Source organism: Pararhizobium sp. P1_E7, from assembly GCF_056405855.1.
The window spans coordinates 57672-103141 of the sequence record NZ_JBFUBH010000012.1 but is presented as its reverse complement, the minus strand read 5'-3'; the positions used below and the strand labels follow the sequence as shown (position 1 = coordinate 103141).

The following is a 45470-nucleotide window of genomic DNA, read 5'->3' as shown; positions in this document are numbered from 1 at the left end:
GCGGAACACATATGGAACATATAGTGTTCGTTCTTGATTTGTTTCTCGATTCTGGAGTGATCGTTCATGCTGACCCGCAAGCAACAGGAACTGCTTCTGTTCATTCACGAAAGAATGAAAGAATCGGGCGTGCCGCCGTCGTTCGACGAGATGAAGGATGCGCTGGATCTCGCATCAAAATCCGGCATTCACCGGCTGATCACCGCGCTTGAGGAGCGGGGCTTCATCCGGCGTCTGCCCAATCGGGCAAGGGCGCTTGAGGTGATCAAGTTGCCGGAGGCCTATTCGATGAGCCTGCAGCCCAAGCGTGGCTTTTCACCGAGCGTCATCCAGGGCAGCCTCGGCGCGCAGCCGGCGCCAACCGCGCCCGTCAAGACCGCCGCACACCACGACAGCGTCTCCATACCCGTCATGGGCAGGATCGCCGCCGGCGTGCCGATCTCGGCGATCCAGAACAATACGCATGATATTTCCGTGCCCCTGGAGATGGTCGGGCCCGGCGAACATTATGCGCTCGAAGTTCGCGGTGATTCGATGATCGAGGCCGGTATTCTGGATGGCGACACGGTCATCATCCGCAACACCAACAGCGCCAGCCCTGGCGAAATCATCGTTGCGCTGGTCGACGACGAGGAGGCGACGCTGAAGCGGTTTCGCCGCAAGGGCGCGTCGATCGCACTGGAAGCCGCCAACCCAGCCTACGAAACGCGGATCTTCGGGCCGGACCGGGTCAAGATACAGGGAAAACTTGTGGGGCTGATCCGCCGCTATCATTGATCTGGTCGTGTCTCAATGATCGGTGGTTTTGCCGGTCCATCAAGGCTGTGGAGGAACAGTTCGAAACCGTAATTTCAAACCTAGCCAAGGATGTTTTTCAGAAATTGCCCCTTGCGATTTCTCTAGGATCATTCTAAACCGCCGCCACAGTTCGACTATTCGAACTCGTGAGGCCTCGTGGCGGAGTGGTGACGCAGAGGACTGCAAATCCTTGTACCCCGGTTCAATTCCGGGCGAGGCCTCCAATTTTTCCCACTGTGATAACGATGATAAATAGCTCAGCCAGAGCGCGGCCCGTACTGGTCGTGACCTGGGGCGGGGCGGCGGCGTAGCGTCGGCCGGACACAGCTCAGCTTAACCTCACAGCTCTCGGCAGCCGATCACGGACGAGTGCGTTTCTCAATGATAGTAGAAGCAGGCGCAATCCGCCTTGCTGTCGTCCGGTATGTTCCAGACGCGAACCGCGAGCTTTTTGGCAGCACCGGTCTCGTCCAGCCGAAGCCCCAGCAGCGAAACGGCCGCCAGCTTCGGATTGGCGGCATCGATCTCGATCGCCGATCCGACCTGATGGACGCCCTGCTTCGGGGTCCAGGTGAAAAACTGCACGCTGTAATGCATTGCATAATCCTCCACCGCACTTTGCTGAGCTCAACTGATGAGTAGAGGCTGCAACACACTGGCCACGGACGCTCCATCATGCAGCGCTGAATGTGTCCTCAATGCGGCAAGGCAAGCAGGATGCCATATTTCTGCGAAGCGGCGAAACATTCTACAGCGCCGCGCGTCACTCACTACATCGACCTGAAGCAGAAGACCCTGCAACCACCGGGCAACCCGCTCGGCACAAGGTTGTCACCGATGGTTCAAGGACAAACTGTTGCGTATGTCTCCGGGTCGGAGGGCGATCTTACTCCGGCGATTAACTCGATGGCGTGTGACTCTGAAGGTAATGTTATCGCACAGGAAGTCATTCAGCAGGAAATCATGGCCGGTGATCGCTATGGGCTGCGCTATGAAGAATGCTTTGCCGTAGAAGCGGCGTACCAGCGAAGGCGGTTTGAGAGGCTTGAGCAAAGGTTTGAAGACCTTGCTGCATAGCGCGCATAAAACTTGGGAATCTCCCTGGAGCTTGGCTCCTCTCAACTAAACGCCGCACATCATGGGCGTACATTTCGTACATTTGCGGCCGGAAATGCGACGGGGCATCTCCATGCAACTCGGCGGGGACGATTTTCGTGGGAAGAACGAGGCCTCCTCTTGTCCTCAGGCGAGAGGAGAAGCGTTTTTCCCACATTCTCCTTTGCTCCCTGTCGCCCTCTGGATATGTGTTCCAGGGAAACGCAGTAAACACTATAGCGGCATCTGGGAGCTTCCAGCGAAAATGCCTCAGAATCGTGTTGAAATTTGCCGCCGATTGATCCGGCGTCAGTTTCGGCGTGATGCGCAACCCATTACCTTTTGTCGCGGGCACCCTTGAGAAGAACTGCATGTCGCCGATCGACCGGAGTGCCGCTGATGCATCCATGAAATTATCGATCAGCAGCAGGTCGATGTCTTTCTTGTCCAGCGCATCGAGGAACGGAGTCCACCTCTTCAGCAAATGGCTTCCCATGGTGGTCCGGCATTGATTACGAAGGATCGAATCCTCCTCTGTGCCAGGCGTAACTCCAATCGCCTCCCGAACACCTTCATGGGATAGTTCGTCCACCCGCCCATCGACAAATCGCCCAATAAACTGATCGCTCCTGTTGTGGTAAACGCATGAGATTACATTGCCGCCGTATGCCGCTCGGTATTGGTCCGCTACTCGAAGTGAAAGGCATGAGCCGAAGGTTGCAATCCGCATTGTGAAACTCCCTTCGGCAACCTGCCGGCGAATGTGCACCTTCGTCAACCCCAAGATTTTTGCCTTACGGCTGGCTTCGGCGGCCCTTTTTTTTATTCCCACATCACAGGAAAACCCAATGGGCGAGATCATCTCGTTGGGCTCCCTGTAACCAAAACCACCACCACTCAGGGGACCATCATGGCGCCACCACAAGGATACCCAAATGACCATCACCACCACGTCATCGCGTGGGCGGGCTTTGGTGCCTGGGCACGAGGGCAATCCGCTGACATGCCATCTTGACCCGGTCAAAGTACCGACGATCGGCGTTGGCTTTACCACGAGGTCAGCAGCCGTCAGGCGCGAGCTCGCCAAACTGGGCGTCGCGAAGCTGGTGCCCGGAAAGATCAAGTTCACCGCGGCACAGTCGGACGCCATCTTCGCTGCGGTGCTCGCAAGCGAGTTTGAACCTGCCGCGAGCAGTTTTTCTTTCCCCCCGAACTCGTAGCGCATCCTCCAGAGTTTTCCGCAGGCGTTACAAACACATGCAAGCCCTCGCCATCGGTCAGGCGGTATGACTTGTCAGTCGCCTTCGCCCGCTTGACCTGCGCGTCTGTGAGCATGCTTCCCCCAAGATACCCGGATTTTGTTCCGCCTGTACCCGGTTCGGTACCCCATTTTGACCGGATATGCGCGGGGTTGAGTGGGACTAAGTGGGAAAAACAAAGACCACTCTCTTGCCTGATGATCAAGGCGTCTGCGGGCTCAATGGGATGATTTGGTATTGGAGGATGGCGGAAGAGGTGTCCGCTGTTCCGCCGTTTTTACGGTCCATATGGTCCAACGGCCTGTCGGATGCCATTGTAAACAAACGAGAATTACGAATGTTCCAAATGGACAATCCCTGACCGTTATGATAACCGTCGTAAAAATGAGGGTTCGGCGGAGGTTTTTTCATGGCTCGGAACAAGCTTAGCGAGACGAAAATCAAGACCATCTCCAAAACCGGAATCTACGGTGACGGCGACGGCCTTTACATAAGGGCGCAGAAGGGCGGCAGCAAGAACTGGGTATTCATCTGGCGCCGTGGCGATGAGCGTAACGAAGTCGGGCTTGGCGGATACGGCCAGGGCACTGCCCCGGTCAACTTAGCGCTGGCGCGCGAGAAGGCCGACGCGATTCGCCTTCAACTTGCTCGCGGTGAAGATCCTCGTGCCGATCGTCGACCACTGCAGGCGAAGACGTTCAAGGATTGCATGGACGGGCTGCTTGATACTCGCAAGGGCGATTGGCGGAATGCCAAGCACAAGGCCCAATGGGAAATGACCCTCAACGATTATGCGAAGCCGCTGCACGACATGCCGGTCGCGGATATCGTCATCGGTGATGTCAAAGACTGCCTCATGGTTCATTGGAGCGAGCGGCCTGAAACAGCCAACCGGCTCCGTTCGCGTATTCAGGCCGTCATCGACTACGGCATCGCCCACGAATGGCGCACGGCGGGCAACCCGGCCCGCTGGAAGGGTTTGCTTGAGAAGGTGATGCCGGCGCGCCAGAAGCTGAGCCGAGGCCATCACAAGGCCATGGCCTATAAGGATGCACCGGCGGCAATGATAAGGCTTCGGGAGGCGAAAGGCACTGCTGCCACGATGGTGGAATTCTTAATACTAAACGGAAATCGCACGGGTGAAGTCCGCGGCGCAGTCTGGTCCGAGTTCGACCTTGAAGCAAAGGTGTGGACGATTCCGAAGGAACGGATGAAGAAGTTTCGCGAACATCGTGTTCCATTGACGGATCGCGCCGTCGATATACTCCTAGCGATGAAAAACGAATCCACGGGCGAGATCGTTTTTGAAGGGGGCAAAGAGGGCGCCGCGATCAGTGACACGATGATGACTAAATCTCTGCGGGCTGCCTCGATCGATAAGTCTGTCACTCTTCACGGCATGCGCTCAACGTTCCGAGACTGGGCCGGCGACTGCACAACCCATGCTCGAGAGGTGATCGAAGGGGCGCTGGCCCATATTGAAGGCGACGCCACGGAGCAAGCATACCGTCGATCGGATGCTTTGGAAAAGCGCCGCGCGCTGATGAACGACTGGGCATCCTTTTGCGGCGCGTAGTTTTTACAAAGTTCGTCAAGCAATAAACTGCAACCGAAAGTAAATATTCATCCTAGATTATTCGGATGCTTTGGCCTATATAGGCTTTATCGACTTGTTTGGTGGCAGGTCTATACGCGGGGTGGTTCCCGCACAGGGTGTCTCGGCATCCAAGAGCCGCGGGGAAAACCCGCTTGAAGCGCCCAGAGAGGCGTGGCCCCATGAGGGGTCGATTGACCCTAACCCGACCATGGCGCGTCGGCTACCGAACCTTCTCAAATTTCAATCGATCAATCTGTCGCACGGATTCCGTCCGCGCGCATGACGAGGAGACACCATGAATCCGACCGCTGACAATGACAATTATACCCTAATTTCCCTCAAAGAGACCTGCTTCAGGACCAGCATGTCAAAGACGATGATTCATCGCCTTCGTTCAGAGGGGAAATTTCCGGCCGCAGTCGCGCTGGGGGAGAAGCGTATCGCTTTTTCTCGCGCTGAGGTCTTGGCATGGATAGGCCAGAAGCTAGCTGCCAGGGCGTCTTAATCGACAACAGCCGCCCTTGACGGAATCCACCCCAATACCATTAGTGTAGAAACAGCTGGCCTGAAATAGATGCCGTTACTATTTAGCTTCTGAGCCAGAAATCAGCATTAGTACATGTAACCCAGCCTGCGCATCGTAGCTCGTTGACGGGTTATCGCGTCGATATACTATTTAACTGCAGCCGTCCGCACCGCGGGCCGTCGAACAATTCTTTCATCATCAACTGCAACGTCCGGCCATCAGCCGGCGGAGGAGGACCCATTTGCCAAGATTAGAGGATGCGCGCCGCGCACTGAAAGACCACGAAGCCGAATTGAGGTCAAAACTGGAGGTGCCAGAGGGCGAGGACTGGCAGGCATACCTACCGGAAACAGGCGTTGGCGATCGGATGTTTGCGAAGTGGCAGAAGCACGTCGACGACCTGGAAGCCAAGCTCAATCGGCTTTCGCTGAAGGGTTCTTCGGATCCGACCGAGCGCAAGGCTGAGCTGAAGGCCAAGGTCGAATCGTGGGCGCGTGCCGTTGTTGGCGCAAACCTTGTCGGCGTTCCGAACCTCTCGGCTGACCAGCAGAAGGCACTCGCCGACGTCGCCGCAGAATACAAGGCGCTCGGCATCGCGAATGACACGACCGGCGGCTACCTTGCGCCGGCCGAGTACATTCGCGAGATCATCAAGGGCGTCACGGACGTCTCGCCGGTTCGCTCGCTTGCTCGTGTTCGTCAGACTGCCTCCAAGGCAATCATGATCCCGAAGCGCACCGGCCAGTTCGCTGCACAGTGGGTCGCTGACCAGGGCACGAAGACCGAGACCGACGGTCTGCGCTACGGCATGTGGGAAATTCCGACCCACGAGATGTACGCGCTGATCGACATCTCGAACCAGAACCTCGAAGATTCCGCATTCAACATGGAATCGGAGATCAGCTTCGAAGCCACTGAGCAGTTCGCTGTTGCTGAAGGTGCGGCCTTCGTCTCCGGCAATGCTGTCGGCAGGCCAGAGGGCATCCTGGTCGCTTCTGGCGTTGGCGGCAACAACTCTGGCTCGGCCACGACCATTGCTGACGCTGACGGGCAGGCAAACGGCCTGCTGACGATGAAGTACAGCCTGAAGTCGTCCTACGCCCGCAACGCGAACTGGATCATGAACCGCACCACGCTCGGTTCCGTCCGGAAGCTCAAGGACGCGCAGAAGGGCTACATCTGGACACCAGGCATTGCCCTCGGAGCTCCGAACACCATCGACGGCGACCCCTACGTCGAGGTTCCGGATAAAGACGCTTGTTCACAGTGTCGCGGCAACACCGCTTCCGACCAGAAAATTAAAAATAATATCAATAATTTACCGACGGAGATGCCCGAGTTCGCGGTTTTTCATGTCGCGTCCATGTTGCAATCCGCGCGGTAGGTTGTTTGCTTTAGATCAATGCTATGCGCACCATGGCATGCGTTGGCCGGTCCACGGTCGAGCGAGCCCCTCCTCAACGAGAATACTCCCTAGCGATCGGCCGCCGCGATAAACCGCCCTGAGCTTGCGCCCGTACTTGTCTTCATCTCTCAGGCCGGCTTTCAAACCGAAGGGGCCTTCGTTGAGCAGAGATTGAAGCCGGTATTTCGCCGTCTCGCCAAGAGTCCGTTCCTCCTGGCATCTGGGTTCGCTGATCTCTGGCGTGTCGATGTCCGATATCCGGTATTTCACGCCCTGAAGCCAGAACGTGTCGCCGTCTACCACGCAGGTGTTGCGAGCTGTAACGCCGCAGATCGAGAATGCGGCGCTGATCGTGTCGTTCGGCGCTACAGTGGCCCAACCATAGACGCCGCCAAGCACAACGGCAGCGAGCGGCACCATGAGCAACCACGGCCGGAACCTCTGCTGCAGCGCAGAGGGACTGCGGGCATTGCGCGCCATCTTCCGTTTCCTACGGTTGCGCGGATCGAAGTCGACGACGGTTCCCATTCATGCCCCCCTTCGTTCAGGATGTCGTGTATCTGGTAGAGAGTCGAGACCAAGCAGCGGCCCATAGCGCCTACCCAGCGTTCGGGACGACGGGCTCTGAGAGCTAATGTCAGCTCGGAAGTAGGCTGACGACCGCTTTTGGGACCGCTGGCCGACCTCACCTTTTTGGACGAGCGCTTCACCAATCGGCCCACCCGCACCCGGTTCCGGTCCACCGGACCGGAGAAGGACAGGGCGCGATAGATGTTCAACACGATGTACAAAATCCAGCCATCCTTAGCCACTGGGTGGCTAAAGATGTGTCACCCTGTTCGCGCGAACATGGTCAATGAGCGCACGCAGCTTGGGCGCCATATTGCGGCGATTGGGGAAATAGAGGAAGAACCCTGGAAACGGCGGCAGATAGTCGTCTAACGCCGTGACCAACTCGCCACGATCGATATATGGTCGAAAAGTCTCTTCCAACGCAAATGTAATACCGCCGCCAGCGAGCGCGGTGCGGACCATCAGATACAGATCGTTTGTGGTAATTTGCGGCTCGACGGCAACGTCGAAAGTTATGCCATCCTCCTCAAACTCCCATCGGTACGGCGCAGCACTTGGAGTCGGACGCCAACCGATACAGCGATGATTCACCAGTTCCCGAGGATGGCGGGGCGTTCCGTGGACCTCAAAATATCCCGGCGTCGCGACCACGACTTCTCTCTCTTCTCTGGTCAGTGGCACCGCGACCATATCCTGCTCGATCACCTCACCCAACCGGACCCCCCCATCGAAGCCGGCCGCTACGATGTCGAAGATGTCGTCCGTCACCGTGACGTCGATCGTGATACCGGGATGGGCTTCAGCGAAGGACGCGATCAGTGGGCCGGACAAAAATTGCTCCGCAATCGATGTGACCGCGATCCGCAGCAAGCCGCTGGGTCTCGCGTCACCCGCCACGTTCTCGAATGCGGATCTGACCTCGGCCATTGGCTGAGACAAGGTTTCATGGAAGCGGTTGCCCGCTTCGGTCAGCCGCACGCTGCGTGTCGTACGGCTGACGAGCGCAATGCCGCAAATATCCTCGAGCCGTCTGATTCCTTGGCTTACCGCGGACCGTGTAACGCCGAGGCGGTCAGCGGCCGCCCTGAAATTCCCCTCTTCGGCGACGGCCAAAAACACTGGCACCAGGTTTAGATCGATTGTCATTGTCGCGCCTTGCTAACCAATCACGTTAGCGAAAAGGGAATACAAGCGACAATCGAATTTGTCTACCTATTGCCCGTAGCCGACCAGTCAACCTGGCGGCTGGCAGCTAAGAACAACCGATCATCGAAGGAGAAATTCCCATGACACACAACAAGATCAGACTTGCAGCAGCTTTGGCTCTTGGGATCTGCGCCGGACCTGTCGCTGCACAGGACAGCGCGTGCCCTCGGGAAGGCGCCGATGCTCCTCTCGCACTCCATGCAGACTGGATCATGAAGGGTTGGGAACGCCATGAAGGCGATAGCAATTTCGTGTTCGCAGAAAAGCTGAACCGGTATTACGACCTGGAAAGCACCAAAGGAGTTTTCTACGACAATTTCGCGCCTGGCAGCACGCAGCTCTTTAACAACTCCGCCCGCTACGGCGCCAACTGGGAGGCGTTGCAAAACGCTGCCCGATCGGTTCGCCACGGCCTGACCGGAAGTCACGATGCTATCGTCGGCGACAAAGTCGCTTCGACGACCCTAGGCTTCGTTGGCCGCATTGATCGTCTTGACGGCAAGGTAATCGCCTTCGACGGTCGCTCGCAGCTGGGCTGGGAATGCACCGCCGGTAAATGGAAGATCCGCCATGAACTGAACTACGCCTGGGTCGTCGAGCCAGAGACCATTCAGTCTTTCCTGGGCAAGACGGAGCAGGCGCAATGACCACCCCGACGCTCTCGAACCCTTATATAGGCATGTGGGAGACTGCAGACGGTCGGATCCGGCACCAGTTGCTCCCGAATGGCCGCTACGACGAGGCGCGCGGCTCACGCGAAAGTGCCTATCAAGGACGATACGAGGTGTCCGGAAACCATATCGAGTATTGGGACGATACCGGCTTTACGGCCGACGGCGATTTTGTCGGTGGCGTCCTGCACCATGCCGGAATGGTCCTCTATCGCAAGCGGTAGTGGAGACATGATCAGGCCGGCATACCCACAGCCGGCCTGATCTATTTGAAGTTCTCTGCTACCTCAAGGTAGTTACCCCATTTTGAGAGAGGGACCGTATTGGCAAACATCGAACCATCCCATCAAAACGTTTTGCCCCCAATCCCGGCTGTTACAGGTAAGCCCATTTATCCAGCGGCCCTCGTGCCTGAACTGGAAGACGTTATTGCAAGGCCGGAGCGGACCTCCCCGCTCGGGCTTGAACAGTATATAGCCGGTCGCACGCTAGTCAGTGGCGACGGTCCGGCGTGGAACGACATGTTAGTGCAGGTCTATTCTCGTCTCAACAAGCAGGAGCCTTTTCTCGTTCCCGCTGTTGCCGAACCCCTGATCGTGTGGGTGGTGTCGGGAGAGGCCGTCGTCGAGGAGCGTGACTTCGACGGGGACTGGGGTGCAAACACAGTCACGGTCGGCGACTTCTATCTGACCCGCTCCCCCAAGCCCTACGAGATGCGTTGGCGCGCGATCGGAAACGCGCCCTTCCAAGTCATGCATCTTTATCTCTCCGTGCCGCTGTTCGAGCGTGTCACCTACGACGTGCTGGGCTGCGCCGCCCCACCAGCACTGCGCGACATCTCCGGGGGCAAGGACACGCAGCTGTCACACCTTCTTGCATTGATCCATCAGGAGCTCACGTCCGAAGGAAAGGGGAGCCAGTTGTTCATTCAGGGCCTTGCCCAGACCCTTGCCGTGCATCTGATCCGAAATTATGCCGCGAGTGAAGCCCCGGACGATCGCCAAAACGCGCTTCCCGGCTTTAAGCTTCGTCGCGCCGTCGCCTACCTCGAAGAAAATCTTGCCGAGCCGTTCAGTCTCGCGCAGCTTGCCGAAACGGTGGGCATGAGCGAATTTCACTTCAGTCGTCTGTTCAAAAAGGCGACCGGGCTCTCGCCTTCGCGCTACTTTATCCGTCAGCGCATAGCCCGGGCACAGCTTCTCCTGCAGGAGACGGGTACCAGCATCATCGAGATTGGCATGTCCGTCGGCTATTCCAGCCCCAGCCATTTCGCCCAGGTCTTCCGTCGCGAAACCGGCCTGCCGCCGAGCCACTATCGGCGAGGCTAGTTTTTGACCTGTCGCGATTTCGAGCAAGATCGCGACAGGTCGAGCAAGACCCCGTGAGAAGCGTTACGCCGAAAAGCTTAGCTTCCTCCTTGTCAAAACGAAACGCCCACCGCGGTGGTGGGCTTCAAGACAAGGAGTAAAGACGATGACCAACCTCAACGGAAAGATTGCACTGGTCACCGGCGCATCGAGCGGCATTGGCGCTGCTACCGCCGTTAAGCTTGCTGAAGCCGGCGCAAAGGTCGGCATCGCTGCCCGCCGCACCGAGAAGCTCGAGGATATCAAGAAGCAGATCGAAGCCAAGGGCGGTGAAGCTCTCGTGATCGAAATGGACGTGGCTGACACGACCTCGGTCGAATCGGGCGTCAAGAAACTGGTCGATGCCTATGGTTCGATCGACATCCTCGTGAACAATGCCGGTCTTATGCCCCTCTCCGATATCGATCAGTTCAAGGTCGACGAGTGGCAGCGGATGGTTGACGTCAACGTGAAGGGCCTGCTGAACACCACAGCCGCCGTTCTTCCGCAGATGATCAAGCAGCATTGCGGACACATCTTCAACATGTCCTCGATCGCTGGCCGCAAGGTCTTCAAGGGCCTGTCGGTTTACTGCGCCACGAAACACGCGGTCACAGCCTTCTCCGACGGCCTGCGTATGGAAGTCGGCCAGAAACACGGCATTCGCGTGACCTGCATCCAGCCAGGCGCTGTCGCCACCGAACTCTACGACCACATCACCGATGCGGGCTACCGCAAGCAGATGGACGAACTGGCTAGCCAGATGACCTTCCTCCAGGGCGAGGATATTGGCGACACCATCGTCTTCGCAGCCCAGGCCCCGGCCCATGTGGACGTAGCAGAGCTGTTCGTCCTGCCAGTAGAACAGGGCTGGTAACAGGCCGGCCCTGACGGGTCCCTGCATCAAGGCAGGGACCTCTCAAGGGAGATTAACATGAAGGAATTACCCGCATCTCAAGCTTATCGCGTCCTGGAACCTGGCCCGATCGTCATGGTTTCCACCAGCGATAACGGCAAGCCCAACGTCATGTCGATGGGCTTCCATATGATGATCCAACACGACCCGCCGCTCATCGGTTGCGTCATCGGGCCCTGGGATCACAGCTATCGGGCTCTTCGGGAAACCGGGGAATGTGTCATCGCTGTACCCGGTCTCGATCTCGCCGAAACCGTTGTCGACGTCGGGAACTGCTCAGGGGATCGGGTGGATAAATTCCAGAGATACGGCCTCAGGAGGCAACCTGCCAAGGATGTGTCCGCACCGCTCCTCCGCGACTGTCTGGCTAACATCGAATGCCGGGTCGTCGATACGAGGCTCTTGGACCCTTACAACCTCTTCATCCTCGAGGCGACGAGGATCTGGATCAACGAGAGCTGCAAAGAACGTCGAATGCTGCATCACCGAGGTGACGGTACCTTCACTGTCGACGGCGGCACACTCGATCTCAAAGACCGCATGGTCAAATGGCGCCATCTCCCCTGACAGCGCCATGCCCCCCAGAAGCCACAGGAAAGGAAAAACCTATGTCTGCCTATCTCATCGTCGATCTCGACATCCAGGACATGAAGTCGATCGAAGATTACCGGTCGAAGGCCTTGCCGCTCGTCGCCGAAGCCGGCGGCAAGCTTATCGCCATCGATGAAACCCCTCTCGAACTGGAAGGCTCGACAGCTACCAACATGCTGATCATCGAGTTTCCGAATAAGGACGCCATTCGTCAGCTCTTCGCATCACCGGAATACGCGCCACTGGCCGCACAGCGGCAGGCTGCGGCCGCGTCGCGCATCATTGCGATCAACGGCGTCTGAAAAGAGCAAGATGGAGGCACGACTGCCGATTACACATGCTTTGAGCAAACTTGGACGGGGCCGAAGGACTCGCGATGCCCGCTTTCCGTGTTGGCGCACTGGCTGCAGACATTCTGCTGTCGGCTCCAAATCGGCCAAGTCTCCCAACGAAGCCCCCGTCCGCTTTTTGGCGCAAAGCGGCCGGTCGAGCAGCTTTGTCCTTATGAGTTCCCATCGTCCCTCTGGAAGGCGAGGGCGGGGCGATCTCATCAACCGGGCCGGAATATTGGATGTCATACGCGGCGGCGCTGATCGCAGGCATGGCTTCTCCTTCCCACTGTGCATAACCCGGTGGATGTCTTGTGGATAAATTGCCGGAATGGCGGCCGCATCGCCGAGACTGTTCTTATTATGTTCTCGTTCGCGGATGAGTCAAGCGCCGCCCTCGGAACATAATTTCACCGACTTCGTTGTTCCGTTATCTCTCACTCATACGAATCGAGTGCAGGAGGCAGACATGAAAAACACGGTTGGAAAAATTCTCGCGATTGCGATGATTGTTGGAAGCTCTTGGACAGCGTTGCCAGCGGTGTCGTTGGCGCAGTCCCTTGATCTCTACATTGGACGGGATGGCCCGCAGTTGGAATATCGAGATCAAGATAGAAGAAACTACGAGCGCCGGCGCGGTTGCAGCGAGCGGCAAGCTATTCGCCGCGCCTACCGTTACGGAATGCGCGACCCAGCGATTCAGTCGGTAACCCGTCGGTCGATCGTTGTGGATGGGATAGGATTCCGGGGAGAGTATACAGTTCTTCGCCTCGCCAATCGCGAGGGGTGCCCTCGCATAGGTTGATCACCGAGCCGCTGACGCCAAGATCGGCCACCAGAAGCAAACTGCTCCCGTGTTGAGAGCGCACGCGGCAAAGCATGAGAACAGCGTTGGCCTGTGGAAGGCAAGGCACCTTTTCTGGTCCTTAACGTCCCCAGCCCTATGCATTCATATGCTCGTCCCCAATCGCCTGATATAGCGCCCACAGCGCTTCCTGGGCCGTTGCAGCCAGCCGATACCATTCGGCGTTCCGTAGGATGGCAGGATGGCTGCACAGGCGCTCGTCGACCAAGTCGTTCATGAGGCAGGCAACGTGCATCGCCTCGTGGCAGCCGTGTGTGCCTGGTGCGAATTTCTTCTCGATTTCGGATGCTGTAAAATCGCGGTCCTCGATCGCTTTCGCCAGGCGCTGGACGCGGTGGGCTTCGTGTTCTTCAGGGGTGGAGAAGTGGGGCATGTGGGCTCCAAATGTGCGTTGAATGCTGGGCTCAAACCAGGTCGTCGAGGTCGACACCCAATGCCAGGGCGACGGCCTCCATGGTAGCAGCTTGGCATTGGATCTTTCCCTCTTCTATCTCTTCAATATGGGACTGAGAAACGCCGAAATTTTCGGCCAACAGCGCGGTCGTCCGGCCGCGCTGCTCCCGGTAAACGCGAACGGGTTTTTCTCCGGCAATCAAGGCTTCCACTACAGAACTGGGAAATGTTTCTTCGTTGCGGCTCTTTGTTTCGCGCGCTCGCTCCGCGTCAAGCATGTCTTCGTCTTCATCTGGCATACGTGTCTCTTCTATAGCGTGCGGCGGCGGACGGCGAGGGCGGAGAGTGCGTAGGTCATGCGGCCTCGCTCGAATCTGATACGCGCCTTCTCATTTCATCGCCCTCCCAGACCTGATTCAATATCCTCGCTGCCAGCGCAGCTTTGTCTTCAGGGAGAAACCGACCGTAGTGTTTCCGCACCATTTCTGGCGTGTCTTGGATAGCATAGCTTGCCTGTTCGTAGGAGCCAGTCTTCTTAAGGACGTGTGTAGCGAGGACGTCTCGCAAATTGTGCGGGCCATGGGGCAGTAGGCCTTTAATAGCCCCACGACCAGTGTACGGATTGTAGATGCCATAGCGCGCAATCGTCAGTCGCCAAGCTTCGTAAAACGAAGTTTTATCATATTCGGCCTTCCTGCTGGTTGCCTTGACCGTTTTTATAAACAGGGTGCCGGGGTCTCTTGCTCCTCGCAAAAGCTTCGCGCGATGTCTTTTAAAGTATGCGTCGATTTGATCATAGAGGCCGATGAAGTTCGGTAAAACGAGCCGATAGGGCTTCGAACCAAAAAACGATGACGTTGAATTCTTGAACGCATTCGCCGGGATTAAAACTTCCCAGCCTCTGTCTCGCTCACTCCAGCGTATTTCGCCGCGCTTCAAGTCGCTCAGTTGCCGCTCGGTCCGAGGTGCCGAACCCCGAGGGCACAGAAGTAACTCCCGAAGGTTTTTCTGCCTGAGGCCGAGGTGGAGACCCAGCCTCAACATCAGAAATGATCGAACGGCTTCGGCTGCGGCAATTGGGTATGCTCGCTCGTCGGGAAGCCGCAACAATATCTCATCGGCGATCTTCTTATATTCGGCCAGCGGGCTCGACGCTTCCAGAATGGTCATGACAGGCTCGAACGGATCACGATGGACGCGCGCTACTCGCTGAATCTCCCTCAAACGACTTAAGGCATGCAGGTGGAATGCGTCGCATGCCTCCTGCCAATTCGCCTTGGCGTCTTCTATCTCTCGCACAGACACCAGCCCTGAAATCGGCACAACGCGTTCGAGGAGCGCCGGATTTTGCCGCAGCCAGCCGGTTTTGTACCGGGTCAGTTCCAGGCCTGAGCTGAGCATATTCATTTCCCAGCTCGTATAGAATCCTCGACGACGCTCTCTCCACTGGACATACCAGTCCCAGACCCCTGGAAAAACCAAGAGGCCAAAAGTGAGGTCGCTGAGGGGAACGCCGCGTCCGCGGACAGACCCCGACGGCGAAGCGTTCAGCGCGCCGAACAACAGTCCAAAATGCTCAATTTTTTGAGCCGTGGTTTCATCTCCCCAGACTTTGTTTCGCTGAAAGCCGATTGCGGTAAGGGTCGCCGTTTTAAAGCGGATGAGGTCGGCTAGTTCCTCTGCCAGGCGGAGTGGTGCCTCTGGCCTGCTGCTGTCCGTATCGCGATCATCATCTTCTTCATCCTCTTCCGGTCTGAGCTCGACCTGAAAGCGGTCCGAGAAGGGGAACTTGAGCCCAAAACGGTGCCTAACCGCCGCCGCTTGATATCTGCGGTAGTCAGTTGCGCCGGTGATGATCACGCGCCGAACCCACTCAACGATTTCTTCGCGCTTCGCGCCTGGAAGCGAGTTGAAATCGTCGGGGAGATGCCACGCTAGTCGCCGTCGTTCCGCCGGCCCGATCTCCATGCCGGGGTAGTGACCCGTTGCTGCTCGCATTGTGTGTGGCAACTTTCTTTTGAAATAGCCTTCAGGGAGGCGGTATCTCTGTTCGATGCGGCGCAGGATCTCAAAACTAGCCACACTGCGCGGCGTCTTCATTCCTGTGAACCAAGTATAAAGCGTCTTACGGTCGAACGATTCTTCAGCATCAACAACTGCGCGATGCAGATGCCAGGTAGTGTCGCCATGCCGCTCCATTTGGGCTTGAAGGGCATCCACAAATTCGGGTGGGTCGAAATCGAGTTCGAAGAGTGGGTCCGGAAATGTCTCTATAGTCTTGGGCTCGTATCCGCGCGGCTTACCCGGCTTCCGTTCTTTGGCCTTTCGCGTTCGTGCAACCAAGGCTTTCGCGGGCCGTTTGTCACGCTTCTTAACAGGTACGTCGGCACTCAGAGCGCACCTCTGAACAAGATCTAGCGCAGGATGAAGATTGCGCCTCAGGTTGACCGAAAACGTGGATGGTGACTCGCATCCTGCTTCTATTTCCAGCCAATTCCACCTCCCTTGTTTAATGGGTGGCGACGCTCTCGCTTGAAAAAGGGCGATGAGGTAACGGCAGATTTTGGCTGCCACAGCTTTACCGATAAGCGGCACAACCCTGCTTTCGCAAAACAGCGCGAGGCGCCGAGGCAGACCACTCCGTCGCAACTTTGGAGGTCGCGTCATACTTGAAATACAGGCTTAGCAAATGCTGCTGACGAGGAATCGTGCATGGGCGCTCCAGAAAAATTTTTGCCGGAGGATAGCCAATGCAGTGTTGTTTTTTTACGCGGCATTTTGCCGCAGAAAATACAATATTTACAAACGTTTAGGTTGGCAAAGACGACAATTGTTTATTTTTACAAAATTGTCAACATCGAGGAGCCCCAGGAGGCTGCTACTGGCCACGCCGATCGGTGCGATGCCTTCCTACCTCTTCTTGCTTTTACGCCAATCTTTGTATCGAGCAATCCCGCAGGCGGATGGCCGATCATTCCACTGCCCCCTTCGGCAACAATCCCCTTTTTTCCAGATCATCAGCAATTAGCTTTTCAATGTACGACGCCACGGAGCGGCGCTCGCTCTTGGCTGCCACCACTAGCGCATCCCTTATCTCGGGCTCGATGCGAATGCCGATTGCGGCCGTCTTCGCCATTTCTTCTGTCTCCTTCGCAAGCCGCATGACATGTACGCAGCATGCAAACATTTATCGCATTTTGCTATTGACTGCTATGAAATCATTCGATATACAAATGCTAACAATTGCAAACCCAACACGAGGAGCCCGCAATGACCATGCACGTCCATACCAAAACTACGGAGACTCATAGAATTGCGCTTCCGAGACGATTGGTCGGCAGACGCATTCCGATGGGCCAAACCGTTTATCACATCACGGGCGATCACCTCGGAACGGTCGTCGATCACGCAATCACGGCGATGGGTAGAGGATTGTACACTGTAGAGACGCCAGACGGCCGACTCCGGTCCTTCCTCGGAACCCACCTCAAAACACGCGCCAGCGTCACCCTTGCAGCTTAAGTTTCGGCGCCAGCTTGGCCGCCGCCCGTCGCTGTGTCGTCGCATGTCCGGCGATGGGGCTTTTACAAGGCGTTCTCACCAACCGCAGTACGATCGGTCACCACCTCGGCGCACCTGCGCAGCCGATCGCAAGCCGTCACCTCATTGGGTGGCGGCTTTTTCGTTAATTGGCCACGACACCACACCAATCTGGTAGAACACACCCAGAAATGGAACTTGCGAAACCCCTAAAATAAGAGTGGTATATGAGCTCTCTTGGGAGAGAGGCAGACATTCCTTATTGCAAGTTTATACTGTGAGCCATTTTAGCGCCGCCACCTGGAAACAAGTGGCGGCTTTTTATTGTCACGCAGAAAACCGACGGTCGCACATGCATCCTTTTGCCTCCACTCGCGTTGTTTGATCACCATCAAACAAGGACATGGTCATCATGCGCGGCAGTAACAAAAAACCAGGCAAACGGAACCTCTCTGGCAATGATAATGAGCTTGAGGAATATTTCGCGGGATTAGAGAGCGGGAAGCTTGATAGCGACTATGCTCAGTCGAATCCCTCCAGCCAAGGCCCAGTTGGCCTGTCATCTGCTGAGGAAGTTCGCCGGCTGACCGCCTATGTCGCCCACCTCCGAGAGAGAGTTTCGGCCCTCCTACAGTCTCCGACACAGACATCCGCACCGCGACGGTTCTCCAATTCTGTGACAGCGATTACCGGCATCACGGTTATGGTAGGAGTCGCGGCTGTTTTGGGTATGATCGCACGCCGTTGGTTTAGGCCAAGATAGGCCCAGCACACTCAGATGCCCAAAAACGGGCCAGCCGCTGCCTCAACGAAGCCCGAAGAAGGACAAAACTGCGAGGACGATGACGACGAGTCCGACGATATAAACGATGTTATTCATGACCGGTTCCTTTTTATCTGAACCTGTCAAAACGCGCAGCGTAATCATTGGTTCCTCAGGGTTGAGCCAGCGGCCGCGGGCGACCGCTGCTTGGCAACTCGGCCACGGGAGGCGGCTCCATTGCCACCGRCTTGAAGGGGATCTTGCCGGCAAGTGAAAAACTTCCATCACCAGCACTGCTCAGAAAAAAGCCAGCTGTCCGGGGAGGACTGGCTGGCTTCTAGTTCGATGCCTTGGGGCTTGCATCGATGTATCGAAGCGTCGAGGGGGCAATCGCTTCGATACCGACATAATGTGCGATCGACGAAATTGTTCCGGCTAATTTTCTGGTGACCTGCCTTTTGCCTGCATTAGCAAGTCTAACTCGATCGAAGATGGGCCAAAGCGCCTGAACAAGTCTCGAGCCTCATTGGTGCCCAACCCATAATGCTGACGGAATCGTTCGAGAGTGTACGGTTCGCCACGTTGCTTTCGCGGCTTGATCTTAATTTCATCTGACGGAGCCTGTTTTTCTGCAAGATCGAATTCCTCTATGTTGTTCATCGTTTATCCCATCTGCTTTGAACATGCAGGTAACGACGTTCTCCGCTCCTTGTTCCGCGCGGGCATGGGGCATTTTTTACAGAACAAATTCCTCTATCGCGCGTTCCCCTTGCAGCACCAACTCACGGAAGGAGAACCAAAATGGACTGGAATCGTGTTGAAGGTAACTGGAAACAGTTCAAGGGAAACGTCAAAGAGCAGTGGGGCAAACTCACTGACGACGACCTCGATCAGATTGCTGGGAAGCGGGATCAGCTCGAAGGCAAAATCCAGGAGCGCTATGGCATTGAGAAGGATCGCGTGAAGCGCGACGTAGATGACTGGTACAGCCAGCAGCCGTGATCTTAAAATTACCGAACGAAATGAAGCCTCGCGAAAGCGGGGCTTTTTATTGGTCGGAAATCCATCGAGGGCCGCAGAATCAGGCAATATGCGCCATGACAAACGACATCGACCCCGATTTGCCTATCCGCCTGGCAGGCATCATCCCAATTATGTTCCCCTTGAGTGGCATGACGCCCAGTGGATTGCGCAAAGAGGCAGTGAGGGGCCGTCTTGTTCTAAATGCTGCGGATTTGCGCCTTGCCGAGGGCTCCTTCGGCGCCGGTGGCGGATCGGGCACGCGAGCAGAGTACGTCTTTGTCGATCGCCCACATGCTCGTTGAGCGGATCAAAGCGCAAGGGAAGGCCAAGGCGTCGGAAAAGAAGCAGGCCAAGGCAGCCGCAACTCCGTTATGATAACCGCCTTATTTAAGGCCTGAAATCACAAATAATACAATGAAATCAATGCAATTTGGCGGAAGAGGTGGGATTCGAACCCACGGTACGGTTTCCCGCACGCCGGTTTTCAAGACCGGTTCCTTAAACCACTCGGACACTCTTCCTGATGACGGGCGTTGCGGAGATACCGGTTCGGCGGGGCGGTGGTTTTCCCGGGCGACGATTTGGAAATCAGCCTGTCACGGATCGCTTTATAGCTTGCCGATTGGGAACGTCAACCGGTTCCGCAGCACGCCGGCGCTGCCAGCGATGGGGCTGCACGCCGGGCGAACTCCAGGCTCTGCCGGCAGAGCAGAGGGAAGGGCCCTGGAACAAAACACCCGTCTTGCTGTTGTCCCCCTTATTCGGCGGATTTGGCGGAGATGGCAATGTTGAGACGATTGTCGATTGTGTTCCTGCTCGGTTTCGCGGCTGCGTCGCCCGCCGATGCAGCCCTTGAGACGCCGGATGGGTATGTGCCGGAAGGGCTGGTGGCCGCCGGCCAGCAGGACGCAGCCGGTGCCATCTGTGTGCCTCCCGAGCCACAGTATATTCCAACGTTTATTCGCGATGTCGATGGCACGATTGTCGGGATCAGCTATCACATCATCGAATATGTGTGTTAAGTGTCAGAAGCTCACTTGTCATCGGCAGGATAATCGAGCACTCTCATTCCTGAGCGGAACTATTACCGCGGTACGGCGGCCTTTGTGCGTTAACTATTCGTAAACCATAATTCCAATTGTTTCATTCCGGCACGGTTAACCATTCGCATTTTCGCCACGTTGTTGTCATGATTAATCGACTGTTACGTTACGTGACACCGGTACCTTCGCGGGGGCAAGCGCGGGAGGGTGCCGGGCGCGGCTTTTACGAATGGCGATGTGGGGCACATGACTTCCAATCAGACTGCGGCTTTTTTCTTCAAGGGATTGCGTATAGCCGTCGTCCCGATGTTCTGCGCCGCGCTGACGGCCTGCGGATCGACGGGAAGCATCAAGAAGGACAAGACGCACGGCAAGGAATATTTTGCCGAGTCGATCTATGGCGTCAAAGCCAGCCCGCGCGTTGCCGATGGCAAAAACATCCCCAAGGGCGGCGGCCGCTATCAGGTCGGCAAGGCCTATCAGGTCAAGGGCAAGTGGTACCAGCCGAAAGAGGATTTCGGCTACAACAAGACCGGCATTTCGTCCTGGTACGGTTCCGCCTTTCACGGCCGCCTGACGGCGAACGGCGAAGTCTACGATAAGTACCACCTGTCGGCAGCCCATCCGACATTCCCGCTGCCAAGCTATGCCCGCGTCACCAACCTTGAGAACGGCTCCTCCGTCGTGGTCCGGGTCAATGATCGCGGTCCCTATGAATATGGCCGCATCATCGACGTCTCGTCCAAAACCGCCGAATTTCTCGACATGAAGCGCAAGGGCAGTGCCCAGGTTCGTGTCCAATATATCGGCAAGGCGCCGCTGGAGGGCAACGACATGCCCTATCTGATGGCGTCCTATGTCAAGAAGGGCGATCGCACCCCGAACGCATTCCCCGAAGGCCAGATTGCAACCGGTGTCATGGTCGCCTCGAACGAGCCTCTGCGCAAACAGGCCGGCAATCTCGGCACGCTGACGATCCCATCCAAATCGAACATGGAAATGGGCGTGCCGGTCACGGCCCTTGCCGAAACCGCGACACCGCACGCTTCGTCGGCCGCGCTCGACGCTTTTGCGATGCTGCCCGAAATCGGCCCGATCCCGCGGGAGCGTCCGGCTCTGACGCCCGATGGCAACATGGCCTATGCCGCAGCTTACGTCGAAGCCCGCGTCAGCGATTCCAAGACCGCTTTCGATGCCATTCTCGTCGATCAGAACCCGCTGACGCCGAATTCGATCGTCGAATATGCCAAACGCAAGGGTGCCGTGCGCTAATCCCGATCCTTGCCGATTGATCACCAGCGGACCGGCTGCTATTCCCGGAGAAGGCACCGGAGTTTGGAATGCATATACGGCTGGTCTCGGTTTTCATTGCTATTGTTTTGGCGGTCTGCGCCCCCCTGGCCGTGCAGGCGCAGGCCTTTGAAACCAAGGCGAAGCAGGTCTACCTGATCGATGCCGAGACAGGCACGGTTCTGTTCGCCAAGGATGAAAATACGGCCATTCCACCGGCGTCGCTCGCCAAGCTGATGACCATGGAAGTTGTCTTCGATGCGATCCAAAAAAAAGAACTGACGCTTGATACCGAATTTCCCGTGTCTGAGCATGCGTGGCGAACCGGCGGCGCGCCGTCCGGAACATCGACAATGTTTGCAGCGTTGAAATCGCGTGTCCGTGTCGTCGATCTCATCCAGGGTGTCACTGTTCAGCTTGCCAATGATGGCTGCATCATCCTGGCCGAAGGCATGGCGGGCAGCGAGGAGGCCTTTGCCAAACGGATGACAGAACGCGCCCGTGAACTCGGGCTCTCCGCTTCGGTCTTTCGCAATGCGACCGGGCTACCTGATCCTGAAAACAAGACATCGATGCGGGACATGGCATTGCTTGCCCAGCATATCCAGACAAGCTATCCCGACTTCTTCAAATATTATTCCCAGGCCGAATTCGAATGGAACAAGATCCTGCAGCGCAACCGAACGCCGCTGATGTCGGCCAATATCGGCGTTGATGGATTTGCCACCGGATTTGCCGAGGGGTTCGGCTATGGCATGGTTGCGACCATGCAAAGGGACGGACGACGCGTTTTCCTCGCCCTTGGCGGCCTTGCCAGCGACAAGGAGCGCGTCGAGGAGACGCGCAGGATCCTCGACTGGTCGATGGCTGCATTTGAAAAGAAGCGGCTGTTCGAGGCTGGCGATACCCTTGGCGAGGCCAGCATTTATGGCGGCGCCGTCTCGCATGTCCCACTGGTCACGCGTGACCCGGTCGATGTTCTCGTGCCGGTCAACAACCCGGACCGGCTTTCTGCCAAGGTGATCTATCGCTGGCCGCTGGTGCCGCCGGTCAAGGCGGGCGTAAAGGCAGGCACGCTGAGAATCTGGAACGGCGAGCGGCTGTTGCGCGAGGTGCCGGTCGAAACCGCAGCCGCCGTGGGCGAGGGGACGCTGACCAGCCGTGCCACCGACGCACTCCAGGAACTGCTGTTCTTCTGGCTTTGAGGAAATGGCGCCGCCAGCGGTTTCGCGCGCCAACACAATCAGCTAAACCAAATCTGGCAGTTAAACAAAGTTTGGGTGGCTAAACACATTTGTGTCGCCTGGATCGCGCGACACATGCAGGCGTCCGGCACATGCGGAGCCACGGAAAAAGGCATACGGGAAATAAGAGTGTCAGTCGGAAAAGGCTTGTTTGTAACATTCGAAGGCGGCGAGGGGGCGGGGAAATCCACCCAGGTGCGCCTGCTTGCCGATGCCCTGCGCGAACGCGGCTGCACGGTGCTGACCACGCGTGAACCGGGCGGCTCGCCAGGCGCCGAAGCGGTGCGGCATGTGCTTTTATCCGGAGCAGCCCAGGAATTCGGCGTGCGCATGGAGGCAATCCTGTTTGCGGCGGCCCGCAGCGACCATGTCGAGGAGATCATCCGGCCCGCCCTTTTGAAGGGTTCGGTTGTCATCTGCGATCGTTTCATGGACTCCTCCCGCGTCTATCAGGGTGTCACCGGCAATCTGGAAGCGCCGTTCATCGAAGCGCTGGAACGGGTCGCGGTCAACGCTGTCGTCCCCGATTGCACGATCGTCTTCGATCTGCCTGCCGCACTCGGGCTGGAGCGGGTCAGGCGGCGGGCAAATGCCGCGGAAGCCGCAGCAGGCCAGGAGGCCGAGCTCGACCGCTTCGAGAAGGAAGAGCTCGAAACCCACGAAAAGCGCCGCGAGGCATTTTTGGATATTGCGGCGCGCGAACCCGGCCGCTGCCATGTGGTCGACGCGGCCGCATCCGCCAGCGATATTGCTGCCCGGGTGCTTTCAATCGTCGAATCGCTACTGCCCCGATCAGGCGGCGGACCGGATACGGAAGCGGCACAATGAGCACGGACAGGTTTGACGTTCTGGACGGCGCCATCTCGCCGGCGGAAAACATGCGGCTCTTCGGTCATGCCGATGCCGAGCATTTTTTGGCGCAGAGCTACCGCTCAGGCAAGGGGCATCACGCCATCCTGATCGAAGGGCCGGCGGGAATCGGCAAGGCGACGCTCGCCTTCCGCTTTGCCAATCATGTGCTGACGCATCCGGACCCCGCGCAGGCGCCGGATATGCTCGCCGATCCCGATCCGGGCTCGATCGTCAGCCGGCAGATCGCATCGGGTGCCTCGCATAACCTTTTGCACCTGACGCGGCCGGTCGATGAAAAGACCGGCAAGGTCAAAAGCGCCATCACGGTCGACGAGGTGCGCCGGGCGGGCAAGTTCTTTTCGCAAACATCCGGAACCGGCAATTGGCGCATCGTCATCATCGATCCGGCCGACGATCTCAACCGCAACGCTGCCAACGCCATCCTGAAGATTCTTGAGGAACCGCCGAAGCGCTCGCTGTTCCTGGTGCTGACCCACGCGCCGGGCAAGCTTTTGCCGACCATCCGCTCGCGGTGCCTGCCGCTGCAGCTGAAACCGCTGGCTGCGGAAGCATTGCGCGACGCGATGAACAATCTTGGCCTCGATCTATCCGGGCCGGATGGTCAAAAAGTGCTGGCCTCGGCACAGGGCAGCGTCTCGGAGGCCTTGAAACTGATCAACTATGGCGGCCTTGATATCAAGGCGGCTTTCGAGACGATCCTGAGCGGACAGGAGCCGGGCATTCGCCGGGACATGCACAAGCTGGCCGACGTGCTGGCGGGCAAGGACAGCGAGACCATTTTCGATTTCTTCTCAGCGCTCGTGACCTCGCATATCATGACGCAGGCGAGGGAGGCCGCGCGCAGGGGCGATATCGGCACGGCTGACCGGTACGCCCGGCTTTCTGCCGGAATTACCGAACGCCTCTCCGTCGCGCAGGCCTACAATCTCGATCGCAAACAGACGATTCTTGCCATTCTCGACGATGTGAAAGCGGCCGCATAAAGTCGACAGCGGCCACCGCGGACGAGGTTATCAGGACGATGTGAAGTGCGCCTTTTCTGGTGCCGCCTGTTTCATCCCGTCATCGGATGCGCTAAGAGCCAGACACCCAAAGATCAGAGACAGGCCGAAACCCGATCATGACCGACACGTCCCCATTCTACATCACCACCGCGATCTCCTATCCGAACGGCAAGCCGCATATCGGTCATGCCTACGAGCTGATTGCGACCGATGCGATGGCGCGCTACCAGCGGCTGGAAGGGCGGGAAGTCCTGTTCCTGACGGGAACCGACGAACACGGCCAGAAGATGCAGCAGACGGCGCGCGCGGAAGGCATCAGCCCGCAGGAACTGGCCGACCGCAATTCGGCAGAGTTCCAGAGCATGGCCGTACTGCTCAATGCCTCCAACGACGATTTCATCCGCACGACGGAACCGCGCCATCACGTAGCAGTCAAGAATATCTGGAACCGCATGGGCGAGGCGGGTGACCTTTACAAGGACAGCTATTCCGGCTGGTACTCGGTGCGCGACGAGGCCTATTATCAGGAAGGCGAAACGGAAGTGCGCGCCGACGGCGTGCGCTACGGGCCTCAAGGGACGCCGGTCGAATGGGTGGAGGAAGCCAGCTACTTCTTCAAGCTCTCGGCCTATCAGGACAGGCTGCTCCAGCACTACGAGGATAATCCCGACTTCATCGGCCCGGCCGAGCGTCGCAACGAGGTGATTTCCTTCGTGAAATCCGGTCTGCGCGACCTGTCGATGTCGCGCACGACGTTCGACTGGGGCATTCCTGTCCCCAACGACCCAAGCCACGTCATGTATGTCTGGGTCGATGCGCTGACCAACTATATCACCGCGACCGGCTATCTCACCGATCCGGAAGGACCGCGCGCCAAATTCTGGCCGGCCAACATCCACATGATCGGCAAGGACATCATCCGCTTCCATGCTGTCTATTGGCCAGCCTTCCTGATGTCGGCCGGTCTGCCGCTGCCCAAGAAGGTCTTTGCGCATGGCTTCCTGCTCAACAAGGGCGAGAAGATGTCGAAGTCGCTCGGCAACGTCGTCGATCCGGTCAACCTGGTTGCGCATTTCGGTCTCGATCCGATCCGCTATTTCTTCCTGCGCGAAGTCTCCTTCGGCCAGGACGGCAGCTATAGCGAGGAGGGAATTGCCACCCGTATCAATTCCGATCTCGCCAACGGCATCGGCAATCTGGCCAGCCGCTCGCTATCGATGATCGTCAAGAACTGCGACGGGCAGATCCCCGAATGCGGCGCGCTGAGCGAGGAGGACAAAGCGATGCTGGCTGCGGCCGATGCGCTGCATGCCTTAACCAGCGACGACATGAACGCACTGATGATCCACCGGGCGCTCGCCTCGATCATCGCCGTCGTTTCCGAGACCGACCGCTACTTTGCCAGCCAGGAACCCTGGGCGCTGAAGAAGACCGATCCCGCACGCATGGCGACTGTGCTCTATGTGACCGCGGATGTCGTGCGCCAGGTCGCCATTCTGCTGCAGCCCTTCATGCCGGAATCGGCTGGAAAGCTGCTCGACCTCGTGGCCGTGCCTGCTGACAAGCGCGATTTTTCGTCTCTCGGCCAAGCCGGACGTCTGGTTGCTGGAACGGCGCTGGAAGCCCCAAAACCGGTTTTCCCGCGTTACGTTGCGCCGGAAGCTTGAGGACGGCCCGCGATGCTGATCGACACCCATTGCCACCTGGACTTTCCGGATTTCGACGCCGAACGTGACGCGATCATCGAGCGTGCGCGTGCGGCCGGCGTCGGCCAGATGATCACCATCTCGACGCGCGTGAAGAAGTTCGACACGATCCTCAAGATTGCGGAAAATTACGCCAACGTCTTCTGCTCCGTCGGCACGCATCCGCACAATGCCGACGAGGAGCTGGATATCGAAACCGACGATCTGGTGCGGCTGTCGGCGCATCCGAAGGTGGTGGCGATCGGCGAGGCCGGGCTCGATTATTTCTACGACAACGCGCCGCGCGATGCCCAGGCGATCGGCCTGCGCCGCCATATCGCGGCTGCCCGGCAAACCCAGCTGCCGCTGGTGATCCACAGCCGTTCGGCCGATCAGGACATGGCCGATATCCTGACCGAGGAAACGGGGAAGGGGGCCTTCCCATTCCTTCTCCATTGTTTCTCGTCCGGCCCGGAACTGGCAAGAATTGGCGTCGAACTCGGCGGCTATGTCTCGTTTTCCGGCATCCTGACTTTTCCGAAATCGGAGGAACTGCGCGAAATCGCCAGGACCGTGCCGCACGACCGGATGATCGTCGAGACGGACGCGCCGTATCTGGCGCCCAAACCGTTCCGGGGAAAGCGCAACGAACCGGCCTATGTGGCGCACACGGCGCAGGTTCTGGCGGAAACGATCGGCGTTTCAGCGGAAGAAATCGCCGCGATCACCACAGACAATGCTTTCCGCGTCTTTTCTAAAATGCCGAGACTGTGAAATGGCGGTGAGGCGGGTCTTCACCATTCTCGGCTGCGGCTCGTCTCCCGGCGTGCCGCGCATCAATGGCGACTGGGGCGCCTGCGATCCGAAAAATCCGAAAAACCGCCGCACCCGCGCCGCCTTGCTGATCGAGCAGACCGGCGACGACGGCGGCACGACCACCGTCGTCATCGATACCGGACCTGATTTTCGCGCGCAGATGATCGCGGCAAAGGTCAAGAATATCGACGCCGTGTTCTATTCGCATCCGCATGCCGACCATATTCACGGCATCGACGATCTGCGCGGCTACGTTCAATACACCGGCAGACGCATTCCGATCTGGGCAGATGCGCTGACGATGGAGCGTATCCGCGAAGGATTTCGCTACTGTATGGAAACACCGGAAGGCAGCAGCTATCCGCCGATCGTCGAGCCGCGGATCATCGATCCGTCGCTCACGCCGATTGCCATCACCGGTGCCGGCGGCACGATCGTGTTCCAACCCGTGCTTCAGCACCACGGCAGCATCATGTCGCTGGGTTTTCGCATCGGCGATTTTGCCTATTGCAGCGATGTCAGCGATTTTCCGCAGGAGACCATCGGCAAGCTTGCCGGGCTGGACATGCTGGTGATCGACACGTTGCAATACACATTCCATCCGAGCCATCTGTCGCTGGAGCAATCGCTCGGCTGGATCGCACGCTTTTCACCGAAGCGCGCGGTGCTCACCCATATGCACACGCCGCTCGACTACGAGACGGTGCTCAACGAGACGGCCGATCACATCGAACCGGCCTATGACGGTATGCGGCTGGAATTCGATGCGAGTGGCGAGGCTGACACGGCCGGCTGAGGCGGGTCGGTCAGCTCAAGGTGTTCAGCTGAAATACGGTTGAAGATTTGCCCGGATGCGGTCGAGAACAGTGGCGCCGGACAGATCCGCGACGAAACGTTGTCCGGTAATCGTTTCAAAGGCCTCGATATAGACCTTGGATGTCTGTTCGACCAGATCGGCGGGAATTTCCGGGATCGGGTCCTTATAAGGATCGCAGCGCTCGGTCACCCAGGCACGGACGAAATCCTTGTCGAAACTCTTTGGACGCGCGCCCGAAGCAAAGCTCTGCGCATAGCTTTCGGCAATCCAGTAGCGGCTGCTGTCGGGTGTGTGGATCTCGTCGGCGAGAACGATGCGGCCATCCTTGTCGGTGCCGAATTCATATTTTGTATCGACGAGAATAAGGCCGCGCTCGGCGGCGCGCTCTTGGCCGCGAGCGAACAGCGCCAGAGCATAGCGGGAAACCGTTTGCCATTGTTGCGCTGTCAAAAGCTTCTGCGACAGGATCTCATCGGCTGAAAGCGGTTCGTCATGGCCGCCGTCAAAGGCCTTGCTGGTTGGCGTGATGATCGGCTGCGGCAACTTTTCATTGTCCTTCATTCCGCCCGGCAGACGGATGCCGTACATGTCGCGCTCGCCATTCCTGTATTTGGTCAGGATCGACGTGCTGGTGGTGCCGGCGAGATAACCGCGCACGACAATCTCGACCGGCAGGATATCGAGCCGGGTGCCGATGACGACATTGGGGTCCGGATAGGACACCACATGGTTCGGGCAGATGTCGGCAGTTTCCTCGAACCAGTAACGGGCTGTCTGGGTCAGCACCTGGCCCTTGAACGGAATCGCGGTCAGGATGACATCGAAGGCGCTCAGCCGGTCCGTTGCTATGATGATCCGGTTGCCATCGGGCAGATCATAGTTTTCGCGGACCTTGCCATTGTAGCGTCCTGGCAGTTCAGGAATGAAAGCATCTGAAAGAATGCGCAAATCGCTCATCGGGTCCGGTCTTTCGCTGACGGTTGAGACTGGTATCGCTTAAGCCTTGGGACCGGGTGAGGTCAAGCGGCAGGACCGGGCTGAGCTCGGGCAATTGGTTCAGTTCCCACGCATATTTGTTCCATAATCTATCTTATGTGACTTGAGCCTGTAGGGGCTATTTAGTAATGCGACAGTTGGGCCAGTTAGAGATGCGACACTCTCGCCTCTCGATGCGCTGGTCAACGTCAACGTTGGGAGCAAGGATGACGACCCTCAGCCTGGTGGAGACCATGAGCGTTCGGAGCCGTGATGTCCTGTTTGATCACCATGTCGCAGAACGAATTATATCGCGCTGCTCGGCCTCAGTCGAAGCCAGATGCACCGGCTTCGGCAAGCTTAAGACCGAAGCCAGATCCGCTCCGACGGTCATAATGAAACTACGACAGCCATCTCCACCCAAGGCAAAATTCGGCGATCACTGGATCACTGGATCACTGGATCACTGGGCAGATTCTACATCGCGTGCAAAAACAATACTGGCGTCACTAACAGTGGCAACATGGGCGTAGGCCGCGCGGCTTGCATTCACGGCATCTGCCCGCAAAATGGCCATGACGATGGCATCGTGCTCTTCATAGGACCGCAAAAGACGACCGGGAAGCCGGAATTGAGCGCGGCGAAACGGGGCAAGTCGGGCGCGGGTTTGCGTTACCAGTTCGAATATGTGGTCGTTGTGTGCGCCTCGGTAGAGACGAGTGTGGAACTCAATATTGTGGGACTCATACTCGTCCTGCGCACCGCGATGGACAAGCCGCGCCGATGCCTTGTGCTCGGCCTCCAGCATTCTGCGTTCGTCCACCGTCATGCGTTCGGCCGACAGGCGTGCACAGATCCCCTCAAGCTCCGCCATTGCCTCGAACATCGAGGCCAGATGTTGCTGTGTCACGGTGGTGACGACGGCGCTCTTGTTGGGTTCACGCTCGACGAGGCCGATGGCGCAGAGTTGGCTCAGCGCCTCCCGCACGGGCGTTCGCGACACCTCGAAACGATTGGCCAGCGAAATCTCGTCCAGCCGCTCGCCCGGCTGCATGGCGCCTGTGATGATCATGTCGGCGATCGCCCGAACCATCTGCTCGACGGTTGTTCCTGACCGGATGACTTGTTTTTTTCTGGCGAGTTTCACGGGTCGAATCTGGTTGAATTTGCACTGCATACAGATGCAATGCGTGACTATCATTGTCAATGCGCACATTAATTAATTGATTTTGCATGATTATTTTTACGTACATCTGCCTGTCTGCGAAAGTCCCGCCACCGGACGACAATCAAGCCTCAAATCTATGGTCAAATTTTCTTCTTTGCTTAAAAAACAATCAACACTCTAGAACATTGCATACAGTTTACGCTGCGCGAATTTCAGTCCGTCAACGAAATCGTTTGAAAACAATCCCTTATCGATTGGCACACTCATTGCACGCAGTGTCCTGTGACCTTTTCGAACCCGGCTACCCACGCCGCAAGGAGCCCGCCATGACCAAACTCCTTCCCATGAATCGCCGCACCTTCCTGCAAACGACCGTCTCCGGCGCCGCCGCCATCGGTTTTGCACCTTCGCTCTTTTCAACGCCCGCCGCAGCGCAGGCAGCCCTGACCGTCGGCTTCATCTATGTCGGCCCCAAGGATGACTACGGTTACAACCAGGCGCATGCTGAGGGCGCTGCCGTCATCAAGGCAATGTCCGGCGTGACCGTTGTCGAGGAAGAAAACGTGCCCGAGACGGTCGACGTTCAAAAGACAATGGAATCGATGATCAATCTTGATGGCGCCAGCCTCGTTTTCCCGACATCCTTCGGCTACTTTGACCCCCATATGCTGGCGATGGCCGAGAAATATCCTGACGTGCAATTCCGTCACTGCGGCGGCCTCTGGCAGGAGGGCAAGAACCCGATGAACACGGGTTCCTATTTCGGCTATATCGGCCAAGGCCAGTATCTGAACGGTATTACCGCCGGTTATGCCTCCAAGAGCAAGAAGATCGGCTTCGTCGCCGCCAAGCCGATCCCACAGGTCCTGCAGAACATCAACTCCTTCCTCCTCGGTGCCCGTTCGGTCGATCCGGCCATTACCTGCCAGGTCATCTTCACCGGCGAATGGTCGCTGGCCGTCAAGGAGGCCGAAGCGACCAACGCGCTCATCGACCAGGGTGCCGACGTCATCACCTGCCATGTCGATAGCCCGAAGGTCGTTGTCGAGACTGCCGCCGGTCGCGGCGCCTTCGTCTGCGGCTACCACGCCAACCAGAGCCCGCTGGCGCCTGACAAATACCTGACGGGCGCCGAATGGGCCTGGGGCAATGTCTACACGAAATTCGTGACCGAGGCGCAAGCCGGCACCCCGCTCGGCAACTTCGTGCGCGGCGGACTGAAGGACGGCTTCGTCAAGATGAGCCCGCTCGGACCCGGCGTATCGGAGGAAGCCCGCAAGACGTTTGACGCAACGCTCGCTGACATGATGGCCGGCAGCTTCTCCGTCTTCAAGGGGCCGATCAAGGACAACAAGGGCGGCGATGCCGTCGCGGCCGGGCAGACGCTTGCGGAAGACGCGATCGAGCTGGAAAGCATGGCCTATCTCGTCGAAGGCGTCGTCGGCTCGACATCCTGATCGAAAGGAAGAGCGCCATGACGATCGAGGTGAACACGCCGACGCTTTCTCCGGTATCTGCCGATGCCCGAAGCTTCAGCTCTGTGCTTGAGTGGCTGGCACGGCGGGCGGAATCCGTGGCGATCTCGCTGGGGGCGATCCTTGCCGGCTTGGCGCTCTTTTCCATATTCATCATGGTGGTCGGCAAATCGCCGATCGACCTTTTCAAGCTGATGTATACCGGTGGCTTCGGTAGCTGGTTTTCCATCCAGAACAGCCTCAGCCGTGCAGCCCCGCTGCTGCTCACCGCGCTTTGCGTCGCGCTGCCCGCCAGGCTCGGCCTTGTGATCATCGGCGGTGAAGGTGCGGTGGTGCTTGGCGGTGTCGCAGCCGCCGCTGCCGCGCTGCCGCTGACAGGCTTGGTCTCCCCCATCATCGTGCTTCCCGTTATGGCGATCGCCGGCATGATCATGGGTGGTCTCTGGATCGGAATGGTCGGCGTCCTGCGCCACTATCGCGGCGTCAACGAAACCATCGCCTCCCTCCTGATGGCCTATATCGCCATCGCACTGATGAACCATTTCATCGAGGGGCCGCTGCGCGATCCCGCCAGCCTGAACAAGCCATCGACCGCCCCCCTTCCCGCTGACTATATGCTCGGCAGCATCCCGGGCATGGATGTCAACTGGGGGCTGGTGATCGGCATCGTCGCCTGCATCGTTTCGTGGATTCTGATCGAGGCGACCAGCTTTGGCTTTGCCGCCCGCATCGCCGGCGGCAATGTCCGCGCAGCGCAAATCCAGGGCCTGCCGGTCGGCCGGCTGATCGTTGGTTTCACCGCGCTTGCCGGAAGCTTTGCCGGGCTCGCAGGCATGGTAGAAGTGGCGGCCGTTCAGGGCAGCGCCAATGCCTCGCTTGCCGCGGGCTACGGCTACACCGGCATCCTCGTCGCCTTCCTCGCCCGGCACAATCCGCTGGCGATCATTCCCGTCGCCATCCTGCTCGGCGGCATCGATGCCTCCGGCGGACTGATCCAGCGGCGCATGGGACTTCCCGATGCGACGGTTCTGGTGCTTCAGGGCACATTGTTCGTCGTCATCCTGTTCTGCGAGACCTTTTACGGCCGTTTCAAAATCTTCAACCCGGATCTCTGGAAAAGGAGCGCATGATGGAAGGCATCGGCATCTGGGGCGTCCCGCTCGCCATCTTCGCAGGCGCCATCCGCGTCTCCACCCCCTTCATCTTCGTCAGCCTCGGGGAATCGATCACCGAACGTTCCGGCCGCATCAATCTCGGACTTGAAGGTACCCTGGTCTTCGGTGCCATGACGGCCTACGCGATCGCCGTCATGAGCGGGTCGCCCTGGCTCGGCGTTCTCGCCGCCATGGCGACCGGCGCCGTCTTCGGGCTCATCCACGGCTGGATCTGCAAGTTCCCGAAGGTCAACGACATCGCCATCGGCATCGCCATGATGCAGTTTGGTCTCGGCCTTGCCTTCTTCCTCGGCAAGCCCTTCATCCAGCCCGTCGCGCCGCACCTGCCGTCCATCGCGCTCGGCGGCTGGTCGGATTTGCCGCAGATCCAGTCGGCGCTGAACATCAACGTGCTGTTCATCATCGGCGCGCTTCTGGCGGTCGCCTTGTGGTGGGCGTTCAAGAACACACGCATCGGCCTCATTCTCCGCGTCGTCGGCGATAGCTCCGATGCAGCCCGCGCTATGGGGCTCAATCCGGATACGGTGCGTCTGCTGGCAACGGCGGTCGGCGGTTCGCTTGCCGCGGTCGGGGGCGCTTATCTCTCGCTCTACTATCCCGGCTCGTGGAACGAGGGCATTTCCTCCGGCCAGGGCCTGATGGCTGTAGCCCTTGTCATCTTTGCGCGATGGAATCCTATCGGCTGCTTTCTTGCCGCCCTGCTCTTCGGCGGCGCTGGCGCGCTCGGCCCCGCTCTGCAGTCGGTCGGCGTCACGCAAGGCTATTATCTGTTCTACGCGGCACCTTATGTGCTCACCCTCGTCATTCTCGTCGCCACCTCGTCGCCCACGCGCTCGCTCGCGGGTGCACCCGGCGCCCTGTCGATCACGAAATAGGATATCCGGCCATGACAGCTCTTGCCGCTACCACAGTCCCTACAGGCGAAAAACTGACCTATATCGCTGCCGACCCCTACCCCTGGCCCTACAACGGTGCGCTCCGGCCCGACAACACGGCTCTCATTATCATCGACATGCAGACGGATTTCTGCGGCCCCGGCGGCTATGTCGATCACATGGGTTACGACCTGTCGCTCGTGCGTGCGCCGATCGAGCCGATCAAGGCGGTGCTGTCGGCCATGCGTTCCAAAGGCTACCACGTCGTCCACACCCGCGAAGGCCACCGGCCGGACCTCGCCGACCTGCCCGCCAACAAGCGCTGGCGCTCGCAGCGCATCGGCGCCGGCATAGGCGATGCGGGACCGTGCGGCCGCATCCTGACCCGCGGCGAACCCGGCTGGGATATCATACCAGAGCTCTATCCAATCGAAGGCGAAGTGATCATCGACAAGCCCGGCAAGGGATCCTTCTGTGCCACCGATCTCGAACTGATCCTCAACCAGAAGCGCATCGAAAACATCATCCTTACCGGCATCACCACCGATGTCTGCGTCCACACCACCATGCGTGAGGCGAACGACCGCGGCTTTGAATGCCTGCTGCTTGAGGATTGCTGCGGCGCCACCGACTACGGCAATCATCTGGCAGCGATCAAGATGGTGAAGATGCAGGGCGGCGTCTTCGGCGCCGTGTCGAATTCCGAAAAGCTCGTGAGGCTATTGCCATGATCCAGATCCGCGACACGCCCCTGCCCAGGGCCGGCAAGGCCGTCGGCATCCAGACGATCGGCATGACCATGCGCTTCGGTAGCTTCACGGCGCTCGACAATATCTCGATCGACATTCCGGCCGGCACCTTCCATGCGCTGCTCGGCGAAAACGGTGCGGGCAAATCGACGCTGGTCAAGTGCATCATGGGCTTCTACCACCAGACCTCCGGCTCGCTATCGGTCGACGGCCATGAGGTGTCTGTTCAGTCGCCCAAAGATGCCGCAACCTATGGGCTTGGCATGGTCTACCAGCAGTTCACGCTGGTGCCGTCGCTGACAGGGGCTGAAAACCTCGTCATCAACCGCGCACATGTGCCGGCCGTCATCAACTGGGCGAAGGAGCGCAAGGACCTTGCCGGCTTCATGGAACGCATGCCGTTCAAGATTCCGCTCGACCGGCCGGTCAGCGAGCTTGCAGCGGGCGAAAAGCAGAAACTCGAAATCGTCAAGCAGCTCTATCTCGGCCGCAGCTTCCTCATCCTCGACGAACCGACCTCAGTGCTGACCCCGGCCGAAGCCGACGAGATGCTCAGCCTCGTGCGCGGCATGACGGAGCGCGGCGAACTGACTGTGCTGATGATCAGCCACAAGTTCCATGAAGTGACGAAATTCACCGACGCCGTCACCGTTCTGCGGCGCGGCAAGATGGCCGGCAGCGGACTGGTGAAGGATCTTTCCACCAAGGACATGGCGGCGATGATGATCGGCGACGTTAAGCTCGCCGAACTCGACACCCGCCTGCCGGTTCCCGCCGATGCCAGGCCGATCCTCGTTGTCAGCGGCATCAAGGCACCGGATCGCACCGGCCTGAAGATGATCGATATCGGCAACCTGACCGTCCGCGCCGGCGAGATCGTCGGCATCGCCGGCATTTCCGGTAACGGCCAGAAGGAGCTCGCCGAAGTTCTGGCAGGCCAGCGCCCGCCGGAAGCCGGCAGCATTACCGTGAAAGGCTCGGTCTACGGCGCCACGCGGCAGGAAACGCGGATCAACAACGTCCGGTTCATTCCGGAGGAGCCGCTGAACAACGCCTGTGCGCCCAAAATGACAGTGACGGAAAACCTGGCTTTCCGCACCTTCGACGTCAGGAAGCAGGGCGGCGATGCCCTCTGGCTTGACATGAAATCGATGCGCAAGCGCGCAGTCTCGCTGATCTCGGATTTCAAGGTGAAGACGGCGTCCCACTCCTCACCGATCGCCTCACTCTCCGGCGGCAACGTCCAACGCGCGGTGCTTGCCCGCGAACTGACCGGCGATGTCGATCTGCTCATCGTCTCAAACCCTTGTTTCGGCCTGGACTTCTCCGCCGTCGCCGAAATCCGCGCCCGCATCATGAAGGCGCGCAACGCCGGTACCGCCGTTCTGCTTCTCTCGGAGGATCTCGACGAGCTACTCGAAATGTCGGACCGCATCATGGTGATGTCGGACGGCAAGCTGGTCTATGAAACGCCGGCGCTCTCGGCCGATATTTCCGTCATCGGCGCCCATATGGCAGGACATCACTGATGGCGGAGGTCAAGGCAGAACCGTTCCCCTTTCCGCTGAAGCGGGACAAGCTCGCGCTGATTGTCATCGACATGCAGCGCGATTTCGCCGAACGAGGCGGCTTCGGCGAAAGCCTCGGCAACGACGTCAGCCGGATCGCCAGGATCGTGCCGGATGTGAAACGCCTGATCGACGGGTTTCGCAGCGCCGGCCTGCCGGTGATCCACACGATGGAATGCCACCGGCCCGATCTCTCCGACCTGCCGCCGGCCAAGCGCAATCGCGGCAGCCCGGTGCTCCGGATCGGCGACGAGGGGCCGATGGGCCGGGTGCTGATCGCCGGCGAGCCCGGCACCGCCATCCTGCCCGACCTCGCACCGATAGACGGTGAGGTCGTCATCGAGAAACCCGGCAAGGGCGCCTTCTATGCCACGCCGCTCGGCGACATCTTGAAGGACCGCGGCATCGAGCAGCTCGTCTTTGCCGGCGTGACGACGGAGGTCTGCGTCCAGACCACCATGCGCGAGGCCAATGACCGCGGCTATGAATGCCTGCTCGCCGAGGAGGCCACGGAAAGCTATTTTCCGGAGTTCAAACGTGCCGCCATCGCGATGATCACTGCCCAGGGCGCAATCGTCGGCTGGGTGGCTTCGGTCAGTGCCATTGTGGAGGGAATAGCCCATGCCTGAAACGACCCGCGAAAGCCTGACATCCGGCGGCTGGAAGGCACTGCCGTTCGAACCCTTCCGTGAGGAGGTGACGATCCACTGGATTCAGCCCTTTGAAGGCGACCAGCCGGGCGTTGCGCTTTTGAAATACGAGGCTGGCGCATCCGTCCCGCGCCACCGGCATATGGGTCTTGAAACGATCGTGGTGATCGAAGGCACGCAGTCGGACGAAGCCGGCGACTACGGTCCGGGCAGCCTCATTATCAACAAGGAAGGCACCGAGCATTCCGTCTGGAGCGACACGGGGTGCGTCGTGCTGATCCAATGGGACCGGCCGGTTAAGATACTGCAAGCGGAACTGGCATGACCGACAAACGTGCATTGGACATCGGCTCCCTGCACGCGGCAGATGCTGCGGGAGGGCCGGCTTCCGAGACAATCGAAACGGTGCCGGCCCGCATCGGGTCCATCGCCGATCCAGGCGTTTTTTAGAAACTGGCGGACAAGCAGGCGTTACTGGATGAAGCGGCGAAACTTGGCCCTTCCAATCCAGAGGTCAAGCCGCTCTCCCCTTCCCCTTCGCCGTCAAGGACAGATCGACACAGGCGACATGCCGACCATCGCCGCTCGCCCCGGTCATGCCTACCAACCGGAGGAGGATGCGACCGTCGCCCACCTGCTCGAGGCAGCCATTGCCGTCGGCAAGGCCAATCTCAACCAGTTTGGCTATCGGCTTGGTCGCAATGCGATCGAGACGCGGGCCCGACGCCGCGACACGACCGTGATGCCTGGCTCATCGGGGGCAAATGAGGCTTGGAAGGCGGTCCCGCCTGCGTGCACCGAAGCGGACGGCCGGTTCGCGGCAGAGACCGGACCGACGCACAGCGTCGTTAACAATGCCGGCATCCAGTTCCGCACGTGATGACTTAACAGGCATGACGGCGCCCAACGAATGGGCAAGTGCATGCACTTTACAAGAGGGAAAATTCGATCATCGGACATATGACAATAAAATCATAGAGTTACTAACTGGCATGGACCTTGCTGGTTCCATCGTTGAGTTGGCAGCTAGGGTTCCGGCGTTTCGAAAACGTGCTGGTCCGAGAGCTGCCACCGGTTGGGGGAGACATCCCGCCGGGTGCACGGCGGGAAAAAAGCCCGGGAGACCTCGTTAGCCAAGGGATTGGCGGCGCGATGGTCCATGCCGATCCCTTTTTGAAGAAAAGCAAAAAGGGGAATTTCAATGCAGACTTTTTCGAAAACGCTCTCCATCACCGCACTGGCGGCTTCGCTGGCCTTCGGCATGACGTCAAATGTTTTCGCGGCGCCGAAGACCGATTTCAAGGTCGCCTGGTCGATCTATGTCGGCTGGATGCCGTGGGGTTATGCCGCCGACAAGGGCATCGTGAAGAAATGGGCCGACAAATACGGTCTCAAGATCGAAGTCACCCAGTTCAACGACTACGTCGAATCGATGAACCAGTATACCGCCGGCGCCTTTGACGCCGTGACGCTCACCAATATGGACGGCCTCTCGATTCCGGCAGCCGGTGGTGTCGATACGACGGCCGTCATCGTCGGCGACTTCTCCAACGGCAACGACGCCGTCGTCCTCAAGGACAAGGCGAGCCTCGCCGATGTAAAGGGCCAGAACGTCAATCTCGTCGAGTTTTCCGTCTCGCACTATTTGCTCGCGCGGGCGCTTGAAAGCCTCAAGCTGACCGAACAGGATGTGAAGGTGGTCAACACCTCTGACGCCGACATGGTCGGCGCCTACAAGACAGCGGATGTCACGGCGGTCGTCACCTGGAACCCGCTCGTTGCGGCCATTCTCGAAGATCCGACTGCCAAGAAGGTTTTTGATAGCTCGCAAATCCCCGGCGAGATCATCGACCTGATGGTCGCCAATTCCGACGTGCTGAAGGACAATCCGGATTTCGGCAAGGCGCTCGCCGGCATCTGGTATGAAACCGCTGCGCTGATGACGGCGAACACCGACGAAGGCAAGGCAGCGCGCGAAGCGATGGGCTCCGCATCCGGTACCGATCTCAAGGGCTTCGAAGCCCAGATCGCCGCCACCAAGCTGTTCGACAAACCGGCCGAGGCGGTGGCCTTTACGGCATCGCCAAGCCTGCCGAAGACGATGGATCTTGTGCGCAACTTCCTGTTCGAAAAAGGGTTGCTCGGCAGCGGCGCGGCATCGGCCGATGTCATTGGCATCGAAATGCCGGACGGCAAGATTCTCGGTGACAGCGGCAACGTCAAGCTGCGCTTCACCGAAACCTACATGAAGGCCGCTGCGGACGGTTCACTCTGAACGTTGCGCCGATCAGCGGTGCGGGTTTTTCGCGCCGCCTCTTCTCCTTCATCCGCGGAGCCATATCCATGCGCTGGATCAACACCAGACCGAGCCGGGGTGCACAGCTTGCCCTCATGCTTCTGCCCTTCGTGTTGCTGATTGCCGCCTATGCGGCGGGATCGGCGGCACGGCTGGCGGAGAATGCTAACGACAAGCTGCTACCCGGTCTCACCGGCTTCGCCGACGCCATCAACCGGCTGGCATTTCTGCCGGATGTGCGTACAGGCGATTATCTGCTCTGGTCCGATACGGCGGCGAGCCTGATGCGGCTTTTCGCCGGCCTCGGCATTTCGACCGTGACGGCGCTGCTGATCGGCATGGCGATCGGCATGTTGCCCTATCTGCGTGCGCTGCTCACCCCGTTCGTTGCGGTGATATCGATGGTGCCGCCGCTGGCGCTGCTGCCCATTCTCTTCATCGTCATGGGCCTTGGCGAAGCCTCGAAAATAGCACTGATCGTCATCGGCGTTGCGCCGACGATGATCCGCGACCTGGCCTTGAAGGCACTGGAACTGCCGCGCGAGCAGATCGTCAAGGCGGAAACGCTGGGAGGATCATCGTGGCAGATCGCCCTTCGCGTCGTGCTGCCGCAGATCCTGCCCCGGCTGATCACCTGCGTGCGGCTGCAACTCGGCCCCGCTTGGCTGTTCCTCATTGCCGCCGAGGCGATTTCGTCGGACTCAGGGCTCGGCTACCGCATCTTCCTCGTCCGCCGCTATCTGTCGATGGATGTGATCTTTCCCTATGTCGCATGGATCACGCTTCTCGCCGTTCTGACCAACTTCATCCTCGATCAAATCCGCATCGCCGTCTTCCCCTGGTCCCAACTGGAGAAGCAGGGATGAGCGAACTGATCATCGAGAACGTCTGGAAAGAATATGGCGACCAGATCGTGCTGGAGAACATATCGCTGACGGTGGCGTCCCGCGCCTTCGTCGCGCTGGTTGGCCCCTCCGGTTGCGGCAAGTCGACCTTCCTGCGCATGCTTCTTGGCCAGGAACAGGCGACCAGAGGCACGATCCTGCTGGAGGGCGAACCGCTGCCCGCTGAACCGCGTCCGGATCGCGGCGTCGTTTTCCAGCGCTATTCGGTCTTCCCGCATCTGACGGTGCTCGGCAATGTCCTGCTCGGCAAGGAATTGATAACCTCGAAATACAAGGCAAAGCTTTTCGGCCCAGCGCGGCGGTCGGCGATCGAGGAAGCTCGGCAACTTATCACCGAGGTCGGCCTTTCCGGCGCAGAAACCAAATATCCGGCACAGCTTTCCGGCGGCATGCAGCAACGGCTGGCCCTGGCACAAGCTCTGATCATGAAACCCAAGGTCCTGCTTCTCGACGAGCCGTTCGGCGCGCTCGACCCCGGCATCCGCGCCGAGATCCACACGCTGATGAAACGGCTATGGAACGAAACTCAGATGACCGTCGTCATGGTCACGCACGACATGCGGGAGGCCTTCACGCTGGCCACCCGTGTCGTCGCCTTCGAGCGGCCGCGCGACCGGCCGGAGGAGAAGGAGCGCTACGGCGCCACCATCACACGGGACATTTCCATTTGGCCGCCCCGCCGCGCGGGCGAGTTTTCGCATTTCAGCCCTGACCGGGACGGCCCGGTCGATTTGCAGGGCCCTCGCCGGGACGACCCGTCTTCCAGTCCGTCAGGAGATAGATAGCCATGCATGTCAGACGTTCCGCAGAGGAAATTGCCGCCAACCGGCAGCGTTACGAAGAACATCAAATGAAGGGATTGGAGTTCGCTCCCAAGGCACTTCCGACACCGAGCCCCCTTCCCGCGCCAGCGATCGAACCGGCAGCGATCGTCCATCGGGAAACGATACCCGGCGGCTGGTACTGGTCGACCCTTTTGAAGCGCGGCGAAGCCCTGCGCATCGAGCAGCAGGACGGCGCCTCGACTGTTGCGCTGATCGCCTGGAACGCGAATGATGCCAGCGAGAGGCTAAATCTGGTCGATACCGTCAAGGTTCAATGGACGACCGCGCTCGGCAAGGGCCGGGTGATCTTCTCGGATATGGGCCGCGTGATGTTTTCGATGATCGAGGATAGCTCCGGCGCCCATGACTGCCTGATGGGCGGATCGACGGCTGCGTCAAACGCCGCCAGATATCCCGGCGCTAAAACCCGCAACACGCGGGACAACTTCATCCTCGCGGCCGGCAAGCTCGGCCTCGACCGCCGCGATATTCCGGCCGTGCTCAATCTCTTTGCGCCGGTCCGCACCGACGATGCCGGCAGCTTCCGCTGGCAAGGCAAAACCTCCAACAGCGGTGATTATGCCGACATGCGCGCCGAGATGGACATGCTTGTCGCCCTTTCGACCTGCCCGCATCCGCTTGATCCCAATCCGGTCTACGCACCCGCGCCGTTGACCGTTACCCGTTTCCGCGCCCCGGCGCCGGCCGCAGACGATCTTGCCCGCACGGCAACCGCAGAGGCCGTTCGCGGCTTTAAGAACAACGCCATGATGCAGGCTTGAGGGGGCGAACCATGACCGATTTCATTCAGACTTCCCCGGCACGCACGATCGAAAACGCCGCGCAGGATCATTTCATTCCGGCCGAAGCGCCGTGGTCCGGCATTGTGCGCAAAGGGCAGACTATCCGCATCGAGGACAGCTACGGCCAGCAGGCGATCGACACGCTGTTCTACAAGGCGGACGATTTTGCCGAGCGCTATTCCAACCAGGATACGATGCGCGAACAGGGGGCCGCCTATGTTGGCACGGGCACGCGCATCATGTCCAACGAAGGCAATGTCATGCTGAGGATGACGGCCGATAGTTGCGGTCGCCACGACACATCGGCCGGCGCCTGCTCATGCGAAAGCAATACCGTGCGCTTCGGCCACGGCACCAAATACCTGCATGCCTGCCGCGACAATTTTGTGATCGAGGTGATGAAGCACGGGATGACCAAGCGCGACATCGTGCCGAACATCAACTTCTTCATGAACGTGCCGATCAGCCCCGATGGCAAGATGACCATCGTCGACGGCATCTCCGCGCCCGGCGACTACGTCGAGCTGGTGGCCGAGATGGACGTGCTCTGCGTCATCTCCAATTGCCCGCAGATCAACAATCCCTGCAACGGCTTCGATCCGACACCGATTCGCGTGCTGATCTGGGACGCCGCACCGGGCGCCGAGGCATGAGCATGTTCAAGAAAGTCCTCATCGCCAACAGGGGCGAAATCGCCGTCCGGGTCATCCGGACATTGAAGACAATGGGCATCGCCTCGGTCGCCGTCTATTCCGATGCCGACCGGTTTGCCATGGCAACGCGCCTGGCCGACGAAGCGATATACCTTGGCCCTTCGCCCGCCACCGAAAGCTATCTCAACGTCGATGCCGTCATTGCCGCCTGCAAGGCCACGGGCGCGGAAGCCGTGCATCCCGGCTACGGGTTTCTGTCGGAAAACATCGGCTTTGCCGAACGGCTGGCTGTCGAGGGCATTGCCTTCATCGGCCCGCGACCGGAACATCTTTCGGCGTTCGGGCTCAAACACACGGCTCGCGAACTGGCCAAATCCAGCGGCGTGCCGCTTCTGCCGGGTAGCAGCCTGCTGGAAAGCGCAGAAGAAGCGCTCAAAGCAGCCGAAATTGTCGGCTATCCGGTCATGCTGAAATCGACGGCCGGCGGCGGTGGCATCGGCATGCAACTCTGCGCGGATGCCGATGCGCTGCAGGCCGCCTTCGAAAGCGTGCAACGCACGGCGCGTGCCAGCTTTGGCGACGCGCGCGTCTACATCGAGCGGTTCGTCGCCAATGCCCGTCATGTCGAGGTGCAGATCTTCGGGGATGGCAAGGGCAAGGTTGTCGCGCTCGGCGAGCGGGACTGCTCGTTGCAGCGGCGAAACCAGAAGGTCGTCGAAGAAACCCCGGCACCCGGTCTTACCTCTGCCACACGCACCCGCCTGCATCAGGCGGCTGTCGATCTCGGCAGATCGGTTTCCTATGCCTCAGCCGGCACGGTCGAATTCATCTACGATCCTGTACGCGAGGAATTCTACTTCCTCGAGGTCAACACCCGGCTGCAGGTCGAACACCCCGTTACCGAAGCCGTCTTCGGCATCGATCTCGTCGAATGGATGATCCGGCAGGCGGCGGGCGAAGATGTGCTTTCCGCCGCAGAACTCTTGAAGCCGAAGGGTGCCGCAATCGAGGTACGTGTCTATGCCGAGATGCCACATGCTGATTTCCGCCCGAGCGCCGGTCTTTTGACGGAAGTCGTATTTCCGCAGGACGTTCGCGTCGACAGCTGGATCGAGACGGGCACGGAGGTGACGCCTTACTATGATCCGATGCTAGCAAAACTGATCGTCGCGGCTGAGGACCGCCCGGCAACGATCGCGAAACTTCAGGCAGCCCTTGCCGCGACGTCCATCGCCGGGGTCGAGACCAATCTCGACTATCTCCGGGAAATAGCCGCTTCCCATCTTCTCGCCAGCGGAAAGGTGGCTACGACGGCATTGCGCGATTTCACCTTCGTGCCGGATGTCATCGAAGTTCTGTCGCCGGGAGCCCAGTCCAGTCTCCAGGAACTGCCCGGCCGCCTCGGCCTCTGGCATGTCGGCGTGCCGCCGAGCGGACCGATGGATGAGCGTTCTTTCCGCCATGCCAATCGTCTTGTCGGCAACGACGACACGACCGCCGCGCTGGAGTTGACGGTGTCGGGCCCGACGCTGCGCTTCTTCACCGATACAGTCATCGCGCTTTCAGGGGCACATATGCCGATGACCTGCGACAGCACTGCCCTGCCACACAACACKGCCGTGACAATTCGTGCAGGGCAGGTCCTATCCATCGGCGCCATCGAAGGCCCCGGCCAGCGCGCCTATCTTGCTGTCGCGGGCGGTTTTGCGGCTCCGGTGGTGCTCGGCTCACGGGCCACGTTCGGACTTGGCCGGTTCGGCGGCAACGCCACCGGCACGCTGAAGACGGGCCATGTGCTGCACCTTGCGCGGCAAACATCCGCCAAGCCAGCGGCACCTGCAAACGAACCCGCCGAACTGACCCGCAATTGGCAGGTCGGTGTTCTCTACGGGCCTCATGGCGCGCCGGATTTCTTTCAACCGGGCGACATCGACACGCTGTTTTCAACGGCCTACGAAGTGCATTTCAACAGCGCCCGCACCGGCGTCCGCCTCATTGGCCCGGCGCCGAAATGGGCGCGCCGGGATGGCGGCGAAGCGGGATTGCATCCTTCCAACCTGCATGACAACGCCTATGCCGTCGGCGCCATCGATTTCACCGGTGACATGCCAATTATTCTCGGCCCCGACGGACCGAGCCTCGGCGGCTTCGTCTGCCCGGCGGTGATCGCCCGCGACGAGCAATGGAAGATGGGGCAGTTCAAGCCCGGCGACAGGATCCGCTTTTATGCCGTCACGCGAAGCGAAGACCCCATAGCCGGTCCTGCCGTTCATCGGCCCGCGCCGGATATCGGCTCGGCCATCGTCGGGACACGCAACGATGGCCCTGTCTCTGTCGTCTACCGCCGCCAGGGGGACGACAATCTGCTGGTCGAATACGGCCCGATGGCCCTCGATATCGCGCTCAGGCTGCGCGTGCACCTGCTGATGCAGGCGGTCGTAGAAGCCCGCCTGCCCGGTCTCATCGATTTGACGCCCGGCATCAGGTCGCTGCAGATCCACTACGATGGAACGACATTGTCGCGAAAGCGCCTGCTCGGACTGTTGGCCGATATAGAGACGAGCCTGCCGCCCGCACAGGCGGTGACAGTGCCGAGCCGCATCGTGCATCTGCCCCTGTCGTGGAGCGATCCGGATGCCGAGCTTGCCATGCGCAAGTATCAGGAGTTGGTCCGCCCGAACGCACCCTGGTGCCCCTCGAACATCGAGTTCATTCGCCGCATCAACGGGCTTGCCAACGAGCAGGCGGTGAAGGACATCGTCTTTGACGCCAGCTATCTGGTGCTCGGTCTCGGCGACGTCTATCTCGGCGCGCCGGTCGCAACCCCTGTCGATCCGCGCCACCGCCTCGTCACCACCAAGTACAATCCGGCCCGCACCTGGACCCCGGAAAATGCCGTCGGCATCGGCGGAGCCTATATGTGCATCTACGGCATGGAGGGTCCCGGCGGCTACCAGTTGTTCGGCCGTACCATTCAGGTCTGGAACACCTGGCGGCAGACGCCCGAATTCGCCAAGGGCAAGCCGTGGCTGCTCAATTTCTTCGATCAGATCCGCTTCTTCCCCGTCAGCCATGACGAACTGACGGAGGCGCGGGCTGCCTTCCCGCATGGCGGCTATCCCGTGCGGATCGAGGAAACGGAATTCTCCTATGCTGCCTATGAAAAGGAACTGCAGGCGAACGCCGTGTCGATCAACCGTTTCAAGACCAAGCAGCAGGCGGCTTTCGACGCCGAGCGGCAAAGCTGGAAGGAAATCGGTCTCGACAGCTTCGTCAGCAATGAAGGCGCTGGAGAAAGCCTCGATGGCGATATTCCCGCGGGCTGCTTCGGTGTTGCCAGCAGCGTGCCGGGCAATATCTGGAAACTTATGGTGAAGCCGGGAGCCTCTGTTGTTGCCGGCGAGACGATTGCCATCATCGAATCCATGAAAATGGAAATCAACGTCACTGCCCACAGCGCCGGACGTGTCCGCGATTTGCGTGCCGGGCCCGGTCGAAATATCAAAGCCGGCGATATCATCGCCGTTCTGGAGAACTGCTGACATGCTGCCGACAATTCTCGATCTCTCAAGCCTTCGCGCCGCCTATCAATCCGGCCTGACGCCGCTCGATCTCGTTGAGGAGGTCATAGGGCGCCGCGCCGCTTCCAAAGACCCGGCGATTTTCATTACCGCCACGCCGGATGA

General features: G+C 59.2%; 49 protein-coding genes, 2 tRNA genes and 1 riboswitch (1 of these 52 only partly in view). Of the genes, 39 read left to right on the top strand and 12 right to left on the bottom strand.

Annotated elements, in window-relative coordinates; translation table 11 throughout:
• Window positions 1-66: 66 nt before the first annotated feature.
• Both lexA and AC1D17_RS14900 read left to right on the top strand, forming a co-directional pair.
• The gene (lexA, locus tag AC1D17_RS14905) at window positions 67-777 is read left to right on the top strand and encodes a transcriptional repressor LexA (RefSeq protein WP_477566168.1); all 711 of its coding nucleotides are present in this window, start codon (window positions 67-69) and stop codon (window positions 775-777) included.
• Window positions 778-948: 171 nt separating this feature from the next.
• A tRNA-Cys gene (locus AC1D17_RS14900) sits at window positions 949-1022 on the top strand.
• 154 nt (window positions 1023-1176) lie between these two features.
• Here the strand turns inward: AC1D17_RS14900 and AC1D17_RS14895 are convergent.
• Together AC1D17_RS14895 and AC1D17_RS14890 are read right to left on the bottom strand one after the other, a co-directional pair.
• Window positions 1177-1395, bottom strand: coding sequence for a hypothetical protein (locus AC1D17_RS14895; protein WP_477566167.1), 219 nt, complete (start codon window positions 1393-1395; stop codon window positions 1177-1179).
• 364 nt (window positions 1396-1759) lie between these two features.
• Window positions 1760-2755, bottom strand: a complete 996-nt coding sequence (locus AC1D17_RS14890) for a hypothetical protein (protein ID WP_477566166.1) — start codon at window positions 2753-2755, stop codon at window positions 1760-1762.
• A 73-nt stretch (window positions 2756-2828) separates the two neighbouring features.
• Here AC1D17_RS14890 and AC1D17_RS14885 point away from each other — a divergent pair, with 73 nt between their 5' ends.
• From AC1D17_RS14885 to AC1D17_RS14870, 4 genes are all read left to right on the top strand, one after another.
• Complete coding sequence (locus tag AC1D17_RS14885; RefSeq protein ID WP_477566165.1) at window positions 2829-3113, top strand: hypothetical protein; 285 nt, start codon at window positions 2829-2831, stop codon at window positions 3111-3113.
• A 448-nt stretch (window positions 3114-3561) separates the two neighbouring features.
• The gene (locus AC1D17_RS14880; protein WP_477566164.1) at window positions 3562-4728 is read left to right on the top strand and encodes a tyrosine-type recombinase/integrase; all 1167 of its coding nucleotides are present in this window, start codon (window positions 3562-3564) and stop codon (window positions 4726-4728) included.
• 316 nt (window positions 4729-5044) lie between these two features.
• Window positions 5045-5254, top strand: coding sequence for a helix-turn-helix transcriptional regulator (locus tag AC1D17_RS14875; protein ID WP_477566163.1), 210 nt, complete (start codon window positions 5045-5047; stop codon window positions 5252-5254).
• Window positions 5255-5516: 262 nt separating this feature from the next.
• Entirely contained in the window at window positions 5517-6659 is a 1143-nt protein-coding gene (locus tag AC1D17_RS14870) for a phage major capsid protein (RefSeq protein ID WP_477566162.1), read from the top strand.
• Between the two features lie 21 nt (window positions 6660-6680).
• Here the strand turns inward: AC1D17_RS14870 and AC1D17_RS14865 are convergent, their stop codons facing one another.
• Together AC1D17_RS14865 and AC1D17_RS14860 are read right to left on the bottom strand one after the other, a co-directional pair.
• The gene (locus AC1D17_RS14865; RefSeq protein ID WP_477566161.1) at window positions 6681-7208 is read right to left on the bottom strand and encodes a thermonuclease family protein; all 528 of its coding nucleotides are present in this window, start codon (window positions 7206-7208) and stop codon (window positions 6681-6683) included.
• A 291-nt stretch (window positions 7209-7499) separates the two neighbouring features.
• Window positions 7500-8399, bottom strand: coding sequence for a LysR family transcriptional regulator (locus AC1D17_RS14860; protein WP_477566160.1), 900 nt, complete (start codon window positions 8397-8399; stop codon window positions 7500-7502).
• 140 nt (window positions 8400-8539) lie between these two features.
• On the opposite strand from AC1D17_RS14860, the gene AC1D17_RS14855 reads away from it, so the two are divergent.
• The 7 genes from AC1D17_RS14855 to AC1D17_RS14825 all read left to right on the top strand — a co-directional run bounded on the left by AC1D17_RS14855 (window position 8540) and on the right by AC1D17_RS14825 (window position 13117).
• Window positions 8540-9106 carry a hypothetical protein gene (locus tag AC1D17_RS14855; RefSeq protein ID WP_477566159.1) on the top strand — a complete coding sequence of 189 codons (567 nt, stop codon included), beginning with the start codon at window positions 8540-8542 and terminating at the stop codon, window positions 9104-9106.
• Window positions 9103-9354 carry an Atu4866 domain-containing protein gene (locus AC1D17_RS14850; RefSeq protein ID WP_477566158.1) on the top strand — a complete coding sequence of 84 codons (252 nt, stop codon included), beginning with the start codon at window positions 9103-9105 and terminating at the stop codon, window positions 9352-9354. Before AC1D17_RS14855 ends, AC1D17_RS14850 begins: the two co-directional genes overlap by 4 nt.
• A gap of 99 nt (window positions 9355-9453) precedes the next feature.
• Window positions 9454-10458 carry a helix-turn-helix domain-containing protein gene (locus AC1D17_RS14845; protein WP_477566157.1) on the top strand — a complete coding sequence of 335 codons (1005 nt, stop codon included), beginning with the start codon at window positions 9454-9456 and terminating at the stop codon, window positions 10456-10458.
• Window positions 10459-10603: 145 nt separating this feature from the next.
• Window positions 10604-11353, top strand: a complete 750-nt coding sequence (locus AC1D17_RS14840; RefSeq protein WP_477566156.1) for an SDR family oxidoreductase — start codon at window positions 10604-10606, stop codon at window positions 11351-11353.
• A 57-nt stretch (window positions 11354-11410) separates the two neighbouring features.
• Window positions 11411-11959 (top strand): flavin reductase family protein, encoded by a 549-nt coding sequence (locus AC1D17_RS14835; RefSeq protein WP_477566155.1) that lies wholly within the window; start codon window positions 11411-11413, stop codon window positions 11957-11959.
• Between the two features lie 41 nt (window positions 11960-12000).
• Window positions 12001-12285 (top strand): DUF1330 domain-containing protein, encoded by a 285-nt coding sequence (locus AC1D17_RS14830; RefSeq protein WP_477566154.1) that lies wholly within the window; start codon window positions 12001-12003, stop codon window positions 12283-12285.
• A 496-nt stretch (window positions 12286-12781) separates the two neighbouring features.
• Window positions 12782-13117, top strand: a complete 336-nt coding sequence (locus tag AC1D17_RS14825; RefSeq protein ID WP_477566153.1) for a hypothetical protein — start codon at window positions 12782-12784, stop codon at window positions 13115-13117.
• A gap of 136 nt (window positions 13118-13253) precedes the next feature.
• On the opposite strand, the gene AC1D17_RS14820 is transcribed toward AC1D17_RS14825, so the two are convergent.
• The 5 genes from AC1D17_RS14820 to AC1D17_RS14800 all read right to left on the bottom strand — a co-directional run bounded on the left by AC1D17_RS14820 (window position 13254) and on the right by AC1D17_RS14800 (window position 18533).
• Window positions 13254-13550, bottom strand: a complete 297-nt coding sequence (locus tag AC1D17_RS14820; RefSeq protein ID WP_477566152.1) for a hypothetical protein — start codon at window positions 13548-13550, stop codon at window positions 13254-13256.
• 31 nt (window positions 13551-13581) lie between these two features.
• Entirely contained in the window at window positions 13582-13869 is a 288-nt protein-coding gene (locus tag AC1D17_RS14815; protein ID WP_477566151.1) for a helix-turn-helix domain-containing protein, read from the bottom strand.
• 55 nt (window positions 13870-13924) lie between these two features.
• Window positions 13925-16237 (bottom strand): hypothetical protein, encoded by a 2313-nt coding sequence (locus tag AC1D17_RS14810; RefSeq protein ID WP_477566150.1) that lies wholly within the window; start codon window positions 16235-16237, stop codon window positions 13925-13927.
• 304 nt (window positions 16238-16541) lie between these two features.
• The gene (locus tag AC1D17_RS14805; RefSeq protein WP_477566149.1) at window positions 16542-16706 is read right to left on the bottom strand and encodes a hypothetical protein; all 165 of its coding nucleotides are present in this window, start codon (window positions 16704-16706) and stop codon (window positions 16542-16544) included.
• 1602 nt (window positions 16707-18308) lie between these two features.
• Window positions 18309-18533, bottom strand: coding sequence for a hypothetical protein (locus AC1D17_RS14800; RefSeq protein WP_477566148.1), 225 nt, complete (start codon window positions 18531-18533; stop codon window positions 18309-18311).
• Window positions 18534-18674: 141 nt separating this feature from the next.
• On the opposite strand from AC1D17_RS14800, the gene AC1D17_RS14795 reads away from it, so the two are divergent.
• Entirely contained in the window at window positions 18675-18875 is a 201-nt protein-coding gene (locus AC1D17_RS14795) for a CsbD family protein (protein ID WP_113246398.1), read from the top strand.
• A 95-nt stretch (window positions 18876-18970) separates the two neighbouring features.
• Complete coding sequence (locus tag AC1D17_RS14790; protein WP_477566147.1) at window positions 18971-19198, top strand: hypothetical protein; 228 nt, start codon at window positions 18971-18973, stop codon at window positions 19196-19198.
• Window positions 19199-19327: 129 nt separating this feature from the next.
• On the opposite strand, the gene AC1D17_RS14785 is transcribed toward AC1D17_RS14790, so the two are convergent.
• Window positions 19328-19417, bottom strand: a tRNA-Ser gene (locus tag AC1D17_RS14785).
• Window positions 19418-19681: 264 nt separating this feature from the next.
• On the opposite strand from AC1D17_RS14785, the gene AC1D17_RS14780 reads away from it, so the two are divergent.
• From AC1D17_RS14780 to AC1D17_RS14745, 8 genes are all read left to right on the top strand, one after another.
• Window positions 19682-19918: a hypothetical protein gene (locus AC1D17_RS14780; protein WP_477566146.1), complete on the top strand. Its 237-nt coding sequence runs from the start codon at window positions 19682-19684 to the stop codon at window positions 19916-19918.
• 267 nt (window positions 19919-20185) lie between these two features.
• Window positions 20186-21211, top strand: coding sequence for a septal ring lytic transglycosylase RlpA family protein (locus AC1D17_RS14775; protein ID WP_477566145.1), 1026 nt, complete (start codon window positions 20186-20188; stop codon window positions 21209-21211).
• Window positions 21212-21285: 74 nt separating this feature from the next.
• Window positions 21286-22434 (top strand): D-alanyl-D-alanine carboxypeptidase family protein, encoded by a 1149-nt coding sequence (locus AC1D17_RS14770; RefSeq protein WP_477566173.1) that lies wholly within the window; start codon window positions 21286-21288, stop codon window positions 22432-22434.
• A 168-nt stretch (window positions 22435-22602) separates the two neighbouring features.
• A complete protein-coding gene (gene tmk / locus AC1D17_RS14765; RefSeq protein ID WP_477566144.1) occupies window positions 22603-23301 on the top strand; it encodes a dTMP kinase in 699 nt (232 codons plus the stop codon).
• On the top strand, window positions 23298-24329 hold the full coding sequence (locus AC1D17_RS14760; protein ID WP_477566143.1) for a DNA polymerase III subunit delta': 1032 nt from the start codon (window positions 23298-23300) through the stop codon (window positions 24327-24329). Before tmk ends, AC1D17_RS14760 begins: the two co-directional genes overlap by 4 nt.
• Window positions 24330-24466: 137 nt before the next feature.
• On the top strand, window positions 24467-26017 hold the full coding sequence (gene metG, locus AC1D17_RS14755) for a methionine--tRNA ligase (RefSeq protein WP_477566142.1): 1551 nt from the start codon (window positions 24467-24469) through the stop codon (window positions 26015-26017).
• A 12-nt stretch (window positions 26018-26029) separates the two neighbouring features.
• Window positions 26030-26809: a TatD family hydrolase gene (locus AC1D17_RS14750; RefSeq protein ID WP_477566141.1), complete on the top strand. Its 780-nt coding sequence runs from the start codon at window positions 26030-26032 to the stop codon at window positions 26807-26809.
• 1 nt (window position 26810) lies between these two features.
• A complete protein-coding gene (locus AC1D17_RS14745; RefSeq protein WP_477566140.1) occupies window positions 26811-27647 on the top strand; it encodes an MBL fold metallo-hydrolase in 837 nt (278 codons plus the stop codon).
• A 24-nt stretch (window positions 27648-27671) separates the two neighbouring features.
• Here the strand turns inward: AC1D17_RS14745 and AC1D17_RS14740 are convergent, their stop codons facing one another.
• The gene (locus AC1D17_RS14740) at window positions 27672-28616 is read right to left on the bottom strand and encodes a phosphoribosylaminoimidazolesuccinocarboxamide synthase (protein WP_477566172.1); all 945 of its coding nucleotides are present in this window, start codon (window positions 28614-28616) and stop codon (window positions 27672-27674) included.
• Between the two features lie 490 nt (window positions 28617-29106).
• The gene (locus tag AC1D17_RS14735; RefSeq protein ID WP_477566139.1) at window positions 29107-29820 is read right to left on the bottom strand and encodes a GntR family transcriptional regulator; all 714 of its coding nucleotides are present in this window, start codon (window positions 29818-29820) and stop codon (window positions 29107-29109) included.
• Window positions 29821-30137: 317 nt separating this feature from the next.
• Here AC1D17_RS14735 and AC1D17_RS14730 point away from each other — a divergent pair, with 317 nt between their 5' ends.
• The 16 genes from AC1D17_RS14730 to atzF all read left to right on the top strand — a co-directional run.
• Window positions 30138-31268 carry a BMP family ABC transporter substrate-binding protein gene (locus AC1D17_RS14730; protein WP_477566138.1) on the top strand — a complete coding sequence of 377 codons (1131 nt, stop codon included), beginning with the start codon at window positions 30138-30140 and terminating at the stop codon, window positions 31266-31268.
• 17 nt (window positions 31269-31285) lie between these two features.
• On the top strand, window positions 31286-32416 hold the full coding sequence (locus AC1D17_RS14725) for an ABC transporter permease (RefSeq protein ID WP_477566137.1): 1131 nt from the start codon (window positions 31286-31288) through the stop codon (window positions 32414-32416).
• On the top strand, window positions 32413-33336 hold the full coding sequence (locus AC1D17_RS14720; protein WP_477566136.1) for an ABC transporter permease: 924 nt from the start codon (window positions 32413-32415) through the stop codon (window positions 33334-33336). Before AC1D17_RS14725 ends, AC1D17_RS14720 begins: the two co-directional genes overlap by 4 nt.
• 11 nt (window positions 33337-33347) lie before the next feature.
• Entirely contained in the window at window positions 33348-34067 is a 720-nt protein-coding gene (gene biuH / locus AC1D17_RS14715) for a biuret amidohydrolase (RefSeq protein ID WP_477566135.1), read from the top strand.
• A complete protein-coding gene (locus tag AC1D17_RS14710; RefSeq protein WP_477566134.1) occupies window positions 34064-35614 on the top strand; it encodes an ABC transporter ATP-binding protein in 1551 nt (516 codons plus the stop codon). The genes biuH and AC1D17_RS14710 overlap by 4 nt, the downstream gene beginning before the upstream one ends.
• Window positions 35614-36282, top strand: a complete 669-nt coding sequence (locus AC1D17_RS14705; protein ID WP_477566133.1) for a cysteine hydrolase family protein — start codon at window positions 35614-35616, stop codon at window positions 36280-36282. Before AC1D17_RS14710 ends, AC1D17_RS14705 begins: the two co-directional genes overlap by 1 nt.
• Window positions 36275-36628, top strand: coding sequence for a cupin domain-containing protein (locus tag AC1D17_RS14700; RefSeq protein ID WP_264218767.1), 354 nt, complete (start codon window positions 36275-36277; stop codon window positions 36626-36628). The genes AC1D17_RS14705 and AC1D17_RS14700 overlap by 8 nt, the downstream gene beginning before the upstream one ends.
• Window positions 36625-36753: a hypothetical protein gene (locus AC1D17_RS14695; protein ID WP_477566132.1), complete on the top strand. Its 129-nt coding sequence runs from the start codon at window positions 36625-36627 to the stop codon at window positions 36751-36753. The genes AC1D17_RS14700 and AC1D17_RS14695 overlap by 4 nt, the downstream gene beginning before the upstream one ends.
• A 118-nt stretch (window positions 36754-36871) precedes the next feature.
• Window positions 36872-37183 carry a hypothetical protein gene (locus AC1D17_RS14690; protein ID WP_477566131.1) on the top strand — a complete coding sequence of 104 codons (312 nt, stop codon included), beginning with the start codon at window positions 36872-36874 and terminating at the stop codon, window positions 37181-37183.
• 135 nt (window positions 37184-37318) lie between these two features.
• Window positions 37319-37428, top strand: a riboswitch (guanidine-I (ykkC/yxkD leader).
• A gap of 76 nt (window positions 37429-37504) precedes the next feature.
• Window positions 37505-38578 (top strand): putative urea ABC transporter substrate-binding protein, encoded by a 1074-nt coding sequence (locus AC1D17_RS14685; protein WP_477566130.1) that lies wholly within the window; start codon window positions 37505-37507, stop codon window positions 38576-38578.
• A 68-nt stretch (window positions 38579-38646) separates the two neighbouring features.
• The gene (locus AC1D17_RS14680) at window positions 38647-39465 is read left to right on the top strand and encodes an ABC transporter permease (protein WP_477566129.1); all 819 of its coding nucleotides are present in this window, start codon (window positions 38647-38649) and stop codon (window positions 39463-39465) included.
• Window positions 39462-40289, top strand: a complete 828-nt coding sequence (locus tag AC1D17_RS14675) for an ABC transporter ATP-binding protein (RefSeq protein WP_477566128.1) — start codon at window positions 39462-39464, stop codon at window positions 40287-40289. Before AC1D17_RS14680 ends, AC1D17_RS14675 begins: the two co-directional genes overlap by 4 nt.
• 2 nt (window positions 40290-40291) lie before the next feature.
• Window positions 40292-41110, top strand: a complete 819-nt coding sequence (locus AC1D17_RS14670) for an urea amidolyase associated protein UAAP1 (protein WP_477566127.1) — start codon at window positions 40292-40294, stop codon at window positions 41108-41110.
• A gap of 11 nt (window positions 41111-41121) precedes the next feature.
• On the top strand, window positions 41122-41784 hold the full coding sequence (locus AC1D17_RS14665) for an urea amidolyase associated protein UAAP2 (protein ID WP_477566126.1): 663 nt from the start codon (window positions 41122-41124) through the stop codon (window positions 41782-41784).
• A 2-nt stretch (window positions 41785-41786) separates the two neighbouring features.
• The gene (gene uca, locus AC1D17_RS14660) at window positions 41787-45326 is read left to right on the top strand and encodes an urea carboxylase (RefSeq protein ID WP_477566171.1); all 3540 of its coding nucleotides are present in this window, start codon (window positions 41787-41789) and stop codon (window positions 45324-45326) included.
• Window position 45327: 1 nt separating this feature from the next.
• A protein-coding gene (gene atzF / locus AC1D17_RS14655) for an allophanate hydrolase (RefSeq protein ID WP_477566125.1) crosses the window boundary here: on the top strand, window positions 45328-45470 show its beginning. It continues 1672 nt past the right edge of the window; the window shows 143 of its 1815 coding nt (coding positions 1-143); the start codon lies at window positions 45328-45330; its stop codon lies beyond the right edge, outside the window.

Excerpts from the sequence above, each read along its gene's own strand:
- lexA (WP_477566168.1), top strand. The coding sequence starts at position 67 with ATGCTGACCCGCAAGCAACAGGAACTGCTTCTGTTCATTCACGAAAGA.
- AC1D17_RS14895 (WP_477566167.1), bottom strand. The coding sequence starts at position 1,395 with ATGCATTACAGCGTGCAGTTTTTCACCTGGACCCCGAAGCAGGGCGTC.
- AC1D17_RS14890 (WP_477566166.1), bottom strand. The coding sequence starts at position 2,755 with ATGATCTCGCCCATTGGGTTTTCCTGTGATGTGGGAATAAAAAAAAGG.
- AC1D17_RS14885 (WP_477566165.1), top strand. The coding sequence starts at position 2,829 with ATGACCATCACCACCACGTCATCGCGTGGGCGGGCTTTGGTGCCTGGG.
- AC1D17_RS14880 (WP_477566164.1), top strand. The coding sequence starts at position 3,562 with ATGGCTCGGAACAAGCTTAGCGAGACGAAAATCAAGACCATCTCCAAA.
- AC1D17_RS14875 (WP_477566163.1), top strand. The coding sequence starts at position 5,045 with ATGAATCCGACCGCTGACAATGACAATTATACCCTAATTTCCCTCAAA.
- AC1D17_RS14865 (WP_477566161.1), bottom strand. The coding sequence starts at position 7,208 with ATGGGAACCGTCGTCGACTTCGATCCGCGCAACCGTAGGAAACGGAAG.
- AC1D17_RS14860 (WP_477566160.1), bottom strand. The coding sequence starts at position 8,399 with ATGACAATCGATCTAAACCTGGTGCCAGTGTTTTTGGCCGTCGCCGAA.
- AC1D17_RS14855 (WP_477566159.1), top strand. The coding sequence starts at position 8,540 with ATGACACACAACAAGATCAGACTTGCAGCAGCTTTGGCTCTTGGGATC.
- AC1D17_RS14850 (WP_477566158.1), top strand. The coding sequence starts at position 9,103 with ATGACCACCCCGACGCTCTCGAACCCTTATATAGGCATGTGGGAGACT.
- AC1D17_RS14840 (WP_477566156.1), top strand. The coding sequence starts at position 10,604 with ATGACCAACCTCAACGGAAAGATTGCACTGGTCACCGGCGCATCGAGC.
- AC1D17_RS14835 (WP_477566155.1), top strand. The coding sequence starts at position 11,411 with ATGAAGGAATTACCCGCATCTCAAGCTTATCGCGTCCTGGAACCTGGC.
- AC1D17_RS14830 (WP_477566154.1), top strand. The coding sequence starts at position 12,001 with ATGTCTGCCTATCTCATCGTCGATCTCGACATCCAGGACATGAAGTCG.
- AC1D17_RS14825 (WP_477566153.1), top strand. The coding sequence starts at position 12,782 with ATGAAAAACACGGTTGGAAAAATTCTCGCGATTGCGATGATTGTTGGA.
- AC1D17_RS14820 (WP_477566152.1), bottom strand. The coding sequence starts at position 13,550 with ATGCCCCACTTCTCCACCCCTGAAGAACACGAAGCCCACCGCGTCCAG.
- AC1D17_RS14815 (WP_477566151.1), bottom strand. The coding sequence starts at position 13,869 with ATGCCAGATGAAGACGAAGACATGCTTGACGCGGAGCGAGCGCGCGAA.
- AC1D17_RS14810 (WP_477566150.1), bottom strand. The coding sequence starts at position 16,237 with ATGACGCGACCTCCAAAGTTGCGACGGAGTGGTCTGCCTCGGCGCCTC.
- AC1D17_RS14805 (WP_477566149.1), bottom strand. The coding sequence starts at position 16,706 with ATGGCGAAGACGGCCGCAATCGGCATTCGCATCGAGCCCGAGATAAGG.
- AC1D17_RS14800 (WP_477566148.1), bottom strand. The coding sequence starts at position 18,533 with ATGAACAACATAGAGGAATTCGATCTTGCAGAAAAACAGGCTCCGTCA.
- AC1D17_RS14795 (WP_113246398.1), top strand. The coding sequence starts at position 18,675 with ATGGACTGGAATCGTGTTGAAGGTAACTGGAAACAGTTCAAGGGAAAC.
- AC1D17_RS14790 (WP_477566147.1), top strand. The coding sequence starts at position 18,971 with ATGACAAACGACATCGACCCCGATTTGCCTATCCGCCTGGCAGGCATC.
- AC1D17_RS14780 (WP_477566146.1), top strand. The coding sequence starts at position 19,682 with ATGTTGAGACGATTGTCGATTGTGTTCCTGCTCGGTTTCGCGGCTGCG.
- AC1D17_RS14775 (WP_477566145.1), top strand. The coding sequence starts at position 20,186 with ATGACTTCCAATCAGACTGCGGCTTTTTTCTTCAAGGGATTGCGTATA.
- AC1D17_RS14760 (WP_477566143.1), top strand. The coding sequence starts at position 23,298 with ATGAGCACGGACAGGTTTGACGTTCTGGACGGCGCCATCTCGCCGGCG.
- metG (WP_477566142.1), top strand. The coding sequence starts at position 24,467 with ATGACCGACACGTCCCCATTCTACATCACCACCGCGATCTCCTATCCG.
- AC1D17_RS14750 (WP_477566141.1), top strand. The coding sequence starts at position 26,030 with ATGCTGATCGACACCCATTGCCACCTGGACTTTCCGGATTTCGACGCC.
- AC1D17_RS14745 (WP_477566140.1), top strand. The coding sequence starts at position 26,811 with ATGGCGGTGAGGCGGGTCTTCACCATTCTCGGCTGCGGCTCGTCTCCC.
- AC1D17_RS14735 (WP_477566139.1), bottom strand. The coding sequence starts at position 29,820 with ATGCAGTGCAAATTCAACCAGATTCGACCCGTGAAACTCGCCAGAAAA.
- AC1D17_RS14730 (WP_477566138.1), top strand. The coding sequence starts at position 30,138 with ATGACCAAACTCCTTCCCATGAATCGCCGCACCTTCCTGCAAACGACC.
- AC1D17_RS14725 (WP_477566137.1), top strand. The coding sequence starts at position 31,286 with ATGACGATCGAGGTGAACACGCCGACGCTTTCTCCGGTATCTGCCGAT.
- AC1D17_RS14720 (WP_477566136.1), top strand. The coding sequence starts at position 32,413 with ATGATGGAAGGCATCGGCATCTGGGGCGTCCCGCTCGCCATCTTCGCA.
- biuH (WP_477566135.1), top strand. The coding sequence starts at position 33,348 with ATGACAGCTCTTGCCGCTACCACAGTCCCTACAGGCGAAAAACTGACC.
- AC1D17_RS14710 (WP_477566134.1), top strand. The coding sequence starts at position 34,064 with ATGATCCAGATCCGCGACACGCCCCTGCCCAGGGCCGGCAAGGCCGTC.
- AC1D17_RS14705 (WP_477566133.1), top strand. The coding sequence starts at position 35,614 with ATGGCGGAGGTCAAGGCAGAACCGTTCCCCTTTCCGCTGAAGCGGGAC.
- AC1D17_RS14700 (WP_264218767.1), top strand. The coding sequence starts at position 36,275 with ATGCCTGAAACGACCCGCGAAAGCCTGACATCCGGCGGCTGGAAGGCA.
- AC1D17_RS14695 (WP_477566132.1), top strand. The coding sequence starts at position 36,625 with ATGACCGACAAACGTGCATTGGACATCGGCTCCCTGCACGCGGCAGAT.
- AC1D17_RS14690 (WP_477566131.1), top strand. The coding sequence starts at position 36,872 with ATGCCGACCATCGCCGCTCGCCCCGGTCATGCCTACCAACCGGAGGAG.
- AC1D17_RS14685 (WP_477566130.1), top strand. The coding sequence starts at position 37,505 with ATGCAGACTTTTTCGAAAACGCTCTCCATCACCGCACTGGCGGCTTCG.
- AC1D17_RS14680 (WP_477566129.1), top strand. The coding sequence starts at position 38,647 with ATGCGCTGGATCAACACCAGACCGAGCCGGGGTGCACAGCTTGCCCTC.
- AC1D17_RS14675 (WP_477566128.1), top strand. The coding sequence starts at position 39,462 with ATGAGCGAACTGATCATCGAGAACGTCTGGAAAGAATATGGCGACCAG.
- AC1D17_RS14670 (WP_477566127.1), top strand. The coding sequence starts at position 40,292 with ATGCATGTCAGACGTTCCGCAGAGGAAATTGCCGCCAACCGGCAGCGT.
- AC1D17_RS14665 (WP_477566126.1), top strand. The coding sequence starts at position 41,122 with ATGACCGATTTCATTCAGACTTCCCCGGCACGCACGATCGAAAACGCC.